The 53,052-nt window shown below is 36.3% G+C and carries 61 protein-coding genes and 1 tRNA gene (1 of these 62 cut by a window edge); 27 read left to right on the top strand and 35 right to left on the bottom strand.

Annotation, left to right across the window (positions count from 1 at the left end):
- Positions 1–2: 2 nt before the first annotated feature.
- Together ACMA47_RS11100 and ACMA47_RS11095 are read right to left on the bottom strand one after the other, a co-directional pair.
- Positions 3–77: transfer RNA gene (locus tag ACMA47_RS11100), tRNA-Val, on the bottom strand.
- A 42-nt stretch (positions 78–119) separates the two neighbouring features.
- The gene (locus ACMA47_RS11095; protein WP_413929836.1) at positions 120–1,364 is read right to left on the bottom strand and encodes a bifunctional folylpolyglutamate synthase/dihydrofolate synthase; all 1,245 of its coding nucleotides are present in this window, start codon (positions 1,362–1,364) and stop codon (positions 120–122) included.
- A gap of 183 nt (positions 1,365–1,547) precedes the next feature.
- Between ACMA47_RS11095 and ACMA47_RS11090 the strand changes: the two genes are divergently transcribed.
- From ACMA47_RS11090 to ACMA47_RS11070, 5 genes are read left to right on the top strand one after another with little or no spacing between them, the layout of a single operon-like run.
- The gene (locus tag ACMA47_RS11090; protein ID WP_413929835.1) at positions 1,548–2,870 is read left to right on the top strand and encodes a TolC family protein; all 1,323 of its coding nucleotides are present in this window, start codon (positions 1,548–1,550) and stop codon (positions 2,868–2,870) included.
- A gap of 1 nt (position 2,871) precedes the next feature.
- Positions 2,872–3,462, top strand: coding sequence for a SprT-like domain-containing protein (locus tag ACMA47_RS11085; RefSeq protein WP_413929834.1), 591 nt, complete (start codon positions 2,872–2,874; stop codon positions 3,460–3,462).
- Between the two features lie 32 nt (positions 3,463–3,494).
- A complete protein-coding gene (locus ACMA47_RS11080) occupies positions 3,495–4,547 on the top strand; it encodes a mannose-1-phosphate guanylyltransferase (protein WP_062672895.1) in 1,053 nt (350 codons plus the stop codon).
- Between the two features lie 32 nt (positions 4,548–4,579).
- A complete protein-coding gene (locus ACMA47_RS11075; protein ID WP_413929833.1) occupies positions 4,580–5,242 on the top strand; it encodes a hypothetical protein in 663 nt (220 codons plus the stop codon).
- A complete protein-coding gene (locus tag ACMA47_RS11070) occupies positions 5,211–5,744 on the top strand; it encodes a GNAT family N-acetyltransferase (RefSeq protein WP_413929832.1) in 534 nt (177 codons plus the stop codon). Before ACMA47_RS11075 ends, ACMA47_RS11070 begins: the two co-directional genes overlap by 32 nt.
- An 88-nt stretch (positions 5,745–5,832) precedes the next feature.
- On the opposite strand, the gene bcp is transcribed toward ACMA47_RS11070, so the two are convergent.
- The gene (gene bcp, locus ACMA47_RS11065) at positions 5,833–6,282 is read right to left on the bottom strand and encodes a thioredoxin-dependent thiol peroxidase (protein ID WP_413929831.1); all 450 of its coding nucleotides are present in this window, start codon (positions 6,280–6,282) and stop codon (positions 5,833–5,835) included.
- 33 nt (positions 6,283–6,315) lie between these two features.
- Between bcp and ACMA47_RS11060 the strand changes: the two genes are divergently transcribed.
- The 5 genes from ACMA47_RS11060 (at position 6,316) to ACMA47_RS11040 (ending at position 10,816) form a co-directional block, all read left to right on the top strand.
- Entirely contained in the window at positions 6,316–6,936 is a 621-nt protein-coding gene (locus ACMA47_RS11060; RefSeq protein WP_034694138.1) for an endonuclease III domain-containing protein, read from the top strand.
- Between the two features lie 306 nt (positions 6,937–7,242).
- The gene (locus tag ACMA47_RS11055) at positions 7,243–8,016 is read left to right on the top strand and encodes a GLPGLI family protein (protein ID WP_413929830.1); all 774 of its coding nucleotides are present in this window, start codon (positions 7,243–7,245) and stop codon (positions 8,014–8,016) included.
- 22 nt (positions 8,017–8,038) lie between these two features.
- Positions 8,039–9,655, top strand: a complete 1,617-nt coding sequence (locus ACMA47_RS11050) for a vitamin K epoxide reductase family protein (protein WP_413929829.1) — start codon at positions 8,039–8,041, stop codon at positions 9,653–9,655.
- 81 nt (positions 9,656–9,736) lie between these two features.
- Positions 9,737–9,919 (top strand): TIGR04149 family rSAM-modified RiPP, encoded by a 183-nt coding sequence (locus tag ACMA47_RS11045; RefSeq protein ID WP_034694146.1) that lies wholly within the window; start codon positions 9,737–9,739, stop codon positions 9,917–9,919.
- Positions 9,920–9,985: 66 nt separating this feature from the next.
- Positions 9,986–10,816, top strand: a complete 831-nt coding sequence (locus ACMA47_RS11040; protein ID WP_413929828.1) for a DUF6625 family protein — start codon at positions 9,986–9,988, stop codon at positions 10,814–10,816.
- A gap of 240 nt (positions 10,817–11,056) precedes the next feature.
- Here ACMA47_RS11040 and ACMA47_RS11035 read toward each other — a convergent pair whose 3' ends face one another.
- The 5 genes from ACMA47_RS11035 to ACMA47_RS11015 are packed head-to-tail and all read right to left on the bottom strand — an operon-like array spanning position 11,057 to position 15,202.
- On the bottom strand, positions 11,057–11,743 hold the full coding sequence (locus tag ACMA47_RS11035) for a hypothetical protein (RefSeq protein ID WP_413929827.1): 687 nt from the start codon (positions 11,741–11,743) through the stop codon (positions 11,057–11,059).
- A complete protein-coding gene (locus tag ACMA47_RS11030) occupies positions 11,733–12,335 on the bottom strand; it encodes a hypothetical protein (RefSeq protein WP_413929826.1) in 603 nt (200 codons plus the stop codon). Before ACMA47_RS11030 ends, ACMA47_RS11035 begins: the two co-directional genes overlap by 11 nt.
- 51 nt (positions 12,336–12,386) lie before the next feature.
- Entirely contained in the window at positions 12,387–12,833 is a 447-nt protein-coding gene (locus ACMA47_RS11025) for a DinB family protein (protein ID WP_413929825.1), read from the bottom strand.
- A 7-nt stretch (positions 12,834–12,840) separates the two neighbouring features.
- Complete coding sequence (locus ACMA47_RS11020; protein ID WP_413929824.1) at positions 12,841–13,398, bottom strand: hypothetical protein; 558 nt, start codon at positions 13,396–13,398, stop codon at positions 12,841–12,843.
- 7 nt (positions 13,399–13,405) lie between these two features.
- Positions 13,406–15,202, bottom strand: coding sequence for a DUF885 domain-containing protein (locus tag ACMA47_RS11015; RefSeq protein WP_413929823.1), 1,797 nt, complete (start codon positions 15,200–15,202; stop codon positions 13,406–13,408).
- A gap of 170 nt (positions 15,203–15,372) precedes the next feature.
- On the opposite strand from ACMA47_RS11015, the gene ACMA47_RS11010 reads away from it, so the two are divergent.
- The 4 genes from ACMA47_RS11010 (at position 15,373) to ACMA47_RS10995 (ending at position 18,048) form a co-directional block, all read left to right on the top strand.
- Complete coding sequence (locus ACMA47_RS11010; protein ID WP_413929822.1) at positions 15,373–15,834, top strand: hypothetical protein; 462 nt, start codon at positions 15,373–15,375, stop codon at positions 15,832–15,834.
- 172 nt (positions 15,835–16,006) lie between these two features.
- Complete coding sequence (locus ACMA47_RS11005; RefSeq protein ID WP_047426580.1) at positions 16,007–16,711, top strand: MotA/TolQ/ExbB proton channel family protein; 705 nt, start codon at positions 16,007–16,009, stop codon at positions 16,709–16,711.
- 12 nt (positions 16,712–16,723) lie between these two features.
- A complete protein-coding gene (locus tag ACMA47_RS11000; protein ID WP_407848334.1) occupies positions 16,724–17,122 on the top strand; it encodes an ExbD/TolR family protein in 399 nt (132 codons plus the stop codon).
- Between the two features lie 35 nt (positions 17,123–17,157).
- Entirely contained in the window at positions 17,158–18,048 is an 891-nt protein-coding gene (locus ACMA47_RS10995) for a ferric siderophore ABC transporter substrate-binding protein (protein WP_413929821.1), read from the top strand.
- A gap of 15 nt (positions 18,049–18,063) precedes the next feature.
- Here the strand turns inward: ACMA47_RS10995 and ACMA47_RS10990 are convergent, their stop codons facing one another.
- The 9 genes from ACMA47_RS10990 to ACMA47_RS10950 form a co-directional block, all read right to left on the bottom strand.
- The gene (locus ACMA47_RS10990; protein ID WP_413929820.1) at positions 18,064–18,456 is read right to left on the bottom strand and encodes a hypothetical protein; all 393 of its coding nucleotides are present in this window, start codon (positions 18,454–18,456) and stop codon (positions 18,064–18,066) included.
- Between the two features lie 71 nt (positions 18,457–18,527).
- Entirely contained in the window at positions 18,528–19,931 is a 1,404-nt protein-coding gene (locus ACMA47_RS10985; protein ID WP_413929819.1) for a nucleoside recognition domain-containing protein, read from the bottom strand.
- 306 nt (positions 19,932–20,237) lie between these two features.
- Positions 20,238–20,747, bottom strand: a complete 510-nt coding sequence (locus ACMA47_RS10980; RefSeq protein ID WP_413929818.1) for a DUF6973 domain-containing protein — start codon at positions 20,745–20,747, stop codon at positions 20,238–20,240.
- 54 nt (positions 20,748–20,801) lie between these two features.
- Positions 20,802–21,656 carry an acetyl-CoA carboxylase, carboxyltransferase subunit beta gene (accD, locus tag ACMA47_RS10975; protein WP_047426596.1) on the bottom strand — a complete coding sequence of 285 codons (855 nt, stop codon included), beginning with the start codon at positions 21,654–21,656 and terminating at the stop codon, positions 20,802–20,804.
- Positions 21,657–21,745: 89 nt separating this feature from the next.
- Complete coding sequence (fbaA, locus tag ACMA47_RS10970) at positions 21,746–22,816, bottom strand: class II fructose-bisphosphate aldolase (RefSeq protein ID WP_034694186.1); 1,071 nt, start codon at positions 22,814–22,816, stop codon at positions 21,746–21,748.
- A gap of 70 nt (positions 22,817–22,886) precedes the next feature.
- Complete coding sequence (locus tag ACMA47_RS10965; protein WP_034694189.1) at positions 22,887–23,753, bottom strand: NAD kinase; 867 nt, start codon at positions 23,751–23,753, stop codon at positions 22,887–22,889.
- Between the two features lies 1 nt (position 23,754).
- Positions 23,755–24,408, bottom strand: coding sequence for a CBS domain-containing protein (locus tag ACMA47_RS10960; protein ID WP_034694191.1), 654 nt, complete (start codon positions 24,406–24,408; stop codon positions 23,755–23,757).
- A 187-nt stretch (positions 24,409–24,595) separates the two neighbouring features.
- On the bottom strand, positions 24,596–25,126 hold the full coding sequence (locus ACMA47_RS10955; protein ID WP_413929817.1) for an RNA methyltransferase: 531 nt from the start codon (positions 25,124–25,126) through the stop codon (positions 24,596–24,598).
- 5 nt (positions 25,127–25,131) lie between these two features.
- Positions 25,132–25,752 carry a toxin-antitoxin system YwqK family antitoxin gene (locus ACMA47_RS10950; RefSeq protein WP_413929816.1) on the bottom strand — a complete coding sequence of 207 codons (621 nt, stop codon included), beginning with the start codon at positions 25,750–25,752 and terminating at the stop codon, positions 25,132–25,134.
- Positions 25,753–25,807: 55 nt separating this feature from the next.
- On the opposite strand from ACMA47_RS10950, the gene ACMA47_RS10945 reads away from it, so the two are divergent.
- The gene (locus ACMA47_RS10945) at positions 25,808–26,407 is read left to right on the top strand and encodes a hypothetical protein (protein ID WP_413929815.1); all 600 of its coding nucleotides are present in this window, start codon (positions 25,808–25,810) and stop codon (positions 26,405–26,407) included.
- A 12-nt stretch (positions 26,408–26,419) separates the two neighbouring features.
- Here the strand turns inward: ACMA47_RS10945 and ACMA47_RS10940 are convergent, their stop codons facing one another.
- Positions 26,420–27,298, bottom strand: coding sequence for a bestrophin family protein (locus ACMA47_RS10940; protein ID WP_034694197.1), 879 nt, complete (start codon positions 27,296–27,298; stop codon positions 26,420–26,422).
- A 264-nt stretch (positions 27,299–27,562) separates the two neighbouring features.
- Here ACMA47_RS10940 and ACMA47_RS10935 point away from each other — a divergent pair, with 264 nt between their 5' ends.
- Complete coding sequence (locus tag ACMA47_RS10935; RefSeq protein ID WP_413929814.1) at positions 27,563–28,441, top strand: cupin-like domain-containing protein; 879 nt, start codon at positions 27,563–27,565, stop codon at positions 28,439–28,441.
- A gap of 136 nt (positions 28,442–28,577) precedes the next feature.
- On the opposite strand, the gene ACMA47_RS10930 is transcribed toward ACMA47_RS10935, so the two are convergent.
- Positions 28,578–29,108: a GNAT family N-acetyltransferase gene (locus tag ACMA47_RS10930; protein ID WP_413929813.1), complete on the bottom strand. Its 531-nt coding sequence runs from the start codon at positions 29,106–29,108 to the stop codon at positions 28,578–28,580.
- A gap of 126 nt (positions 29,109–29,234) precedes the next feature.
- On the opposite strand from ACMA47_RS10930, the gene mutS reads away from it, so the two are divergent.
- Positions 29,235–31,826, top strand: coding sequence for a DNA mismatch repair protein MutS (mutS, locus tag ACMA47_RS10925; protein ID WP_413929812.1), 2,592 nt, complete (start codon positions 29,235–29,237; stop codon positions 31,824–31,826).
- Positions 31,827–31,857: 31 nt separating this feature from the next.
- On the opposite strand, the gene ACMA47_RS10920 is transcribed toward mutS, so the two are convergent.
- The 4 genes from ACMA47_RS10920 to ACMA47_RS10905 all read right to left on the bottom strand — a co-directional run bounded on the left by ACMA47_RS10920 (position 31,858) and on the right by ACMA47_RS10905 (position 33,488).
- Positions 31,858–32,025, bottom strand: coding sequence for a hypothetical protein (locus tag ACMA47_RS10920; protein ID WP_156106404.1), 168 nt, complete (start codon positions 32,023–32,025; stop codon positions 31,858–31,860).
- Positions 32,026–32,183: 158 nt separating this feature from the next.
- Positions 32,184–32,339, bottom strand: a complete 156-nt coding sequence (locus ACMA47_RS10915) for a hypothetical protein (protein ID WP_156106405.1) — start codon at positions 32,337–32,339, stop codon at positions 32,184–32,186.
- A gap of 44 nt (positions 32,340–32,383) precedes the next feature.
- Positions 32,384–32,545 carry a bacteriocin gene (locus ACMA47_RS10910; RefSeq protein WP_142723515.1) on the bottom strand — a complete coding sequence of 54 codons (162 nt, stop codon included), beginning with the start codon at positions 32,543–32,545 and terminating at the stop codon, positions 32,384–32,386.
- 112 nt (positions 32,546–32,657) lie between these two features.
- Positions 32,658–33,488, bottom strand: a complete 831-nt coding sequence (locus tag ACMA47_RS10905) for a hypothetical protein (protein WP_413929811.1) — start codon at positions 33,486–33,488, stop codon at positions 32,658–32,660.
- A gap of 135 nt (positions 33,489–33,623) precedes the next feature.
- On the opposite strand from ACMA47_RS10905, the gene ACMA47_RS10900 reads away from it, so the two are divergent.
- From ACMA47_RS10900 to ACMA47_RS10890, 3 genes are all read left to right on the top strand, one after another.
- Complete coding sequence (locus ACMA47_RS10900; RefSeq protein WP_413929810.1) at positions 33,624–34,112, top strand: TlpA family protein disulfide reductase; 489 nt, start codon at positions 33,624–33,626, stop codon at positions 34,110–34,112.
- 11 nt (positions 34,113–34,123) lie between these two features.
- A complete protein-coding gene (locus ACMA47_RS10895; protein ID WP_413929809.1) occupies positions 34,124–34,780 on the top strand; it encodes a thioredoxin family protein in 657 nt (218 codons plus the stop codon).
- A 75-nt stretch (positions 34,781–34,855) separates the two neighbouring features.
- On the top strand, positions 34,856–35,257 hold the full coding sequence (locus tag ACMA47_RS10890) for a DUF2809 domain-containing protein (RefSeq protein ID WP_413929808.1): 402 nt from the start codon (positions 34,856–34,858) through the stop codon (positions 35,255–35,257).
- A gap of 24 nt (positions 35,258–35,281) precedes the next feature.
- Here ACMA47_RS10890 and ACMA47_RS10885 read toward each other — a convergent pair whose 3' ends face one another.
- The 5 genes from ACMA47_RS10885 to ACMA47_RS10865 are packed head-to-tail and all read right to left on the bottom strand — an operon-like array spanning position 35,282 to position 39,801.
- A complete protein-coding gene (locus ACMA47_RS10885) occupies positions 35,282–36,202 on the bottom strand; it encodes a YARHG domain-containing protein (RefSeq protein ID WP_413929807.1) in 921 nt (306 codons plus the stop codon).
- Complete coding sequence (locus ACMA47_RS10880) at positions 36,199–36,837, bottom strand: DUF2306 domain-containing protein (protein WP_413929806.1); 639 nt, start codon at positions 36,835–36,837, stop codon at positions 36,199–36,201. Before ACMA47_RS10880 ends, ACMA47_RS10885 begins: the two co-directional genes overlap by 4 nt.
- A gap of 1 nt (position 36,838) precedes the next feature.
- Positions 36,839–37,243 carry an energy transducer TonB gene (locus tag ACMA47_RS10875; protein WP_253315871.1) on the bottom strand — a complete coding sequence of 135 codons (405 nt, stop codon included), beginning with the start codon at positions 37,241–37,243 and terminating at the stop codon, positions 36,839–36,841.
- A gap of 22 nt (positions 37,244–37,265) precedes the next feature.
- Positions 37,266–38,567, bottom strand: coding sequence for an alpha/beta fold hydrolase (locus ACMA47_RS10870; protein WP_413929805.1), 1,302 nt, complete (start codon positions 38,565–38,567; stop codon positions 37,266–37,268).
- Between the two features lie 31 nt (positions 38,568–38,598).
- Positions 38,599–39,801, bottom strand: coding sequence for an NAD(P)/FAD-dependent oxidoreductase (locus tag ACMA47_RS10865; protein ID WP_413929804.1), 1,203 nt, complete (start codon positions 39,799–39,801; stop codon positions 38,599–38,601).
- 114 nt (positions 39,802–39,915) lie between these two features.
- Between ACMA47_RS10865 and ACMA47_RS10860 the strand changes: the two genes are divergently transcribed.
- The 5 genes from ACMA47_RS10860 to ACMA47_RS10840 all read left to right on the top strand — a co-directional run bounded on the left by ACMA47_RS10860 (position 39,916) and on the right by ACMA47_RS10840 (position 44,867).
- Positions 39,916–40,410 (top strand): acyl-CoA thioesterase, encoded by a 495-nt coding sequence (locus tag ACMA47_RS10860; RefSeq protein ID WP_034692066.1) that lies wholly within the window; start codon positions 39,916–39,918, stop codon positions 40,408–40,410.
- A gap of 94 nt (positions 40,411–40,504) precedes the next feature.
- The gene (gene thiL, locus ACMA47_RS10855) at positions 40,505–41,557 is read left to right on the top strand and encodes a thiamine-phosphate kinase (RefSeq protein ID WP_253315874.1); all 1,053 of its coding nucleotides are present in this window, start codon (positions 40,505–40,507) and stop codon (positions 41,555–41,557) included.
- 92 nt (positions 41,558–41,649) lie between these two features.
- A complete protein-coding gene (locus ACMA47_RS10850) occupies positions 41,650–42,468 on the top strand; it encodes a helix-turn-helix domain-containing protein (RefSeq protein ID WP_413929803.1) in 819 nt (272 codons plus the stop codon).
- Positions 42,469–42,637: 169 nt separating this feature from the next.
- A complete protein-coding gene (locus tag ACMA47_RS10845) occupies positions 42,638–43,873 on the top strand; it encodes a multidrug effflux MFS transporter (RefSeq protein ID WP_413929802.1) in 1,236 nt (411 codons plus the stop codon).
- An 85-nt stretch (positions 43,874–43,958) separates the two neighbouring features.
- Positions 43,959–44,867, top strand: coding sequence for a DUF6268 family outer membrane beta-barrel protein (locus ACMA47_RS10840; RefSeq protein WP_413929801.1), 909 nt, complete (start codon positions 43,959–43,961; stop codon positions 44,865–44,867).
- Between the two features lie 53 nt (positions 44,868–44,920).
- On the opposite strand, the gene ACMA47_RS10835 is transcribed toward ACMA47_RS10840, so the two are convergent.
- The 7 genes from ACMA47_RS10835 to pepT all read right to left on the bottom strand — a co-directional run bounded on the left by ACMA47_RS10835 (position 44,921) and on the right by pepT (position 51,214).
- Positions 44,921–45,655 carry a LytR/AlgR family response regulator transcription factor gene (locus tag ACMA47_RS10835; RefSeq protein ID WP_413929800.1) on the bottom strand — a complete coding sequence of 245 codons (735 nt, stop codon included), beginning with the start codon at positions 45,653–45,655 and terminating at the stop codon, positions 44,921–44,923.
- On the bottom strand, positions 45,636–46,706 hold the full coding sequence (locus ACMA47_RS10830; protein ID WP_413929799.1) for a sensor histidine kinase: 1,071 nt from the start codon (positions 46,704–46,706) through the stop codon (positions 45,636–45,638). The genes ACMA47_RS10835 and ACMA47_RS10830 overlap by 20 nt, the downstream gene beginning before the upstream one ends.
- Positions 46,707–46,785: 79 nt before the next feature.
- Positions 46,786–47,379 (bottom strand): porin family protein, encoded by a 594-nt coding sequence (locus tag ACMA47_RS10825; protein ID WP_413929798.1) that lies wholly within the window; start codon positions 47,377–47,379, stop codon positions 46,786–46,788.
- Between the two features lie 152 nt (positions 47,380–47,531).
- Entirely contained in the window at positions 47,532–47,765 is a 234-nt protein-coding gene (locus tag ACMA47_RS10820; RefSeq protein WP_185103601.1) for a hypothetical protein, read from the bottom strand.
- Positions 47,766–47,930: 165 nt separating this feature from the next.
- Positions 47,931–49,238, bottom strand: coding sequence for a hypothetical protein (locus ACMA47_RS10815; protein ID WP_413929797.1), 1,308 nt, complete (start codon positions 49,236–49,238; stop codon positions 47,931–47,933).
- A 155-nt stretch (positions 49,239–49,393) separates the two neighbouring features.
- Positions 49,394–49,960 (bottom strand): hypothetical protein, encoded by a 567-nt coding sequence (locus tag ACMA47_RS10810; RefSeq protein WP_413929796.1) that lies wholly within the window; start codon positions 49,958–49,960, stop codon positions 49,394–49,396.
- A 6-nt stretch (positions 49,961–49,966) separates the two neighbouring features.
- Positions 49,967–51,214 carry a peptidase T gene (pepT, locus tag ACMA47_RS10805; protein ID WP_413929795.1) on the bottom strand — a complete coding sequence of 416 codons (1,248 nt, stop codon included), beginning with the start codon at positions 51,212–51,214 and terminating at the stop codon, positions 49,967–49,969.
- A gap of 187 nt (positions 51,215–51,401) precedes the next feature.
- Here pepT and ACMA47_RS10800 point away from each other — a divergent pair, with 187 nt between their 5' ends.
- Positions 51,402–52,250, top strand: coding sequence for a hydroxymethylglutaryl-CoA lyase (locus ACMA47_RS10800; protein ID WP_062672973.1), 849 nt, complete (start codon positions 51,402–51,404; stop codon positions 52,248–52,250).
- Between the two features lie 175 nt (positions 52,251–52,425).
- On the top strand, positions 52,426–53,052 hold the 5' portion of the coding sequence (locus ACMA47_RS10795; protein ID WP_413929794.1) for a sulfurtransferase. The gene runs 210 nt beyond the window's last position; the window shows 627 of its 837 coding nt (coding positions 1–627); it begins with the start codon at positions 52,426–52,428; the stop codon falls past the right edge of the window.

Below are 53,052 nucleotides of genomic sequence, written 5' to 3'. Positions count from 1 at the left end.
TGTGGGTCCTGAGGGATTCGAACCCCCGACCCTCTGGGTGTAAACCAGATGCTCTGAACCAACTGAGCTAAGAACCCTCTAGACTTGTTCTCTTGTTTAGAGTGGTGCAAATATACGACTTATTCTTTAATCTCCAAATTTTTTTCTAAAAAATCTCCCACTACAAAGTTGCTTCCGCCGATAAAAATCATTTCTTCGTTTGTACATCGTTCTTTTGCAGAGAGATACGCTTCCTGTACGGAATCAAAAATTTTATAAAAAATTTTCGCCTCCTGAAGCAGATTTTCGTAATCTTCCGGATGTCTTCCCCTGTTGATGGATGGTTTTGCAAAATAAAACTCAGAATTTTCAGGAAGTAATTTCATCACATCATCTATTTTTTTGTCATTCACAAACCCCAAAATAACATGCTTGTGTCTGTTAATTGAATTTAATTGTGAAAAAACATACTCCAAACCTGCCTGATTGTGTCCCGTATCACAAATCGTAAGCGGATTTTGTGAAAACTCAAACCAACGGCCAATAAATCCTGTATTCTGATGAACATGGAGAAGCCCGTTTTCAAGATCTTCATCAGAAATAGGTACTCCCAGTTTTTTTAATTCTTCTACTGCAGCTAAGACAACCCTGATATTCTTTTTCTGGTAATTTCCTTTCAGATCAGATTCCAGGTTGGTATTAATAAGCGTAGCATCTATAAACGGTGCATTTTCTTTCGTTGCTTTCTCCTGAATGATATTTCTAACGGCTTCATTCTCGTCACCGGAAATAATCGGGATATGTTGTTTAATAATTCCAGCTTTCTCAGTAGCAATTTCTTCGATGGTATCTCCAAGAATATTCTGATGGTCCAGCTGAACATTAGTAATAGCCGAAATCAATGGATTGATAATATTTGTGGAATCCAGTCTTCCTCCCAATCCTACTTCAATAATGGCAAAATCTACCTGCTGCTGATAAAAATATTCAAAAGCCATGATGGTTGTAAACTCAAAGAAAGAGGGACGGATATCTTCCGGAATCGTTTTTAATTTTTGAATAAAATCAAAGACAAATTCTTTATTACAGTTTTTTCCATTGACCTTTATTCGCTCTGTGAAGTCGATAAGGTGTGGAGAATTGTATAATCCGGTTTTATAGCCAGCCTCCTGAAGAACCGATGCCAGCATATTGCTTGAAGAACCTTTTCCATTGGTTCCGCCAATGTGAATACATTTTATTTTATCCTGAGGATTTCCAAAGAAAGCACAAAGCTTTGTAATGTTATCAAGTCCAGGTTTATAAGCCTTCTGTCCATCTATCTGATAGTTGGGCATCTGTACGAAAAGCCAGTCGATAGCTTCCTGATATTGTTCATTTGTCATGGTGCAAAATTCCCAAAAGTTTTTTTAAAATAAAATATAATTTTTCAATCTGTAACTTTTTTATATTTAATTCGTCTAATATTGAAAAATCTTAATATGAAATCGCTGTGATTTACATGGTATAGTACTCATGAAGATAATACGATTCCATATGACCATTAAAAACAAATAAACATATACAATATGAAAAAAGTTTGGATCATCGTTTTTGGATTAGGTTATCTGGGTTTAAGCGCTCAGAAGAAATGGTCCTTAAAAGAATGTGTAAGCTATGCAGTGGAGCATAATCTTCAGGTTATCCAAAATCAGTATAACAAACAAAACCAGGAATACAATCTTAAAGCAGCCCAAAAGGAATATTTACCTTCTGTATCAGGGAGTATGACAAATGGGGTGAGTTTTGGGCAAGGGTCATTAGGAGCCGGAAGCTTTAGAAACGATAGGTTCAATAACAGTATTGGTCTGGGTGCCGATATTTTGGTGTATAATAATGGAAGACTAGAGAAAAATGTAAGAAAGGCTCAGTTTGATGTAGAAGCAAGCCAATATGACATTGAAACCATTAAAAATGATATTTCCCTTCAGATCGCTCAGCAATATCTGACCACTTTGTTGAATAAAGAGATTGTTAAAATCTCTCAGAGTGCCGTGGATAATGCACAGAAACAGTTTGACAGAGCTAAAATCACAACTCAGGTTGGAACAACAGCCCAGACAGTTCTGGCAGAGGCTGAAGCTGCACTGGCAAGAGAAAAACAAAACCTGAAAACTGCGGAAGTAAACGTTGGCCGTGCTTTGTTTGCCATCGTTCAGCTTTTACAACTTTCAGATTATAAGGGTTTTGATGTGGAAGATGTGAATATTCCTGAAAAGCTTGATTTACAACTTACTACCGCCGATGAAGTGCTTACAACAGCATATGAGATACAGCCTCAGATCAAAGCAGCGGAAAGCCGTATAAGATCTGCCGAAGCACAAACTGAGGTAAGCAAAACAGCATACTGGCCTACATTAACAGCGAGCGCTGGTCTTAACACTTTCTATAACAGACAATTTGATCCTATGCCAGGCACTGTGCAGGGGAATTTTTTTGAACAATATAAAGATCAGTTCGGACAAAACGTAGGGCTATCACTGAATATTCCGATCTTCAATAAAGGGAAAACAAAACTTCAGGTAGAACAGTCTAAAATAAATGAAAGCTTAGCTAAGAATTCCCTGGAACAACAGAAACAGACCGTAAGACAAAACGTGCAGAAAGCTCAGTTTGATGCTGATGCCAATTATGAAACTTATCTGTCAGCAGTAGAAGCAGAAAAAAGTTCGAAACTGGCTCTCGATTTTGCTGATAAAAGTTATACTGCAGGAAGAACAACCATCTATGACGTCAACGTGGCGAGAAATAATTATGCAAATGCACAGGGATCAGTAGCGCAGGCAAAATATAATTATCTTTTTAGTCTTAAACTATTGAATTTCTATGCAGGAATTCCATTAAGTTTGTAAAATGCCAATTAAATCATTAGAAAAATACTTACCTCAAAATACACTTAAATATTTAAGAATCTGGTTTGCAGATTACTATATACATATAAAAGTCACAAGAAACAGAAATTCAAAGCTGGGAGATTACAGAAAACTTCCGGACAATTCTCATGAAATTACGGTAAATTCTACCCTTACCCCGCAGCTTTTTTTCTTTGTACTCACTCATGAGCTTGCCCATTTGATTGCTTTCGAAAAATATGGACGAAGAATTTCTCCTCATGGTAACGAATGGAAAGAAACTTTCAGAAATATGCTCCTGGAAAGTCTTGAAATTTATGATGAAGAACTCAAACCTATCATCATCAAATTTTCAAAATCACCCAAAGCCAATTTCATGGCAAGCCCTGATCTGGTAAGATATTTCCATACTGAGAAACAGGATGATACTCTTCAATTTATCGAGGAACTTAAAAAGGGAGAATTTTTTATCTATCGCAACGAAAAGTATTTATTAGAAGGTCTAGTTAAAAAAAACTATCTTTGTAAGAACCTGGCTACTGGAAGGAAGTATTCTTTCAAGCCTTTAGCGAGGGTAGAAAAATGTAGCTAAGAATGTTAAAATCAGATAGATACTGTGTTATAATGGCGGGGGGGATCGGAAGCCGGTTCTGGCCTATGAGCACGCAGAAATTTCCAAAACAGTTTCAGGATATTTTAGGAACCGGACGCACCATGATTCAGCAGACCTATGACCGAATCAGCAAGGTAATTCCTAAAGAGCAGATATTCGTGATTACGAATAAAGAATATGTTCCTGTTTCCCATCAGCAGCTTCCGGAAATTCCTGAAGAAAATATTGTGGGTGAGCCGTTGATGAAGAATACAGCAGCTTGTAATCTGTATATGGCTAACAAAATTGCTGAGATTAATCCGGATGCAACAATGATTGTATTGCCGGCAGATCATCTGATCCTTAAAGAGGACGTATTTCTGGAAAAAGTGGAGCTGGCATTTGAAGTGGCTTCACAGCATGATTATCTGGTAACATTAGGGATAACCCCAACAAGGCCCGACACAGGTTATGGCTATATTCAGTTTGTAGAAAAAAAGGGATCAGAATATTTTAAAGTAAAAACATTCACAGAAAAACCTATTCTTGAAATTGCCCAAAGCTTTTTGGAAAGTGGTGATTTCCTTTGGAATGCAGGAATTTTTGTATGGAATGTGAAAAGTATTCACCATGCTTTTGATCTCTATCTTCCTGAGATGATGCAGCATTTTATGGCTTGTGAGTACAACTCCGAAAAAGAAAACAGCTGTATTGAAACCATTTATCCGAAGGTTCAGAAAATCTCCATTGATAACGGGATTTTAGAAAAGGCAAAGAATGTTTACGTAATTCCTTCAGATTTAGGATGGAGTGATCTTGGTACATGGACGTCCGTATATGAAAATACAGAAAAAGATAAAAACGGAAATGCTGTAAAACTGAAACATTTGCTTTCTTATAATTCAAAAGGAAACATCATCCGTTTAAAGAATAATAACAAGGCCGTGATCATTGACGGCCTTGAAAACTACATTGTTGTAGATACAGATAAAGCGCTTCTTATCTGCCCGAGGGATAACGATCAGCTCATTAAAGATTATGTTCTTGACTTAAAAAACTTTAAGAAGGGCGAGAAGTTTATGTAATATTTGGTATATTTTCTGCTGATTTTTAAATTATGATTAAAACTGCAACCCGATTTACAATTCTTACATTTTTACTTTTGGGAGTATTAGGATTTGCCCAGGAGAAGAAAAAATTTTCAAGCATTCCTGCTATTTTGCAGCAGATCAACCCCGGTAATAGGGTAGATTCATGGGTGTTGGTATACAACAGCTATGGGAAAGGTCAGGAAATAAAGATTTCGGGTAAGGTAAACTATACTCCTCAATTCTCAGGATTCAATCTTTTCCCTAGTGAAGACAGCTTTTATTATATCGCTTATTCGGAAGGAGGTAAAGTAAATTACGTTACGGATGTTGAAGGACTGAAGAAGTTTGTAGACAGAATTGATAATGCTCAGGAAGCAGCTGTTGTATTAGCCGCTGACGGATATATGGTAGATGAGGAGTTTAAGGACCTTGCTGGTAATTATCATGAAGACAAGTCGAATTACTATCTGGACCTTGGAAAACTCACCTCAAAAGAATGTCCATACCAGAAAACACATTATACAGTTACAGTCAATAAATCTACAGGTGCTGTAAGCAATGTCAAAGACAATGGAACCTATATTGAGCTTTACAATAAAAAATGTGCTAATAACCCGAGACTTTTAAAAATCGAAAAAAAAGAAGAACCAAAGAAAGATGAGCCCAAAAAAACACCCAAGCGCAAATAATACCTATGAGACTGAGCGATTAATCCTTCGCCCTATGTCCAGTGAAGACAAAGATTTTGTCTTTGAACTTTATAACAGACCCAAATTCATTCAACATATCGGCAACCGCAATGTAAATTCCATTGAAGATGCTGAAAATTATATCCTCAACAGATTTGCTCCGCAGATAGAAAGACTGGGATTTGGAAACTATCTTTTAGTAACCAAAGAAGGAAATGAAAAAGTAGGAGCAGTAGGAATCTTCGAAAGGGAAGGGCTTGATATTGTGGATATCGGATATTCTTTACTGGAAGAGTTCGAAGGTAAAGGATATGCTTATGAAGCAGCTCAGAAGGTGAAGTCTATTGGGATGGATGATTTTGGATTAACGAAAATATCTGCCATCATTTCAAAAGATAATATTTCTTCTCAAAAACTGATTGAAAAATTAGGGCTGAGGTTTAAAAAACATGTTATACTTCCCGGCGAAACTGAGGAATTAAATTACTACGAAACAGAATAAAAACATAAAAAAGCTTTCACAAATAACGTATAGATTGTAAATCGTGTTATTTGTGAAAGCTTTTGTGATATCTTGTTTCAAAAAAAAATTATCCTTCCAGAATCTGCTCAGCAGCAGTTTTTGACGTTACTTTTTCAATTACCCTTGTACAAATACCATTTTCATCAAAAATAAAAGTGGTTCTTACAATTCCCATATACGTTTTTCCAAACGTTTTTTTCTCCTGCCATACCCCGAATTTTTCGATAATATCCCGGTTTTCATCTGCAATAAGATCATAAGGGAATGCGAATTTGCTATGGAAATTTTTCTGCTTCTTTACTGTGTCTCCACTTACTCCCAGTAATTGAAATCCTGCTTTTTCAAGCTTAGAATAATTATCGCTCAGGTTGCAGGCTTCTACTGTACAGGTTGGTGTACTGGCTTGCGGATAGAAGAAAACGACCAGTTTTTTTCCAATTAATTTTGATGAGGTTACTGTTTCTCCGTCTTGATTGAATCCTTCAAATTCAGGTAATTTATCTCCAACTTTCAGCATAATGATTTAATTTTGTTCAAATTTAAGGCATACATGACAAAAAAACAAAGAGCTGAGCTCGTTCAGATAGAACTGGAAAAATTATATCCCACTACACCTATTCCGTTAGATCATACCGATCCCTATACATTGATGGTTGCTGTAGCGCTTTCTGCGCAGACTACAGACAAAAAAGTTAACCAGGTTACGCCTGATCTTTTTGCCGTGGCAGGAACTCCCCAAAGAATGGCCAAGCTGGAAGAATTTGAAATCAAAGAGCTGATCAAAGAAATCGGATTGTCCAATACAAAAGCTAAAAACCTGAAGAGAATGGCTGAACTTCTGTTGGAAAGGCATAATGGTATTGTTCCACAAACTTATGAGGAATTAGAGGCACTTCCAGGAGTTGGACACAAGACTGCTTCGGTTGTAATGAGCCAGGGATTTGGATTTCCTGCTTTTCCGGTAGATACACACATTCACCGTCTGATGACCCAATGGAAACTTACGTCTGGAAAAAATGTGGTGGAAACAGAGCGTGATGCGAAGAATTTATTCCCTGAAGAAGTATGGAACAAGCTTCACCTCCAGATCATTTTCTATGGAAGAGAATATTCTCCGGCAAGAGGAAAAGGAGAGAAGGATTTTATTACGAAAATGATGTTTGAGAAATAGGATTAACATTTTTTAAGATAATTTTAGCTGTTTTCGGCTTTTAATATCAGTATATGAACACCATTTCTTGGTGTTTTTTTTTATCTCATAAATTGCTTTTTGGATTTTTTTTTCACCAATAAAGGATATTTGTAAATTTTCACCAAAAAACCTCTATTTTATGAATTTAACTTTATCTGTTTGATTTATAGTATCATTTGGAGACAATAGTAAGTTTTTCAAAATTTTCTTTGCTGTAAATAATTACAGAGGTATTGTATTTCAATAAAAAGAGATATATTTGGATCAGTACCATGAAGACCCAAAATGAAAAAAGTTAATCTTTTCGTTTTATTTGTAGTTTTATTTTCCTGTACCTGTAAAGGGCAGGTTCATCGTTTTTATTATGAACTTACCTATAAACCTTCTACCAAAAATAAGACGATAAAGACCGATATATTCTATTTGGACAGTCTTGATAAAAGGTCTGTATTCATTCGAAAAGAGAAGTGGGAATCAGATTCTCTTTTCACATCACAATCCCCAGTTTTATCATTAGGAACAATGAATTTTAAGGTAATAAAAGATCTTGGTAATTCATCTGTTATTCTGAAAGATGATTTATTTATAGGTGCTATTTCCTATAAAGAATACCCTGATCTTCATTGGAAGCTTTTACCTGAAAAAAGAAATATCGAGACGTTTCAAGTACAAAAAGCAGAAGCCAATTATGGAGGAAGGCGCTGGATAGCATGGTTTACTCAGGATATTCCGGTTTTTGATGGGCCTTATGTTTTTATGGGGCTTCCTGGATTGATCATAGAGCTTAGAGATGATGCTAACGAGTATCAATGGAAATTTAAAGGGAGTAGAAAAAATGTCAGGGCTACATTGCAAACAGAATCAGTAATGGAGGATGTTGTAATGTCAAAAGAAGCCTATATAAAAAGTAAAGAAAACTTCATAAATGATCCCCTGCCAATTTTGATGCAAAGCATGACAGATGTTAGTAAAAGTTCCGAAATCATGAATAAAATGCACCAACAGGCAGAATCAATAAAAAAATATTATCAGGACAATGATAATACTATTGAAAGATAGTATAAACAAATCAACTATAACCATGGAATTAAGAAAAGAAATTAACGCTGTGTTTTTATATCTGGAATCAATTGATGTAAAGATTGATAAGAATGATTACATCTATCAGGTAGAATCACATCCAGAAACTCCAAGTCTCTTGGCTTTCAGTGATGCTCTTAGTTTTTTTGGTATTCCCAATGGCGCCTTTACAATTGAATTCCAGGATTTTGATCATTTACCGGATACTTTTCTCACCATATTGGATGTAGGAAACGGACATTTGATTTTATCATATATAGAAAAAAAAGAACAAAATATTTTATATACTGATCATGAAGGGGTTCAGAAAAGCATTTCTCTCTCTGAAATGGAGAATGTATGGACAGGAGCAGTACTTGCAGCTGAAAATAATGGGGAAATTACAAAATCATCTGATTCTTTTTATACCAAATTGTTACCGGCGTTGATCATTTGCGCTGTCATTTTGATATTGTTTTTTATTGGCGGATGGTTTCTAAGTGGCTTTGGATTCATTACAATGATAGGATTGTTTTTTTCTTTCGAAGCTATAAAAACAGAATTAGGCTTTGAATCCGGTTTTTCTGCTCAGATTTGTGATGGCAGTGAAAAGTCAAGTTGCAGTCAGATTATCAATTCAGAAAAAGGAAAGATTGCAGGTTTCAAATTAAGTGATCTCAGTATTTTTCTTTTTGGAACTCAGCTTTTATCATTGGTAGTGCTCAATCAGGATTTCCTCAATAACTATTATTTTCTCATTGGAGTTTCTCTGCTGGCATGCATTCCATTTACTTTATATTCTATTTATTTTCAGATGAAAGTAGAGAAAAAATGGTGTCCGATATGCTTGAGTATTATAGGGGTAATTTATGCACAGCTCATTTATCTGATGTTTAATATGACAGGGATTTTGAGTAAAGTAAACATTGATTTTACAACGATTTCTCTTTTAGCTGCAGTAGTTGTTGTTTTTGCCGGAACCTATTTCTTTGCTAAAAAAGCACTTATAGGCTATGGTAAACTAAAGAAAGATACAGAATTTGATTCCCGATATATAAGACATTATCCTTACTTTAAAAATATACTGACGAGCACAGAACCCCTCCATTTAAAGGCAGAACCAATCCTGCTGGGAAATCCAAATGCGCCTGTTACAATTACTTTTATTACAAGTCCTTTGTGCGGATACTGTAGAGAAGCGCATGATTTTTTACAAAGAATTTACAATCAATATAAAAATCAGGTCAACATCAAAATCAGATTTAATATGACAGGAGTCGTAACGGCTGAAGTAGAAGAGATGTTGATCCAGCTCCTGAACATTTATCAAACGAAAGGCGAAGATAAATTTATTGAAGCTCTTCATGACTGGTATAGTCACAGACAGGCAGAGAAATGGTTGAAAAAATATAGTACAACTCTTGATAACAGAACCTTTCTACTGAATAAACTGGTTTCTGTTTCTTATGAAAATTTACAGAATAACCTGTTTTTCACACCGCATTACTTTATCAACGACTATGCATTTCCTGTAAGACTTAATAAAAAGTATATGGAAGTATTTATGCCAGATCTTATTGAGGATGAATGGAATGAACAGCTTGATTCTGTAGAAGAATTGGAGGTTGAATACACATAAAAGAAGGAAATTATTATAATAATTATACAAAGAGGAAGCCGAAAATCTAAAGAGTAGGCAAACAAATTAAAACAAATTTCTATGAAAAAATTACAAAAGCTGAGCTTAAATGCCATGAAAAACGAAATGAGCAGAAACGAAATGAGAGTTATTAAAGCTGGTTCAGCAGGTGAGCCAGGAACTTGTAACTGTAATTCACAGTACTGCTATATGAATGGTATGAGAGCTGTATGTGGTGGTGGATGGCCAGCAAAATGCTGCTAATCAGTCGAAAATAACTTATATTTTTTCTGTAATTGCAATTTTGCAATTACAGAATTTTTTTAACCTATGAATACACCAAGTTTAGTTTTAATTACCTGCTGGTATGGCAAATATCCCTGGTATATGCCGTATTACCTGCATTCTTGTGCTTTTAATCCAAGTGTAGATTTTGTGATTATAACTGATAATACAGAGAAGGTAAAAAACGTACCCTCAAACGTGAAAATAATCCATAAAAATCTGGAAGATATCATCTACGATACATCTAATAGACTTGGATTTCCAATCAACATAGATTATCCTTATAAGCTATGCGATTTTAAGCCTGCGTATGGCTTTATGTTTCCGGAGCTTATAGATGGATATGATTTCTGGGGGCACTGCGATCTTGATCTTATTTATGGAGATATAAGAGCTTTTTTTACCAATGAATTTCTCGACAGTTATGATTATATCAGTGTAAGGGATGATTATACCACAGGTTGTTTCGGACTGTACAGGAATAATGAACTCCTGAATACATTTTTCCAAAGAAGCAGGGATTATAAAAAGGTATTTTCTATGCCGGATCACTTTTGTTTTGATGAATGCAATTTTGTTTGGGACGATCTCGCAGAAGGTATTCCTATTTTCGAAATTGAAACAGAGATTGAAAGTTTTACCCATATCATGAAACATGCTGAAAGAGATGGAATTCTCAGAACCCATTTTGATTTTATTCTGATGGAAGGTTATACCGGAAGAGTAAAATTTGATAACGGTAAGATAATTTACAAAAACAAATATGAGGCAATTATGTTTCATATGTTTTGGCTTAAAAAAGTATATAACCCCGAAAAAGTACCTGCAAAAATCCCCAACAGGTATAATGTAAGCCCCACTAGAATTTATTGGTAATTACTGTAATACTAATTAAAAAATAATACCATGAAAAAATTACAAAAAATGAGTCTCAGTGTTATGAAAAACAACATGAACAGGAACGAAATGAGAGTTATTAAGGCCGGATCCGGGCCAGGTGTTTGTGGCTGTCAATCTCTACACTGCACTGTGAAGGGTTACGCATTAGCATATTGCAACCCTGGTGGATATTTATGTTGCTAATATATTTTTGGAAATTTATAAAAAGAGAGAACATTAAACTGTTCTCTCTTTTTGATTCATTAGTATAAATTGTTTGTACTTTTTTTGATAGACACCAAGCGTAAGATCTGCTGTTTTAAAATATTCTTCAATATTCCCATTGATGTTATTTTCTTCTGTAATATCAGAATATCCAAAATCTTTCTGAACGGAAATAAAAGGATATAATACCATTTTATGAGCTGACAGCTGTGATAAAAAGTTATCTGCAGTATCTTCCGGTCCAAAGTCAGCATTGAGTATCTGATCAAAAAAACGACTATAAATCACCATAAACTGGGTACACCAGAAATGATTGATCCAAAATCTGTTTTCTGTAACAGGAACAACAAATCTAAAGCCTCCTCCGATACCTCCGGCTAGGATATCTGCTCCCTGTTCATTAGATTCTATGATATGCTCCATCAATGCATCTCTATCATAATGTTCTGTGAAAATATGATCATCTTCTACGATAATGATTACATCATCTTCGTTTTCAATAGCAATGCTTACCGTTTTTTTTATGCTTTCCCACAATCCTATATTTCCTTTTTCATGAATACAGGCTTCTACAATATGGCAATCAAATTCAGGTTTTCCCTCAAACTCTTTTAAAATACTTTCCCTTCTGTCTTCTCTATGTTTCAGATTAATAATGTATGTAGGGATCATAATTTCTGAAAAGCTGTTACGACTCATAGCTGTAGTATTTTTTTATTTGAGAAAGTTCATCCAGAAGATCTTCAGGATTGTCATCCAGATTCTGGAAGTCAATAGTGTTTTCGAAGGATTGAATATTCCCATCATTATTATAATGAGAAATAAAAGGATGCATGACAAAAACATCTTCCAGATTTGACGATAAGAAAACATCAAGTGGCAATGGAGCTGTGGAATTCTCATGTAAGAAAAGAGGAAATGTTTTTTTGAAAATAATTAGGAATTGCGATCCCTTAAAACCATCCACCCAAAAAATATGATCTGTTGCTTCTATTGTCTTTTCGAAGCTTAATAGACCTCCCAATAATAGGTTTCCTCCAATTTTTTTTACTTTATCAATACAACTTTCAAGATATTCTTGTGAAAAATTTGAACAGAACTGATGTTGAGAAGTGGAAATAATGACATGCTCTTCTTCATAGTTCTTTTTTATTATATTCTTCAGTTCTCCTGTGATGCAGAGAGGTTCGTCAGTGAAAATAAATTCTGGTGCAAAATGCCTTTCTTCGTATTGTTGTAAATCAACAGGTGATTTTTCAGAATACGAAGAGAAAACAAAAATTTTCTTCATAAATGATTAGGTTTTCAAGGTACATTAGTTTTGTAAAAATAGGTTATCAGATTAAATATCCAGCAACCTTCTGTGATAATTAATCTGTCCCAAATGGTAATCCAGATGAGCAACCAGATGAATCAGGAAGTAATCTGTGGTCATTTTGCTTTCAAAAACAACCAAAGGGTATTCTTTTTTAAGATCTTCTTCAGACAATTGTGGAAGAACAGAATCTATCATCGCTATGGTGGCTTCAACTTTTTCAATAAGTTCAGCTCTTGGAATATCTTTTAATGAAAACTCCAGCTCACGATGCCTTACGTAACCCGTATTTCCAAGCTGTGCTCCTACAAAATGATTGATATTTCCAACCAGATGAAGGGTCAGATTACCCGCAGAATTGGCAATGCTTTTATCAATCTTCCAAAGGTTTTCTTCTTTCTGATAGGCTTCTATCTCTGTTTTTAATTTATTTAAATCTCTGTTGAAAAGAGATCTTAGGCTTTCTGTGATCATATCAATTTTACTGTATTTTAGTTTTAAAGTATCCTCTGAAGTGTTTAAAAACCAAGCTGTCAATGCTGCATTTGTAATCTATAAAACCATAAATGCTATCATTTTTGTTGAACTTATTAGTGCTTAGAGTCAGTTTCTGTTCCAAAACTTTTGATTTTATGAATCTTTTCTCTGTTTTTAAAGTTTTAGGATCAATATCTTTTATATAAAATTGGTTGTTGAATACTTTTACCAAAACCCCGTTTCCAAAATAGCCATTATGATTGTTCAGCAGAATATTTAAAGTATCATTCTCATATTGGGCCTTACATTTATAATCATCAAAAATAAAAGATCCTTTAAGAAGACCATCATAATAAAATGCTTTCTGGACAATATAAGCTGTTCTTGTTCGGCTTTCAACAATTTCACTGTTATACAGCTTTAGCTCCGGATATTTCGTGAGAAGCTGAATCGTGTCATAATTGGGTAAATCTTTATTAACGGTGAATTTTTCAAAATTGTGCTCCTTTTGACAGCTCAATAAAACCAATAAAATACCGGTAAAAAATAAAAATAGTCTCATAAAGAAACTATTTTTGTTTTTGAGCCCAAAGCTCCATCTTTCTGTTCAGAACATCCAAAGGAAGACATCCTTGGCTCAATACTTCATCATGGAAGCTTGCCAGATTGAATTTGCTTCCAAGTTCTTTCTGATATTTTTCTCTCAGCTCACGGATTCTTAAAGATCCTATTTTGTAGCCTAAAGCTTGTCCAGGCATTGCCATATAACGTTCAACTTCTGCTACAGCTGCTCCTTCATCATAAGAAATATTGCTTAGGAAATACTTGATCGCCTCTTCTCTTGACATTTTTCCGGTATGAAGTCCTGTATCTACTACCAGTCTTACTGCTCTCAACATCTGATCGCTCAGGTAACCCATTTTTTGATAAGGATCTGTATATAAACCAAACTCAGGGCCTAATGTTTCACAATAATGTGCCCAGCCTTCGCCATAAGCTCCAAACCAACCGAATCTCATGAACTTAGGAAGCTTTGTGTTTTCCTGCTGAAGAGAAACCTGATAGTGGTGCCCTGGGATTGCCTCATGAAGGAAAAGAGATTCCATTCCTGAAGTAACATTGAATTTTGTAGGATCAGGAAGCGGAACATAAAATATCCCTGCTCTTTTCCCATCCGGAGTTCCCGGCATATATTCTGCACTGGCACTTGCCTCTCTGAATTTCTCCGTCTGTCTGATCTCAAACTTTGTTTTTGGTGTTACATTAAACATTGTTTTCAACTTCGGAGTGATTTGCGTTAAGATCCCATTGAATGCATTTAAAACCTCTTTAGACGTTTTATAAGTCATTGCCTTTGGATCCGTTTTTACAAAAGTGATAAACTCTTCAAGAGTTCCTGTAAAACCTACCTGCTGTTTCACTTTTTCCATTTCTGCACGAAGCATAGCTACCTGCTGAAGCCCGATCTTATTAATTTCTTCAGGAGATTTCTTAGTGGTTGTCCAGCTTTTTACATAATAATTGTAGATCTCGTTTCCGTTAGGAAGACTGTTGTATCCATCTGTATCCCTTGCTTTCGGAAGGTACTCTTTTTCTAAAAATGTTCCCATTTTAGTATAAGCCGGAATGATTTTTTTCGTAATAGCATCTTTATAAAGTGCTGAAAATTTCTCTTTCTGAGCCTCTGTGAAGCTTTTAGGGAAATTTTTAATAGGTCCGTAGAAAATATTCTTTTCCATGTCAGACGTTGTAATTTCTTCAGCCTTCATTTGAGGAATCATCTTGACAACCAGTTTTTTAGGAAGGACAACTTTATTGTTGATTCCCTCACGGAAGTTGTCTGCTGCGGCATTCATCCACTCCGGGAATTTTTCCATTCTTTTCAGCCAGTCGCTGTAGTCTTTTTCTGTTTTAAAAGGTTGATTGCCCTGTCCGCTTCCATATAGTGGAAATGTAAGCGGAAGTCCTCCAAATTGAGTAAAAGGAATATATTCCGGATGATAAGCGTAGGCCTCAGTTTTATCTTTTAAAGTATAATCCAAAACATCATACACCACTTTATCTTCATCAGAAAGGGTCTTATAATCTACATGTTCCAGCTGTTTTTGCACAGAATTGTAGAAAGCAATTTCTCCTGAGATAAAATCTTTATCAATATTGATAGGAAGCTGGTCGTTATATCTTGTATCTCCTTGTGCGGTAGCATCTAAAGGATATAGTTTAAGATACTGCTCATAATAGTTGGAAGCGATAGAATCCAGGTTGCTGGGTGTCACTTTTGTAAGTGGAGAGTCCGATTTTTTGCAGGAAGCAAGCCCAATCACCAACCCTAATCCTAGAATACTTTTTGATAAAATGTTTTTCATTTTCAGAATCTTTATGAAAACAAAAGTAAGTATTATTGGGAGATTCAGACTTATTGTTTGCATTGATTTTAAAAAATTATTTTCAAAATCCTTTTAACTTTGAATCAATTTTTTATCTTTGTCTAAAACGTTTAACAATCATATTATTACAGTTCTTTTTTTAAGAAAAAATGAAAGGGATTTTAAAAATTTACCATCCGGAGGAGACGCTAAAATACAATATCAGAAATACTTATTGTAAGGCAGTTTACAGCAACCAGCAACACTTTTTAGAGGTTGAAGTGATTACGGATGACAGTTTGGATCACGTAGATGATGATTCATTACAGTACAACTTTCCACAGCTTTCACTTGAAGTGTTCGATTTCCCTATCGAGTCGACGGAAATTGAAGGAAAAACAATCAAAATCAATGATTCTTATGAAGAAACTTATACAGAGGTAGATCTTTTCGATGATGAAGAGGCCTATATCTATGACAATGAGCTTCTTTTTGAAAGAAATGAAGAAGGGGAACTTCAGGTCATCTGGAAAGGGACCATTGATGATTTCTATACCGGATCAGATACACCGATCCCTTTTAGATTAAAATGCGAATTTAAGCAAGATGATATTGAGGTAGGAGAAGACTAACATAGGCTTCTATCTTTTTCATACCAGATTTCTTTTCAAAATTATTTTTGGAAAGAAATTTGCTGTTTGTAAAATTGTAACAAAATTTAAGTTGTTTTTAAGCAATTTTTAAGAGTTCAATTCATAATATTCTCCTACATTTGTCGTTGAAATTTAATAAAATTTACATTTAATGCTGTTAACGGAACTTTCTCAGATTTTATTTGCACAAATCGCCACACCTGCAGTTGCTGCAGACAACTTAGAGTTCTCATTCTGGAAGATTATGTTCCATGGAGGAGCTTTCGCTAAAATAGTGATGGTCACTGTATTACTATTGGGAGTGTTTTCTCTGTACCTGTTTTTTGAAAGATTTTTCTTTATCAAAAGGCTGACATCAAAAACAGATTCCAACTTCATGAACAATATCGAAGACTTCATCAAGGCCGGAAAAATAGAGGCAGCAGCAGATTACTGCAAAACCCAGAACTCTCCTGAAGGAAGAATTTTAGAAAAAGGAATTTCAAGATTAGGACGTCCTGTTTCTGATATTGTAAGTGCTATGGAATCCCAGGCACAGGTAGAGGTTGCCAATATGGAAAAAAACCTGAACCTTTTGGCTGTAGTACCAAGTATCGCTCCCATGTTGGGTCTTTTAGGTACGGTAATCGGGATGATTATTGCTTTCTTTAATCTTTCCCACGCAACAGGATCTTTTTCTCCGAAAACACTTTCAGAAGGTATCTATACTGCTTTAGGACAGACCGCTGTAGGTTTGGCTGTAGCGATTCCTGCTAACTTCTGTTATAATATTCTATTGACAAGGATTGATAAATTTGTCCTGAAAGCTCAGAATATGTCAGGAGAATTTTTAGACCTTATCAACAAACCTTTATAAATCTTTCTTACGATGAAAATTCAAAGAAGAAATAAAGCAAATCCGGAATTCAGTTTAGCAGCGATGACAGACGTTATCCTGTTGATGCTGATTTTCTTTATGATCACCTCTTCAGCTGCCAATCAAAGCGCTATTGATGTGAATCTGCCGAAAGCCGGAGCAGTTGACGACAATATTCCGAATCCTGTGACGGTAAGCATCAAGCCGGACGGCTCATTCTTTGTGGATGACAATCCTGTAAATAGAGGAGAACTGGAGAAAATAATTGTAGATAAATTAGCCAGCCAGCCCAATAAATCATTTACGATCAGAGCTGATGAAAACACATTGCATAAAGATGTTGTTTTTGTGATGGAAATTGCTGAAAAATATAAATTTAATATTGCCATTGCAACCGTTAAAGATAAATAACAGACCCGGATTTCCGGAAAGAATTACGTTTTAAGATGAAAAGCTATACAGCAAACAGAAACGAAGAAAATAAAGATAGAGTAAAGAGCGCACTGCTTTCTATTCTCATCTGGGCTGCTATTCTGCTTTTTGTTTTTTTGTATAAATTAAAACCTGAACTGGATAAAGACCCTGAAGTCGTTACTACCATGCTGGTCAACTTCGGAGACAACAGAAATGGAAAAGGGATTGAAGAACCTGCTGAACAACCGGGAAGTCTTGCCGCTGCAACGGAAGAAGTAACTCCGGAGCCTGCAGAAACTCCTGTTCCGGAAACAAAAACAGTTATAAAACCAGCACCAGTACCAACTCCGGAACCAAAGAAAACTGAGGTTAAGGAGAAAGTAATTACAGGAAATAATTCAAAAGCTACGGTTCCTAAAAAAGAGGAATCCAAAAAAGCTGAGAAAAAAGAAGCCACAAGCACAAGTGCTTCAAAAAATACTAAAAAATCAGGAGCAGCTACGGCTAACTCAAAAACAGGGAATGGAGACGGAAAAGGAACTGCAGCCATCGGAAACCTGATCAAAGGAAGAGGAACCAAAGCCGGAAGCCAGGGAACTGGTGAAGGTATTGGAAATGCGGGAGATCCTTTAGGAGGAGATGGAAACGGAGACAGTAAAGTAGGGATCGACAGAAAGCTGGTAGGCTATATTCCCGGAACAATGGGACGAGGAGGAGCACAGCCTTCTCACAGTTGTACGGCAAGTGGATCAATTACCATTGCTTATACGGTAGATAAAGCAGGAAATGTGGTGTCTGCAAGAAGATCCGGAGGTGTTTCAGATCCTTGTGTAGCATCTACCTCTGTGAGTTGGGTTAAGAAATATGTGAAGGCCGAAAAAGCCAATACTTCTTCCACAGGAACTTATAAAATTACATTCTAAAAATACAAAAGCACTTTATTCAAGTGCTTTTTTTAATTCATTTATTCTGTTGATAACCGGAAGGGCAAAGATACCACTGGTCTGAAGATACAGTTCGTAGAATGTCTTTGCTTTATCCTGAAAATCTTTGTTCTGATCATATCTGCTGTTGAAATAGAAAAGATTTCCCAGCATTTCATAGTAATCTTTGTGATCTCTTTCCTGTCTTTCATTCACAATGGCAATCATTTCTTCCTTGGTTTTAGAAGCAACCTCTGTGAAGCTCATCTTAAAGATATCTCTCATCAAAGTATCAAAATCCAGCTCTTTCTGCATTAAACTTTCTTCAGGTTTATCCAGAATAAGCTTTTCTAATGCCTGGGTTAATTGACGGATGAGTCTTAGGGTAAATTCTTTATCTGTGATCATAATGGGTTTAAAGTTTTAAGTTTAATGTTTAAAGTTAATAGCATCTGCTCAACCAGCAAGGTTTAATTCAATTAAGCAAAGAATAAGTAAGCCAATGCAATAGCAGTGATAACGCCTACCAAATCGGCCAGAAGCATAGCAATTACCGTATATCTTGTATTCTTAACAGCTACGGCACCGAAGTATACTGCAATGACGTAGAACGTCGTATCTGAGCTTCCCTGAAGTACAGCTGCCAATTTTCCCTGGAAACTATCAGCTCCGAATGTAGTCATCGTATCCACCATCATTCCTCTGGCTCCTGAACCGGATAAAGGTTTGATTAACGCAGTCGGAAGTCCGTCCACGAATCTTGGATCCATATTGGCAACATTGGCTACCCATTTCATTCCGTCAATGATTACATCAAATACACCGGAAGTTCTTAATAACGAAATGGCAATCAGCATTCCAACCAAATAAGGAATAATCTTAACACAGGTGGTGAACCCTTCTTTTGCGCCTTCAATAAAGGCATCAAAAACGTTGATCTTTTTATAAACGGCTCCTAATACAATCGCAAGGAAGATAAACAGAATTAAACCATTGCTTAATACTTTACTGAAGTCATCCAGTTCGTCTTTACTCAATTGTACAAGGTATACTACCAATAGAGCAATAATCGCTGAAATTCCTCCTACATAAGCTATTACTACCGGACGAAGAAGATTGATTTTCTGATACAAAGAAACAATAATCATCGCAGCCAGTGTAGCTGCAAAAGTGGCAATCATACACGGCAGAAAGATGTCTGTGGGAGTTTTAGACCCCATAGATGCTCGGATTGCAATAATGGAGACGGGAATTAAAGTCATACCTCCGGCATGAAGACACAGAAACATGATCTGTGAATTACTGGCAGTATCTTTATTAGGATTTAAAGTCTGGAGGCTTTCCATTGCTTTTAAACCAAAAGGAGTGGCAGCATTATCCAATCCCAGAAGATTAGCGCTGAAATTCATCAGCATATGTCCAAATGCAGGGTGGTTTTTTGGAATTTCCGGAAATAATTTGGAGAAAAATGGCTGAATCAAACGGCTTAGAAGGTTGATTCCTCCTGCTTTTTCAGCAATACTCATGAATCCCATAAACAGGGTCATAATTCCGATAAGACCAAGACAGATCTTTACTGCAGTTTCAGAGGTTCCGATAACTCCATCGGCTTCCTGAACGCGATAAACATTTACATTCTGTTTTAAAGAATCTGTTTTATAGTGAATTCTGCTATCTGCAAAATCATTTTTTTTCATCAGGCTGTCTCTGACAACAGGAGAGAGGCTGTTCATAGGTTGAGAGGCAATCTTCACTGTATCACCTCCTTTTCCCACCACCATATCATTGAAAATGGTTTTGTAGTTACCTGACGAAACATATTTTATACTGGCAATGGCAATGGCAATGATAATGAAAGCCGACCAAATTCTGCTGAGAACCATCTGATTGATTTAATTGTTTAAACTTATCGAAAATACTTCAAACCACAAAAATAACTAAAGTCTTTTGTTATTCCGGTATGAAAGAGAGCTAATGATGGTTTCTTGGCTTTATACTATTTTAACGCAGTGCTCGCAAAGTTCTTAAATAATGGGAAAAAAGATTTTTCTCGTTCGCAAAGGCGTTAGCACTCAGCAAAGAGAACTTCAATTATGGAACATTGCTGAATGAAATGGCCTTGCGGACGAGAATATGCATTAAGCTTTTAAGCTTTCCTTGCGATCTTTAGCGTTTAAAATAAAAATAATTTACTCTTCCAGGTAAACAAGATGTCCTTCAAAATCATCATCCAGATTTTTCAGAACTTTAGCATCATCCATTTTTTTGATTAATACATCTACAAAGAAGCTTTTTTCAAAAAACTGGCGGTGAATTCCAGGGAGAATTTCCATAAAATAATCCATTCCGATTTTGTTGTTATGGAGATCCATTTTAGTTTCTAAAGGCTCATTGGGGAAGAGCTCTTCATGCATGTCTGTTATTCTCTTGCAGAAATCCAGAGCTTTTTTAGGGGAAGAGATTTTGCAGCAGTACATCATAATGAAGCAGCACCACAGGGCGTGTCTGAAAGCATTTCCAATTCCGTTATTGGAGGCTGTTGCAGGGAATTTTTTCTGTGCAATGGTAAATGCTTTTACCGTAGCATGAAAACTTAATAAAGCGAAAAGAGGATGGGGAAGGACAAGTGATAAAAGACGGATAATCTTTTTAAAACTCATACTTCTGATGGTATTGAAAAATATCTTAAAAGTCCTCATAAATAAAAATCTCTCCCTAATTAGAGAGAGATTGTATTGTTTTTGTTACAGATACTATGCTTTTACAGCTAATAAATTAACTGTTTTGGCAACAGTATCCTGAATTTCAGTTCTTTTTACGATGAAATCTACAAATCCTTTTTCCTGTAAGAATTCTGATGTCTGGAATCCTTCCGGTAAGTCTCTACCGATTGTTTCACGGATTACTCTTGGTCCTGCGAAACCGATCAGTGCTCCCGGTTCTGCCATAATGATATCAGCAGTCATTGCAAAAGAAGCAGTAATTCCTCCGAATGTAGGATCACAAAGATAAGCGATGTATAAAAGTCCTGCTTCAGATAGCTGAGCTAATTTAGCCTGAACTTTTGCCAACTGCATCAAAGAGTAAGTAGCTTCCTGCATTCTTGCTCCTCCGGACTGACAGATAATCATATACGGAAGTTTGTGTGCGATACAGTAATCAATTGCTCTTCTGATTTTTTCACCCATTACAGAACCTAAAGATCCACCGATGAAAGCAAAATCCATACAAGAAACTACCATTTCAGTTCCTTTTACAGTTCCTACAGCGTTTCTGATAGAATCTGTAAGCTTAGTTTTAGCTTTTACTTCTTTCAAACGGTCTTTGTAAGGCTTTGTATCTTTGAAGTTTAAGATATCAATACTTTCAACATTGGCATCCAGTTCGGTAAATTTACCACCGTCAAAAAGGATGTCAAAAAATTCTGCACTTCCTATTCTTACATGAAATCCATCTTCAGGAGAAACATAGTTATTTCTCTTTAGTTCATCATGTTCCACTACTTTTCCGGATGGAGTCTGATGCCAAAGTCCTTTAGGAACGTCCTTTTTCTCATCAGTAGAAGTGGTAATGTTTTTTGCTTTTCTTTTAAACCAGTCGAATGCCATTTTTGTTTGTATTAATGTATAAATGTAAAATGTACCAATGTAAATGTATTTCTATGAATACTTTTTACATTGATACAAATGTACAGTTCTTATTTTAAAGTATTTACGTTATTTAAATCTTCAAATGCTTTCACCAATCTTGTAGAGAATGTTTCTTCACCTTTTCTTACCCAAACTCTTGGGTCGTAGAATTTCTTGTTAGGCTTTTCTTCTCCTTCAGGGTTTCCGATTTGAGCTCTTAAATATTCAATATTGTTAACCATATAGTCTCTCACACCTTCTGTGTAAGCAAACTGAAGGTCAGTGTCGATGTTCATTTTGATTACTCCATAGTCGATAGCCTCTCTGATCTCTTCTAAAGTAGATCCTGAACCTCCGTGGAATACGAAGTTGATAGGTTTTGCAGCTGTTCCGAATTTTTCCTGAACATATTTCTGAGAATTGTCAAGGATTTTCGGTGTAAGAACTACGTTACCTGGCTTATAAACTCCGTGTACGTTACCGAAAGCAGCAGCGATAGTGAAGTTATCAGAAATCGCTTTTAATTTTTCATAAGTATAAGCGATATCTTCAGGTTGAGTATATAATTTAGAGTTATCAACGTCTGAGTTATCTACGCCATCTTCTTCACCTCCTGTTACTCCGATTTCTACTTCCAGAGTCATCTGAAGTTTAGCCATTCTTTCGAAATACTGAGCTGAAATCTCAAGGTTTTCTTCTAAAGATTCTTCAGAAAGATCCAGCATGTGGGAAGAGTAAAGAGATTTTCCTGTCTGCTTAAAGAATTCTTCGTTAGCATCCATTAATCCGTCAATCCAAGGAAGTAATTTCTTTGCACAGTGGTCTGTGTGTAAAATTACTGTTGCTCCGTAAGCTTCAGCAAGAGTATGAATATGTTTTGCTCCAGCGATAGATCCAAGGATAGCAGCTCTTTGTCCGTCATTGTTTAATCCTTTTCCTGCGTTGAATGCAGCTCCACCATTAGAAAACTGGATAATTACAGGAGAGTTCAATTTCGCTGCAGTTTCCATTACAGCATTGACGTTGCTTGATCCAATTACGTTTACTGCAGGTAATGCAAATTTGTTTTCTTTAGCATACTGAAAGATATCAGTAACTAACTGACCTGTGGCAACTCCTGCCGGAAAAATTCTGCTCATGTTTTACTTTTTATTATAAATTTATTAGGTGTTTTAATTTCGTGTAAAGGTAATCATTTTTAAGAAATTACTAGTTTCTTTTATCTCGGCCCCAAAGGAGCTTCTGACGGATGGTTTCGTAAAAACTCAAACCGTTGGGCTGCACCAGAAGAAGCTGGAATTTTGCCTTTTTGATAATGATTTCCTTATCCGTTTCTATGTGTATCAGTCGGGAGTCTAAGGAAAGAGAGTATTGAGGTACACGGCTTTCCACCCTGAATTTTATTTCTACTTTGTCATTCACTACTAAAGGTCTCACATTCAGATTGTGAGGAGCAATCGGAGTAATGACGAAATTTTCGTTGTTGGGAGAAATGATTGGTCCACCACAGCTCAGCGAGTAAGCGGTAGAACCGGTTGGTGTTGAAATAATGACACCATCACCCCAGAAAACATTTAAAAATTCATCATTGATATAAGAATCCACGGTAATCATGGATGTTGTTTCTTTTCTGGAAACGGTAACGTCGTTTAATGCATAAGGGAAAGCTCCTTCCAGTTTGGGAGAAACGACCTCTATTACGGAACGGCGGCTTGTTTTAACATCTCCTTTTAAGATGGAGTCCAGTTCTTTAAAGGCTTCTTCTTTGGTGAAAAAGGCTAAAAATCCAAGTCTTCCTGTATTAACTCCTACCACCGGAATTTCAAGATCCTCAATAAAGGTTAAAGAATTTACAATCGTTCCGTCTCCACCGAAAGTGAAAAACAGATCTACTTGTTTATCCAGAAGATCCTGTTTGGAGTTGAAAGTTTCGAATATTTTTGAAAACTGAAGTGCTTCAGCCATTTCATCATACAGAACAGATTTTACACCTCTTGCTTCAAGTTCAGAGATAAACTTGCTTAAATATAAAAAAGTATCAAGATCTTTTTTCTGAGAATATATGGCTGCCTTCATGTTATATTTCTATGAATTTTTGTAAAAAACCATAACGGTCTTTAAACAGATCGGATTTCTCATCAGAATAGTATTTTTCAACAATTCTGTAGTCGTACCGGTCAAATGTAGCATCTATCGAGGCCAGGTTTTCATTGCTGATCTTTATTGTGACCTGGACCACCTCTTCAGACATAAAGCTTATAAACCCTCCGTAAAACTTCGAATTGTTGCTTTCTACAATATTGGTAATTTCCGTCATTGAATATTTTCTGGCCGGAGTTTCTACGGTAAGAATAGCTCCTGTTTCTGAAAATAAAGGATAACGGGAAAGGTCCTGAAAAACATCTTCACAGGTAATATACCCCAGATATTTTTCATTTTTATTAATCACCGGAATCACATTGGAGCTGAAAGTATAAAACAGACGGATGCTGTCCATCACATTGTTGTCCTCCAGAATTGCAAACCGTTCAATCTGGTGTTCCAGGTCCTTCAGTGTTCCCCCATCTTCTTCATACAGAAAGTCCATGGCAATGGCTCCGAAGAAGTGATGAGATTTTTTGATGAAAATATGGGAATATCCGAAGTCTTCCAATAGGTTTCTGGCCGACTCTATGGAGTCAGACAGGCTAAAACATGGAAAGTCTTTTGAGATATAGTCCTTGATAAACATTGTGCTAATTTATAAAAAATTAAACGAAACTTTTTCTGAAAACCCTACTTTTTTTAAGATGAAACAAAAAAAATGCCGTCAAAATTTGTTTGTAAAAAAAAATAAAGTACCTTTGTCGCCTTTCATTTTTACTTTTTATTAGATTTATTTCAAACTGCACTGTCTACTAAGGACATATGCAGTTTTTTTATTTTAGTGCTTTTGCAAATTCCCACATCACAATTCCGGCGCACACACTTACATTAAGAGAATGCTTCGTTCCAAGCTGTGGAATTTCTAAAAACACATCAATATTCGGAAGTACTTCATCGCTGATTCCTTCCACTTCGTTTCCTAAAATCAAAGCATATTTTTTTGATCTGTCAATGGTAAAATCAGTGATAAGCTGGCTTCCTGTAGTCTGCTCAATCCCGATGATTTCATATCCTTTGCTTTTCAAATCAGCAATAGCATTATTAGTTTCTGCTTCATGAGACCAGTCTACACTTTCCGTTGCTCCCAATGCCGCTTTATGAATCTCACGGTGAGGTGGCTGCGGTGTAATTCCGCAAAGGATTATTTTTTCAATTAAGAAGGCATCTGCCGTTCTGAAAGCTGCACCTACGTTGTGCATACTTCTGATATTATCTAAAATGATGACCAACGGAATTTTTTCAACCTTCTTAAATGTTTCTACATCTATTCTGTTTAGTTCTTCCAGTTTTAGTTTCTGTACCAATTGTATTATTTTGTTGAGATTAATTTTCCGTCTTGATAGACCTCTGTTTTTTCTATGCTTCCGTCTTCACGGTAATGAACCCTGTTGCCGTTTCTTTTATCGTTGGCAAGATCAGTTTCACGCTGTAATTTTCCTGATGGATAAAATACCTTCCATTTTCCGGTGGCAAGTCCGTTATCATATTGCCCAATGTCTTTTATAGATTTTCCGTCTTCATGAAAAGTTTTGCTTTCTCCCTGTAATTTATTGAATTTATAATTAGATATTTCAACTATTTTACCGGCAGGAGAATAAAAAGTAGCTGTCAGGCTGTTGTCATAAATATTCTTTTCTCCATTTCTGAAAGCTTCTTTGGAAGTCAGCACTCCGGTCTTATCAAAATAGGACCATTCTTTTACTTTGTATCCTTTTTTATATTCTCCTTTTGACTGCATTTTTCCGTTATCGTGATAAAAAACAGCATCGCCATCCAGTTTTCCTTTTTTCCATTCCACGGTATTTTTTACCTGGCCGTTGTCATAGAATTCTTTGCAGGATCCTTCCTGTAGCCCGTCCTTATATCCACAAGGTTTCTGTGCTGTGATCAGAACAGAAGTGGAAAAAAACAATAGAAACACGTACTTCATAGCTATTTTTATTTCAAAAATAGTAAAATACTTATATTTGACTCAAAAATATACTATGAAAAAATTATTCACCTTATTCATATTAATATGGGGATTTATATATCTGGAGGCACAAAACACCTATTATCCTCAAGCTTTTTTTGATAAAAAACTGGCAAGAGATATGCTTGGATTCGGGAATTCTACCATTGAAGGAGTCGCTTCCACAAAACAAAAAAACAACTGGGGCATCAAACCATTGCTTGGCGAAAAACATTATGCACCGAAAGGAACCGTTGTTATGCTTTTTCCTGTTACTCCTTATTTTGAGGAATTTTATAACATGAGAAAGAAATATGAAAATAAAAAAACAACAGTATATATGTCTGAAGAAGCTTTTAAATACAGAGTGGAAGCTTTAACAGATGATCACGGGAGGTTTAAATTTGAAAAACTGAAACCCGGGAAATATTACCTTGAAACCATCGTCAATTTTACAGCGACGGCAAGCTATCAACAGCAGACCGGGACTTCAAATGCTTATAACGGATATGGAGCCTATCTGTATTCAACACCCATATACAGTACATTTTTCTACGGATATTCTGCTGCCAACAGAGAAAGCAAATTTGTAGAAATAAAACAGGATGGCGAACTCAAAGAAATCAAGCTTTAGAAGCTTGATTTTTTATTTTCTGTTCATTATCTGATGCACGTTTTTCTCAATATTCTGAGCTAAAGTCTCCATAGGAATATCATTCTCATCATTATTGAACGGATCTTCAATTTCTTCTGCAATAAGCTCAAGACTCATCAAGACATAATAAACGAAAACGGTAAGCGGAATCATGAAAAGACCTATCGTAATCACGTAGGCAATAGGAAGCGCAAAAACATACAGAATAATAAACTTCTTGATGAAAGAAGAGTAGGAATAAGGAATCGGAGTGTTTTTGATTCTTTCACAACCTCCGCATACATCCAGAAATCCTGAAAGCTGAGTATCTAAGTACAGCATTTCAACTTCTGAAATTTTTCCTTCTTTTTTTAACTGGTTCAATTTATGACTCAGCAGAATCACTATTTCGCTTGGCCCATGATTTTTTAAAGAGCTTTCAATTTCAGAATAATCTTCATCCAAAGCCAGCCTTGTAGATTCCTTGGAAAGGTGTTTGGCTAAAAAGTGAGGAAAGTATTTTAAATACCTTGCTATCTGCTCAGCATCCTGGCGATTGTCCCCAAGAATCGTATTGATTTTTATGGCAAAGTTTCTGGTGTCGTTAACCAGTTTTCCCCAAAGTTTTCGCCCTTCCCACCATCTGTCATAGGCAGTATTCGTTCTGAACACCAGCAAAAGAGAAAGCACAAAACCCAGCAGAGAATGAATCATACCTACATTGCTCACTCCTGATTTTGTGGTAAGGTGCAGATACTCAACTTCCAGATACTGAATTCCCCAGGAATATAATCCTACAAGAATCATACTTGGGAAAAGAATTTTTAAAGTATCACTTTTGTGTAAACTGAAAAGGATTTTAATGAAATGTTTGGTATTGTAGACTCTCATAAACTCGCTTATTACTACAAATATAAATTTTTCATCTGAGCTCTGCTAATTAAGTAAGGAAGTCTGAAGCTGGGAGTGGGAAGTTATTGAAGCTGAAGAAGAGCTATAAGTTTTCCATAAAAATCTTATTATAGAATGATGTATAGACGTTTGCAGGCAAATCTTAACTTCCAGCATCCCTCTTCCAGCTTCCATCCCTTTTAATCTTAATTTTCTCACGTTTCAAAAAAACACTATTTTTAGTTCGCATTAAATACAAAATACATGATCCTCGAAAACGTAGATATTGTAAATGATATCAGTAAAGAAGATTTTCAGAAAAATTATTTTAAAAAGCAAAAACCTCTTTTGATTAAGAATTTTGCCAGTCGATGGGACGCTTTTGACAAGTGGAATCTTGCCTATATCAAAGAAAAAGCAGGAGATCAGGAAGTTCCGTTGTATGATAACAAACCGGCTGATGCTGCGAAAAGTTCTGATGCTCCGGTTACCCGTATGAAAATGAAGGAATATATTGATACCATCAAAAGCAAGCCTTCTGATCTGCGAATCTTTTTTTATATCATCACAGACAGGCTTCCAGAGCTGCTGAAAAACTTTACCTATCCCGATCTTGGAATAAAGTTTTTTAAAAGACTACCTACTTTATTCTTCGGTGGAAGTGAAGCCCATGTTTTAATGCATTATGATGTGGACCTGGGTGATTTTATGCATATCCATTTCGAAGGAAAGAAAAGAATTCTGTTATTTGATCAGAAACAGTCTCCGTTTTTATATAAAGTACCTTTGTCTGTTCACACCGTTTACGATGTCGACTACGAAAATCCGGATTACGAAAAGTTTCCGGCACTGAAATATGCCAAGGGATATGAAATTTTCATGGAACATGGTGATGCGCTCTTTATTCCGGGAGCTTTCTGGCACTTCAACAGATATCTGGAACCCGGTTTTTCTCTTTCACTCAGAGCTCTTCCCAATAAACCGAATGTATTTGCCAGTATGTTGTATCATGTCTTCATTATGAGGTACACGGATAAACTGATGCGAAAACTTTTCAAAGCCAAATGGGTGAATTATAAGCAGAAATGGGCCTACAAGAAAAGTTCCGAGGCTTTGGAAAAGCACACGAGAACAGGAAAATAATGAGGAAAGGGAGATGGAAGCTGGAGGAGGGAGGTCTCTTTACAGCTTAGTACGAATAGGCTACATTTTTATTTAGAGATGATCAGTAATTAAACGACCAATAGAAACTTCCATCACCCACCTTCGTGCTTCCAGCTTATTTATTAATCAGCCCGAAGATCGTTGCGTCAACAAATTTTCCTTTTTCAAAAAAATAATCTTTCAACGTTCCTTCTTTGCTGAAATTTAAAGAAGTTAACAGTCTTTCGGAAGAAATATTGGAGGGATCTATAAAAGCATCCACACGGTGAAGCCTCATTGTTTCAAATCCATAGGTTAAAATAGGAAGAATGGCTTCTTTCATATAAGATTGTTGCCAGAATTTGGGATTGAGCTCATAGCCGACCTCTGCTCTGAAATGTTCCCTGTACCAGTTGTGATAGCCACAGGTACCAATGACTTTTCCACTGGATTTCAGTTCCAGAGCCCATCTGAAGCCTTTGCCTTTTTCGAATTCACTGTTAAAATGCTGGATGATTCGGCGGGAGTCGTCTTCTGTCTTGAAGGTATCCAGGTCATAATATTCCATAACTTCATCTAAAGAAAAGTATTCAAAAAGGTCTTGGATATCATTAAAAGTAAGCTGACGCAAAATAAGCCTTTCAGTCTCTAAAACAGGAAATTCCATGAATAATGTGATTTGATGGCTGAAAAATACGATTAATTACTGATAAAGAAAAGTATAGAAGATTAACCTCTAAACAATTCTCTTACCCTGAATTTATTTTTTTAAATTTGGGGCTCATTTTTTACTATGGCAAAAGCAGCGAAGAAAGAAACCCCGTTAATGACGCAGTACAATACCATCAAGGCGAAATACCCTGATGCGCTATTATTATTCAGGGTAGGGGATTTTTATGAAACTTTTGGGCAGGATGCTGTCAGAACTTCTCAGATTCTGGGTATTGTGCTTACCAAAAGAGCCAATGGTGAGGGGCATATAGAACTTGCAGGGTTTCCACATCATTCTGTAGATTCTTATCTTCCAAAACTGGTAAGAGCGGGAATGAGGGTGGCGATCTGTGATCAGTTGGAAGATCCTAAGATGGTGAAGGGGATCGTAAAACGAGGTGTTACTGAGTTGGTTACACCTGGTGTTACCTTCAATGATCAGGTTTTGAATTCCAAAAAGAATAACTTCCTTCTTTCATTGCATAAAGAAAAAGAGAAATACGGAATTGCCTTAGTGGATATTTCTACCGGAGAGTTTCTGGTAAGCGAAGGAAATTTAGAAAAGCTTTTACACATCATCAATACCTTTGATCCGAGTGAGATTATTTTCCAGAGAAGCACACAGATTCCGGAACAGATCAAAAATAAAAATGCCTTTAAGCTTGAAGACTGGGCATTTCAATATAATTTTGCCTACGAAAAATTAACAAATCATTTCAAAACCAATTCTTTAAAGGGATTTGGAATAGAAAATTTACCGTTAGCGATTACAGCGGCAGGAGCTATTTTCGCCTATCTGGTAGAAGATACCCATCATAATCTGCTTGCCCATATTACAAAGCTTCAGATCATTCCTCAGGAAGATTATCTGATGATGGATAATTTTACCCTGAGAAACCTGGAAATTGTTTATCCAAGCAATCCACAGGGGAAATCACTGCTGGATATCATTGATAAAACATCTACTCCGATGGGAGGGAGATTATTGAGAAGAAGAATTATTCTTCCTTTAAAATCTGTGGATGAGATCATGAGAAGGCTATCTCTGATTGATTTCTTAAACGAAAATGATGCGCTGAAATATGAGATCTGCCAGCTTCTGAAATCCATTTCTGATCTTGACCGATTGATGGGAAAACTGGCTGCAGAGAAAATTTCACCTAAAGAACTGGGATATTTACGTCAGAGTTTAATTAATATCCATAAAATCAAAACTTTATTGCATTCTGATGCAGATGTGCTGGCGTGGTTAGAGCCTTTATTTGATCTTGAAGAGTTGATTAAATTTCTGCAGAACCAACTTAATGAAGAGCTTCCGGTAAGTATTGCGAAAGGAAATATCATTAAAGAAGGTGTTTCTGAAGAGCTTGACAGACTGAGAAATCTTCAGAGCAAAGGACGCGGTTTCCTGGATGAAATGTGCCAGAGAGAGATTGAAAGAACTGGGATTACAAGTCTTAAAATTGATTTTAATAACGTTTTCGGATATTATATTGAAGTCCGGAATACCCATAAAGATAAAGTTCCGGATGACTGGGTAAGAAAGCAAACCTTAGTGAATGCAGAAAGATACATTACCGAAGAACTGAAAGAATATGAAAACCAGATCCTTGGGGCCGAAGAAAAAATAGGCGTTCTGGAAACTTCACTGTACAAAAATGTATGTGGAGAAACAATGATTTATATAGATCAGATCCAGGGGAATTCTAATATTATTGCTCAACTTGATGTGGCTGTGGGATTATCCGAACTGGCTGTATCTGAGAGTTATACAAAGCCTGTTTTGAATGATGGCTATGCGATTGATTTAAAAGAAGCCAGACACCCGATTATTGAAAATGCACTTCCGCTGGGAGAAAAATATATTCCGAATGATATCTTTCTGGATAAAGATTCCCAGCAGATTATCATGGTAACAGGGCCTAACATGGCCGGTAAATCAGCAATTCTGCGTCAGACAGCAATTGTATGTCTTTTGGCTCAGATCGGAAGTTTTGTACCTGCAAAACATGCGGAGATCGGATTGCTGGATAAAATCTTTACAAGGGTAGGAGCTACCGATAATATTTCTGCCGGAGAATCTACTTTTATGGTAGAGATGAATGAGGCAGCTAATATTTTGAATAATATTTCAGAACGAAGTCTGATCCTGCTAGATGAAATCGGTCGTGGAACTTCCACTTATGACGGGGTTTCTATTGCGTGGGCTATTGCAGAATATCTTCATCAGCAACCAACGCAGGCAAAAACGTTATTTGCAACGCATTATCATGAGTTGAACGAAATGACCGTGAATTTTGAAAGGGTGAAAAATTTCCACGTTTCCATTCAGGAAAACAAAGGGAATATTATTTTCCTGAGAAAACTGGTTCCGGGAGGAAGTGAACACAGTTTTGGTATTCATGTGGCAAAACTGGCCGGAATGCCTGCCAAAGTGGTCAACAGAGCCAATGAAATCCTTAAGACCTTGGAAGCAAGCAGAACTCAGGGAAGCAGTTCATCAGAAACGATTAAAAGAGTAACAGAGGAAAATATGCAGCTTTCTTTCTTCCAATTGGATGATCCTGTTCTGGAGAATATCCGGGAAGAACTGACGAAAATAGATATCAATACATTGACACCGATTGAAGCTTTAATGAAGCTGAACTCGATAAAAAAAATGATTGGAGGATAATCCAATCATTTTTTTTTACAGTTATTTTGTGTTAGCAGCAGAATCCATCCTGCATCCCCGGAACTCCAGACCGTTCTTCTCCGGTATGAGGATCTGTACAGCTTATTACTCTTGGGCATACAGGTCTGTTTGCTCCGCCGCTGATCTCTTTCAGCTCAATTTTACTCAATTTTCTTTTCTGATTTTTTAAATTTTTCATAATAATTTTAATTTGGTAAAAGCTAATTTACAAGTTATTTTATTATGTTCAAAATATTGTGAGTCAAATTGTTAACTTTTTTAAACGAAAATCTATTTTATAAAAAAAGATTGAGGGGCTACCTCAATCCTTATTTATCTAACAAAGTGTATGGAATCCTAACAGCAGTATCCATTTTTGTCACCAGCTCCAAGCTGCCATTCTTCAAATTCTCCTCTGCGGCAGAATCCGTCCCAGCATACTCTGCCACTTCCTGTAATTTCTTTTAACTCACTTTTTGTCAGTTTTCTTTTTTGAATGTTTGATTTTTTCATGATGATTTGATTTTGGTTATTGTTTTAGTTTTAAGTGTATTGGATTAGCAGCAAAATCCGGTGCTGTCTAAAGGTCCTACGGTATATTCATCATCTGTTCCTCTTACCCTGCAAAGGCCTTCCCAGCATATCCCAGGTCCATTTCCTCCTGTGATATTTTTCAATGCCTTTTTAGTCAGTTTTTTCTGATTGTTTAATTTTTTCATGATATTTTTAGTTTGATTCAACTCAAATATATAAAAATCATCTATATAATTCTACTGGTTGTGAAAAAATTAACATATCTGCAAAAAAAAGAGCCTTAGCGGCTCTCTTGTATTATAAATGATTGTATTCGTAAGTATTAACGTCCGTGGAACCTGTAGTTGTGGTCCCATTTTTATCATAATAGCTTCGGATTTCTTTTGTAGGATAACCGCTGGAATTATATTCGAAATTAGATTTGAATATGGTCCATTCAGTTCCGGTTCCATTATTGTAACTGATGATGTGGTTATAGCTTAATGTATTGTGGGCAGATCCACTTTCATCTTCATTATCAATAATTTTTAAATACCCTGTTATATTTTTTAAAGGAGCATTTTTGGAGTCATATACCACTGTTTTTAAGGTAGAGGATGCTGTCTCAGTAGTATTATTCTGAGTTCTTGAAAGAGTACCCGTCCAGCTGCTCATCGACCCATCAGCATTCAAAATTGCATTTCTGGTTTCACTTCTTGTTGATGATGAAGTAGTTGCTGTATATACAATTTTTACATTGTTATTGGCCTGATAGGTATAGTTGGACTCTGAATTCCAGGCTCCTCCGAAATCAGTTCCTGAGATTGTTTTCTTGACCAGCCTGCCATTGCTGTCATAAGTAAATTTAGTATTAAGAGAAGTGTTTGAACCGTTCACTACAGATTGTGTTATCAGATCACCTGAATAGAGAAATGTCGTTACGCTTCCTTCTGTGATATTCTTGATCTGAGAAATTTTTGAACCGTTATAGGTAAACGTTAAAACATCTCCATCCATAGTCATTTTGGTTACCAAAACCGGATCATTGTTGTTATTGTTTCCGTTATTACCTGTTGAAGTATCATCGTCATTGCTGCTTGAGCATGATGCCAAAAAGAAAATTGGCAGAAGTAAATAAGTTTTTTTCATGGTTATCATTTAAGGCTGTAAAAATATCAAAAAAATGAATCAGTGACCAAAAAAATGTTTATTTGTAAAAGATTTACGGAATTGATGAATTTTATTTTTGTATATTGTTGGATTGTAGTTGTTTATATCTTGATAATGAAAAATATAATAAAAATATTAACACTGTTTTTATTCTGTACTGTTTTTAAAGCTCAGCAAACAAGTATTTCTGTAGTAAAATATGAAGATTTGGAGAAGCGTATTCAGCAGGAAAAAGATAAATTACTTGTAGTCAACTTCTGGTCTACAACTTGTGGTCCATGTGTAAAAGAGCTGCCCCATTTTATGGAAGTGAACGCTAAGTATTCAGATAATCAGAAGTATAAGATGATTTTGGTTTCCTTAGACAGGTTGGCAGATAAAGAAAGAGTCTTGAAATTCATTAAAACGAAAAATCTTACTGCTGAAGTATTGCTGTTGGATGATATTAAAAGAATGAATACCTGGATTCCAAGGTTTGAGAAAGACTGGGATGGAAATATTCCGGTAACGTTGTTCTACAAAAACGGATCAAAAATCCATTTCAATGACGGTGAAATGAGTAAAGAAGATCTGGAAAAAACAATTAAAGAAAATCTACAATAAATAATTAAATTATGAAAAATCTGAAAATTATAATGACTGCATTCATTGTTGGGCTGGGATTACTGAGCTTTACAGCGAAAGATCATAATAGAAATATTAGTCAGAAAATGGACGTTTCATCAGTAAAAGGCTATGAAGTAGGAGATGAGGCCGCTGATTTTAAGCTGAAAAATATTGACGGGAAAATGGTTTCCCTAAGTGATTTTAAAAACGCAAAGGGATTCATTGTAGTATTTACCTGCAATCATTGTCCTTATGCAAAAAAATATGAGGACAGAATCATTGAGCTGGATAAAAAATATAAAGCTCAGGGATATCCGGTCATTGCCATTAATCCTAATGATCCCAATGTACAGCCGGAAGATGGCTATCAGCAGATGATTGAAAGAGCAAAGCAGAAAGGATTCACTTTTCCTTATTTGGTAGATGAAGGGCAGAAAATTTATCCTCAGTACGGTGCTACAAAGACTCCACATGTTTTTGTGCTGAAAAAAGAAAATGGAAAGAATATCGTAAAATACATTGGCGCTATCGACAACAATTACGATAATCCGAATGATGTATCAGAATACTATGCTCAGGATGCGGTGAATGCTCTGATCAAAGGTGAACCGGTAAAAATGACAAAAACAGTAGCCATCGGATGTACAATCAAAGTAAAGAAATAATATATTTGTCTTTATAAAATGATAAGATCGGTATTCTTAGAATGCCGATTTTTTATGCCTTAAACTCAATTTGAAATGAAATTCCAATTCAGCCTGAAATACCTTCTTCTGACCCTATTTATTTTTCTTATAGAAGTGGTGATTGCCACCAAACTAAGTAATATTTTCTTTGTGAGGGCTTATCTTGGGGATGTGATTGTCGTGATGCTTCTTTACACGTTTGTGAAAAGCTTTGTGAAAATAAATGATCAGAAGCTGATTTTGGGAATTCTTATTTTTTCATTGATGGTAGAATTTGCCCAGTATTTCAATATCGCAGAAAAACTAGGCTTCCGTCCTGGAAGCCTGATGTATATTGTCATTGGAAATTCTTTCTCATGGATAGATAACCTTTGCTATGCTGTAGGCTGTCTGTTGCTCTATATTTTCGTAAGGTTGACAAACAGTGATGGCTTAACCTCAACCCCTAATCCCTAACACCTGCAACCTGTCACCTATTACCTATCTCCCAAAACTATCATATTTATCCTCCGCATATTTGGTAAAACGGTTCAGTAAAGCCACATTTTCCTTTTCCATAGGTGAAAGATCATTATCTACATTGCTTGAAACTGGGATATACCAGTCTGTCTGTTCAAAGAAATTTCTGTAGGTTTCTTTTTTAAAGGAATAACCATGTCTTGCAAATACAGAGTTTTTGATGATCTCAAGATCCAGTTTTCTTAAGTTTTTAAGATCCTTTTCCGACAGTTTCTCTTTGGATGCATTCAGTTTGAAGATGGCTTCAGAAGCAATACGGTTTTTAGAGGTTTTATAACTTTCTGTTTTTCCGGTTTCTTCATCGGTGTATTTTTCGGTAAACTCTTTAGGGTTTGACCAGTCTACCAGATCAGAATCCTTATCCAGCATAAAATTAGGGTTATAAACAAACTCTTTTTTGGTCAGTTTAAGCGTTTTTGAAGGTGCTTTAACCATTGTTTTATCAAAAGCATTCCATTTTCCGGTTAAGCTGTCGCCCTTTAATTTTACTTCAAACCTTCCGTCTGTTTTGTCATTACCCGGTTCATCAAGGACGAAAGACGTTGTGGTTTCATTGAAAACACCTCTGAACGGGCGCTGATTCCCATTCACGATACTTTGTCCGTACACGCTGTCTTTGGTAATTCTGTTGATCTTTAAAGAAATTCTTTTGTAGTTATCAACATCATATTCTGAGCCGTCTGTTGGGTCAACTACCTTTTCCATTCCTGCAAATTCACCGGTATAAATTCCGTAATATTCTTTGTGAACTTCCGGAATTACCACAGAGTCCTTTTTTGCGGTCAGAGAATCTTTTCCCGATTCAGTAGTCTTTCCCTCTTTTTTGCAGCTTAACAGAGAAACTGTAAGCAGGGAAATGAGTGTGTAATTTAGAATTTTCATATAAGTTTTTTTGTGATTAAATATTCAATAATAAGGATGTTGGGAATCCAGCCCAGCCATGCAATGATCTGATAGACATCCATAGGATTGGGATGAAATAAATATACAATAATTACCTTCCACATTCTCAGGGTAATAGCAGATAAAGTAAAAGCAAAACTCCGCCACATCCACTGCTTATGTTCTTTAAACCTTTTCTGTCTTGCCAGCTGATAGGCTTTCAACGTTGAAAACCACCATAAAAAGCCCAAAATAACAAAAGAAATCTTTGAAAAAAGGCCTCCGTTGGCAAAAACACCCATATAAATACCTGAAGGTGCAGCAAAGATCAGGATGAGAAAAATATATACTTTTCCCATATTCCTGTGGAAATTTTTGAGTCCAAAATTCTTTCTGAGCAAAGCAAGAAAACCCGAAAGAAGCACAAAAATACTCGTATACACATGAGTATAGAAAAACGGAAGATATTCCGACCTTTCTGTTACTTCCGTCTGTTTAATCATCAGAAAACTGACTTCAGGATTAAAAGGAATATATTCTAAGGTAATTTTCAGCATCAACCAAAAGAAATACCCGAACCCTAAAACTAAAAGGATTTTAAAGAAAAAGGCAGTATTTCTTTTGGCAGAGAGCATTTTAATAATTTTTAAAAGTCATAGGAACGTTATATGTTGATTTAATGGCTTGCCCATTTTTAGTGGCGGGTTTCCATCTTTTTTTTAAAGCATTCATCACACGATCCATTTCTTTATTCATAGCACGGTTGTTTCCTGTTGTTGAAATAGAACTTATACTTCCGTCAGGATTAACATCAAAAGTTGTTAATGATTTCGATGTTCCAGATGCTTTTTCCAGACAGGAAAGATCGAAAACTTGACTGATATCCTGCATCAGAGCAGTCATTCCTCCTGGGTATTCAACAGGTGTAGTAACTGTTTTTTCTGTGTTATTGTCTGGATTGTAAGTGGTTTCTGGCTGGTTGGTTTGTGAAAATGCGAGTCCAAAACCAAGACACAAAGCGAAGGTTATTATTTTTTTCATGATTAATATTATGGTATTCAGGTTATTTATTTTCGAAGAAATCAATCACTAACTCATTGAATAATTCCGGTTTTTCTTCGGGAACATAATGATTGGCATTGGGGATAATAGCTAATTGTCCTTTTGGGATAGATTCTGCGATTTTTACGGTGTGTTCTGTTTTTATAAGATCATTATCACCAGCAATGATTAATGATGGGCACTGAATTTTATTCAGGTCTTCATACTTCCATTGAGGATACTTCAAATCCAGATTCAGAAGATCAATAAAGATATCGTTTTTGTGGTCTTTATTGTCTTTAGTAAGGCTTACGAGCATTTCTTTCATGGATTTTAAATCATGATCTTTGACTCCTTCCGGAAAAATATTGGCTCCTGAACAGGCAATTTTGTCTACCATTTCGGGGTATTTCATGGCCATAGACAGTGCGAGAATTCCTCCGTCACTCCAGCCCAGAATCTTTGTTTTTTTGATGTTCAGCTTCTCTAAAAACTGTTTAATATCCTCTGTCTGAATATCAAAAGTAAGTTCTTTTGTTTTGTCATAAGTAGACCTTCCCCGTTCACGGCAATCTATAATGATCACTTTATATTTTTTAGCAAAGGTGTCTTTTTGGTTCATAAAGGCACTGATAGATTGGCCATTACCATGAAGCATAAGTACAGGTTCTCCCTCTCCATAGGTTTCATAATATAATTTGATGCCGTTAACATCCATAAATTTCCCTTCCGGCATTGTTCCGATAATACCACGACCTTTGATCAACAAAGACATGCTGCCACTGAATGGTTGGTAATCCGAAGTTTCAATGGTAAAATTTTTTACGTGCTTTATTTTCTGAGAATGGATTCCTTCAAACCAACCCTTTGAAGAGGCAATCTCTTTTTCAAAACCTGAATTTTCCAGCGGAACTTCAGTCCATTTTTTTGACTTTCCATCATTGACTTCCAACTTAAAATCGTCAAAATAAAAATCCCCGTTGTTTTGTGCAAAAGCTCCGATATTCATGATCTTCGCAGATGGATTGATGGTTCCTTTTATTTCGTAGGTTTTCCATTCATGGGTTACCTGGATTCCATAATATTGATTTTCAAAGAAACTGGTAGACTCATCTTTATTATTTATTCTGCACCATAACCCACAATTGGAACCATTGTCCTCATTGTCTTTTCTGATTTTTGCCGTTATACGGAAGTTCCAATTCTGTTTATGCTCTATATTGACAGCTTGCGTGAATGATGTCCAGTCAGAGACAATCGTTTTTTCCTGACTGTATCCTAAAAAGAACCAGAGTAAAAGAAAGAAACCGAATTTTTTTTTCATGTTTTTAGTTTTTATTAAAAGTAATAATTTTTTATAAGCTGTTGAGATCCTGTGCAATTAACCATCCTTCACTCCAGCATGCCTGGAAATTGAATCCTCCGGTCACGGCATCTATATTGAGAACTTCTCCGGCAATATAGAAATTAGGAAGTAATTTTGAAGACATGTTTTTAAAGTTAATTTCCTTTAAATCAATACCTCCAGCCGTTACAAACTCATCTTTGAAAGTAGATTTTCCGGTTACCTGAAACTTCTTTTGGCAAAGATTTTCCAGTATTTTCTGCATCTCTTTTCCGGAAATATTGGCCACCTGTTTATTAAGATCAACCTTTGAACTCTCCAAAATTTTCTGCCAGAATCTGTTGGTAATATCGAAGATCTTTGACTGTCCGATGGTCTTTTTAGGGTTGCTTTGCTTGAAATTATGGAACATTTCTTCCGCTTCATCCATTTCTATGGAAACGAAATTCACTTCAATTTCAAAGTTGTATTTAAGCTTTGCCAAACTGATGGCTTCCCATGCAGAAATTTTCAGAACAGCAGGCCCGGAAAGCCCCCAGTGCGTAATAAGCAATGGTCCGCTTTCTTCCGTTTTCAGTTTTGGAATTGAAATGCCTGCGTTTTCAAAACTGGTTCCCGGAAGATCTTTCAGCAATTCATCTTTAATATTGAAGGTGAAAAGCGAAGGAACAAGATCCACAATCTTATGACCAAGATTTTCTACCATTTTCAATGATTTTGGAGAACTTCCGGTCGTGTAAACGATATAATCTGCTTCAAAATCTCCAGAATTGGTCTTTACAATATACTTTTCGTCCTGCTTTTCAATCTCTTTTACCGTACATTTTGTCTGCACCTTGACGTTTTTCTTTTGAGTTTCATTCAGAAAAGTATTGATGATAGTCTGAGAAGAGTTACTTTCAGGGAAAGTTCTGTTATCATTTTCAACTTTCAAAGGAACGTTTCGTTGATCAAACCATTCCATCGTATCACCAGGCTGAAATTTAGTAAAGACACTTAGTAATTCCTTGTTTCCACGGGGATAAAATTGAACCAGTTCTTTGGGATCAAAGCATGCGTGAGTCACGTTACAGCGTCCGCCTCCGGAAATTTTAACCTTCTGAAGGACATCTGAATTCTGTTCTAAAATCGTAATTGTATATTTCTTTTCGTCAAGATTAGATGCACAGAAAAAGCCTGCAGCACCGCCTCCGATAATAATGATCTGTTTCATGTATATGTAATCCTATGCGGAAGATTATTTTTTCAAAAGTACAATTTTTATAAACCATCTTATTTGAGTATTTTTGAAGATTATAATTTTAATTATATCAAAAACGATTTTCATATGATTTTCTACCATAAATTTGAAGTAAGATGGAGTGATCTTGATGCCAACAAGCACTTGGCCAATTCATCATATGTACAGTATTGTGCACAGGCCAGAATGGCTTTTATGACTAAAGAGAAAATGGGAGTTACCCAGCTGAGCAGATGGGGAATCGGTCCGGTAATCCTGCATGAAAGATATTCTTTCTTCAAAGAAATCTATGCAGATCAGATCGTCATCGTAAGTGTAGAAATAGACGGATGTGCAGAAGATTCTTCCATCTACCGTTTTGTACACAAATTCTATACTCCGGACGGGATGCACTGTGCTACTGCAGAAGCTACAGGTGTATGGATTGATATGATGCTTAGAAAAATGACCACACCACCGGATGATGTAGTGGAAGCAATGAATAAGTATAAAACCCCGGACACTGTTGTATTATCGAAAGAAGACTTCAAAAAGTTTCCTTTCCATCCACACAATATTGACCCGGCAGAACTTACTCAATAATTCAAAGTTTAAAATTCAAGGTTCAATGTTTACAGTTTGAGGAGCAATTTTTATATCATTCATACTTTTACATTGAACATTAATACAAAATATCATGTTTGAAGATAAATCACAGGAGCTGACGCCCATTTCAAAATTAGGAGAATTCGGTCTTATTAAACATTTGACAGAGCATTTTCCTTTATCCAACGAATCTTCAGAACTTGGAGTAGGAGATGATGCGGCAGTTATTAATCCTGATAACAAAAAAGTAGTTCTTACAACAGACGTATTGGCGGAAGGCGTACACTTTAATTTAGGGTATGTTCCTTTAAAACATTTAGGCTATAAAGCGGTGGTGGTAAACCTGAGCGATATTGCAGCAATGAATGCAACGCCTACACAGATATTGGTTTCCCTTGCGGTATCTAACCGTTTTCCAGTGGAAGCGTTAGAAGAAATCTATTCCGGAATTCAGGCTGCATGTGGAAGATACAAGGTTGACCTTATCGGAGGAGATACAACAAGTTCCAATTCAGGTCTGGTGATGAGCATTACCGCTGTAGGAATTGAAAATGAAGAAAACATCGTAAAAAGAAGCGGAGCAAAGCCAAATGATCTTCTTGTGGTAACAGGAGATTTAGGCGGAGCCTATATGGGATTACAGATTCTGGAAAGAGAACACGCTGTTTATCTTGCTGATCCTAATATGCAACCGGAAATGGAAGGTTACGACTATATCCTTGAAAGACAGCTGAAGCCTGAAGCAAGAACAGACGTTAAAAAGATTCTGGAAGAACTGGATATTAAACCAACGTCTATGATTGATATTTCAGATGGTCTGGCTTCCGAAATCCTTCACCTTTCGGATCAATCCAATGTAGGATTCAGATTGTACGAGGAAAAAGTTCCGTTAGACAATCTTACGATCTCTACAGCAGATGAAATGAACTTAAATCCTGTAATGACGGCTTTAAGTGGTGGTGAAGATTATGAACTTTTATTCACTATTTCATCAGAAGATTTTGATAAAATTAAAAACCACCCTGACTTTACCATTATCGGGCATGCCGTAGAAAAAGAAGAAGGAAACTTTATGGTAGCCAGAGGATCTAATCAACTGGTAGCTCTTACTGCTCAGGGATGGGATGCTTTTTTAAGCCAATAAAATCGAAAAATTATATTTAATTTTAAATATTGTAAGAAAACCGTAGTATTTTTTGCTGCGGTTTTCGCTTTCTCTGATCAAAAACATTAGCAATGAATTCATCTGAAAAAAATATTCCCGTTCATAATCTGGTGTCTGAAGAATTTCAGGTCAATACTTTAGAAAATGGACATCCGGAGAACTTCGAGGATATTCATAGACATAATTTTTTTGAGATTATCTGGTTCAAAGAAGTGCATACAGACAGCCGTCTTGAACTGGATTTTGAAAGCTATACCGTAAAAAACAACCAGCTCTGCATTATTGTTCCCGGACAGGTTTTTAATATGAAACTCCGCAATGAAAAAGGCTATGTGCTGGCCATAAGCAAAGAAATTTTCAAAGAAGCCTGTGATACGGAAGTCGTTCTGGCCAACGGTGCAAGACCTTTCTTTTTGGATGCAGAAAGCAGTGAAACCGGAAATATGCTTATTTCAATGATTAAAAGAGAATATCTGGGATCCGGGCGTGTTGAAATTTTAAAGGCTTATCTGAGAGCTTTCTGCCTCATCATTACAGATCAGATCACGATGCAGAATACTGCAGAAGATGATAAACCGAGAATTCAGCAACTCGCAGCGTTGATAGAAGAGCATTATATCACAGAGAAAAACACAGATTTTTATGCTGAACAGCTCAAAATAAGTGCCCATCACCTCAATGACATTGTCCGTCTTTCCAGAGGAACAACAGTGAAAAAAATGATTGCCCAGAGGCTTATTCTGGAAGCCAAAAGAGAACTCAGTTTTGGTGCTTTAACAGTAAAAGAGATTGCTTTTAAACTGGGTTTTAGCGATGCTTCCTACTTTTCCCGGTTTTTTAAAAAGCATACCCGGCAGAATCCGGAAGGGTTCAGGCCTGGAAAAGGTTAATCCTCAGAATGTTCCTTTGTTTCTTGTTTTAAATAAATAATTCGGGTGTAATCAGATTGGATAATCCTCAGTTTGTGCTATCCTTCCTTCAGTTCTTTTATTGAAAAACGATACTTTTTACAGCAATTTTGCAGTTGAAAAAATCGCCTGCGAAGGCTTATTGTTATTTATGAAGAAGAATTTGAGCATTGTAGTGTTTATTCTCGCACTACTCAACACGTTAGAGTCGCTAAGTATAGATCTTTATCTTCCTGCTTTCCCAAGTATGGCGAAGATTTTTAATACCGATATCGGGCATATTCAGGTATCCATTTCTGTGTTTTTTGCCGGATTTGCTTTCGGGCAGCTGTTATGGGGACCTTTATCAGACAAAAAAGGAAGAAAACCCATGTTGTACTGTGGACTTTTGCTTTTTATTATAGGAGCTACAGCCATCTATTTTACCTCTGATATTTATGTATTATGGGCGATGCGTTTTCTACAGGCATTTGGAGGAAGTGCCGGAATTGTTATCGGAAGGGCAATTATTATTGATCTCTATGATAAGCATAAAGCCGTTACCATCTTTTCACAGCAGTCGCAGATCAGCGGTATTGCTCCGATTGTAGCTCCGTTACTGGGAAGCGTATTCCTTAAATTCTGGGGATGGAACAGTTCTTTTGCTTTTTTATGCATTATGGGGCTGATTACCTTTTTCATGGTTTACAAGTATGTACCTGAAACCAATACCAGAATCCATCTTTCCGATGATGAGATGTTGAATGAAAAGGGATTAAAAGATCAGCTGAAAATGATCATTTCCAACAGAGACTTTATCAACAGCACTATGGTAGGAAGTATTGCCTTTGCTTCTTTGATTATTTACATCTCCAATGCACCGTTTTTATTCATGGAGATCCATGGTTTTTCGAGCAGTACATTCAGTTTTATTTTTGCTTTTAACTCACTGGCATTGATAACAGCCGCTTATATTACGCCTAAACTGATCAAAAGAATAAGCAATTCAACTCTTTTATTTGCTGCTACAATTGTTCTGTTGGTGGTATGTACCCTTCATATTCTGATTGCAGCTGAAAATCTGTCTGTAGCATTGGAAATTGCCATGTTGTATCTGTCATTACTGGCTATCGGAATTTTGTTTCCTATTACATCAGCTCATGCATTGTCTCCATTCAAAAAAGGAAGAGGAACTGCAGCGGCACTGCTGGGCTTTATGCAGTTGATGGTAACCTTCTTAATATCAGGATTGATAGGTTTCTTAGAAGCAGACTCTATTATTCCTATGGTTGTAACACGTTCTGCAATGGCATTGATTGCAGTGTGGTTCGGATACCGAATTTTTAAAACTCAAAAAAGAGAAAGCTTAAACACCAGTTCTGATCCGGAAATTGATCCTGTTATTTAATCCGGTTGTCATACAATCCGGGCACTTAATCAAGTATTTTTTGTAAAAAATAGTCAAAGGGTTCTCTTTGCATAAAATTTAAAATATGAAAAGAACCCTTTCGACAGCTTTATGCTGTATACTGCCATTAGGATATTGGGTGAATGCACAGTCCGGGCTCTCTGCAGAACTTAAAACAGAGTATATTCCTGCTTCCAATTACATCAGACCTGAAGACAGTACAAAGACCAATTCTAAAAGTGATTTTAAAAGAGTAGACCTGAATCTCAGCATTCCGTTATCCGTAAAAAAAGATACTGACGGGAAGGTAAGGTCGTGGTCTATGCTATTGAGTGGCTCTTATGCAAAGATGACCCATAAAAACTACGAAACTCCGTTGTTTCCGGATCAGATGCTGAATGCACAGATCGGAATACAGCATATGAGACCATTAGGCAAAAAGTGGAGTATGATGATGATGGCATCCGTTGGAGTGTATACAGACCTTGAAAAAATAGATTTTGATGATGTGCTGGGGCAGGGTGGACTTTTATTTATCAGACATTTTAATTCTAATATTTCTTTAGGTGGAGGTCCGGTGCTTACGACGGCTTTTGGAGTTCCCATGATTTTACCCTGGATTTATTTCGATTGGAAAACGAATGGTAAAATTAAGTTTAAGATCAATTTCCCGGAAGGGATGGAAGCCGGATATCTTTTCTCAGATAAATTTACTTTAAAGGCTGTTGTAGAACTGAACGGAATGACTGCAGAGAGAAGTATAAACGGAAAATCAATGTTGCTAGGGTATCAGCAGATCACTGCAGGACTCAGACCGGAATTAAAAATCAATGACAGGCTTACTTTGCGCCTTACAGGAGGAACTGCCATATTGAGGAGCTTCAGCGAAAATGATCGGAAAATCAGCAGTATTTTCAGAGACAAGAAGATCGCAGATCCTAGATTTTCAAGCACATTTTACGCAGCAGTATCACTCCGCTGGAATCTCCCATAAAAAAATGCTGGAAGCCTGGAATTATTAAACTCCCTGCTTCCGGTTTCTTTCTTCTATTTACTGATTAATTTCTTATACACCACCTGATTAAGCAGTTCTTCCTTTCGGGTACGGGATATGGGAAGCTCAATTTTATTAATGAAAAGACGTCCTCCTGAAATCATATCAATATGGGTAATATTGATGAGGTATGATTTATGAATCCTGAAAAAATGATCAGATGGAAGAGATTCTTCAATAGCTTTCATAGTCTGATGGATGATCAGTGATTTATCTTTAAAATGAAGCTTGGTGTAATTTTGCATACTTTCAATGTACAGAATATCTACCCATGAAATTTTAATGAAAGTATCAGACTGCCTTACATAGAGAAAAGGATCATCCAGAGTAGTGTTGTTGTTTAATTTTTCCCCAATGATAAACTGCTGCTGCGCCTTATTAACTGCCTGATAAAAACGGTTAAAAGCAATGGGCTTTAAAAGGTAATCCACAACCTGCAGACGGAATCCTTCCAAAGCATATTCTGAATAAGCTGTGGTAAGAATGCATAAAGGAGGATTTTCAAGCTGTTCCAAAAATTCCAATCCTGTAAGATAAGGCATGTTGATATCCAGGAAAAGGAGGTCTATTTCACTCTCTTTTACTTTGGTATCGGCTTCCAGAGCGGTAGCGCATGTTCCTTCCACCGATAAAAAGTCAATCTGGTCTGCCAGTTCTTTAAGGTGGAATCTTGCCAGAGGTTCATCATCGATGATCAGGCATTTCATTTTAGGAATCGTATTGCTCATGATGGTCAGAAAGTGTTAGCGTTAAAGTTATTCTAAAGATATGATGATCTGTTTCAATTTTTAAATCATGGGAATCAGGATATTGTAATTTCAACCGTTTCCTTACATTTTGAAGACCAATTCCACCCGTTCCGTCTTTCTTTTTATAGGTTGCCATATCCGAATAGGAATTTTCAACATAAAAATAGAGATGATTGTCTTTTTCTTTACAGGAGATTTTTACATAGCCATTATGTCCAGGAAGCCTGCAGACATACTTAAATGCATTTTCTATAAAAGGGACGAGAAGTAAAGGGGCTATATAGGCTTTTCTGTTATCAATTTCCCAGGAGGCTTTTACGTCCAGTTCATTTCCCCATCTCAGTTTTTCTACCTCAACAAGGTTTTGAAGATACTCGATATCCTTATCCAAAGGAACCATAGCCTGATTGCAATGATACAACTGATACCTGAGAATATCCGAAAATTTCATCAGTAAAAAATCTGCCAGCTGTGTATCCGTCTTCATCAGAATATGAATATGATTCAGAATATTAAATACCACATGGGGATTGATCTGATCCTGTAAAAGTTTGAGCTGGTTTTCCAGATGAGCCTGCTGCAGTAGAATATGATCCCGCTCTATTCTTCCATGTTCTTTATAAAATTTGATGCCGCATGCTGCTCCGTTGATCAGAAAAGAGGCTGGTAAAGACATGTAAAAACCTTTCCACAAAAAAGGGAGCTGGTCTGAAAAGCTTTTGGGAAGCTCATCTTTTGGAGCAACCTCAAGATAAGTAAAAATAACAGCGAAGATGAGACTCAATATGAAAATAACCATGACAACCTGTATCAGAAAACGTTTCATTTTTTTTTCCCGTAAAGCTTTCGGAAGAAGCTTATTGGTCAAAAAATGAGTGAAGGTAAAAGAAGAAAATGTAATGATAATGGTTTGAATCATAGCGAGATACTTCTCTGTTGTAATCTGAAAGTTACACCAGAGTACAATAGCGAGAACAAACCAGAAGATAAATGTAAATATGTATTCTTTTAAAACAAAAGGTTTTGTCATGGAACAGGAAATAGATTAATAAAAAAATTAGAAACTGCAGGGAAAACAGTTTCTAACAGGTAAAGATAATTTAAGTTTTTTAGAACAGGAAATAACCTATTCCGAGGGAAAAACTGTGGGGTTTGGACTTAAAATCTTTACTGATGCTGGTAAGACCGGTTTCATACCTCAGATCTACCGTGAAGTTTTTATAATCTAATCCTACGCCTCCCGTAACGCCAATATTGGATTTGTCAAACTTTTTAAACCCTTCCTGAAGAGCCTGGGAAGTAGACACTTTATCGTTGAAAGCATAGCTGTAAACCCCACCTGCAAATATCCTTACATTAAAATCATCAGCTTTAATCAGTTTATATCCTACCATTACAGGAATATCAATAGCGTTCCAGGAAAGTTTTGAAGAGCTTCCGTCTTGGGACTCGAATGATGTTTTCTTTTTGTTGAACAACGCTTCCCCCTGTACGTACAGTTTTCCGATATCCATTCTTGTCATGACTCCTGCCTGATAGCCGAATCCATATTTCCCTTCCAGTGAAGATTCTGTGGAGGTTTTTGTAAAGTTTGCCCCTCCCTTGACCCCAATGTGAAAAGCCGGAGTCTGTTGTGCTTTAGTTTCTATACCGCAAAAAATACATAATAACAATGCACTTAGCGCGAAAAATTGCTGCTTCATAAATTAATTATTGTTAAAAATCTAATGCAAAACAACAACGATGAAGCGTGGAATGAAATTTTATTTGATGAATGGCAGAAACGCTTTGACAAGGATCTGTTTTAGGATGAAAAATAAAACCCGGAAGTTGTGATACTTCCGGGTTTCTATTATTAAAAAGGTTGTTCTTCACAGATGGAAGGAGGAACGCATCCGCCACCGCCCGGATTTCCACCGCCTCCTACAGCGATGCATTGTCCCGGATTTCCGTCTTCATACATTTCACAGGCATATCCCCAGGCACATTGGCAGTCGTCCTGACAATTGTAAGAGTTTCCTCCCATATGACAGCCTCCATTTCCGCTTCCTAAAATTTCAGATAAGTCTTTTCTCAAAAGTTTTTTCATTGTTTTCATGATAATTTGGTATTAAATGTTATTGTTTAATAATTGTACATCTTTGTAAATATAATAAAATTGTCTTAATGTGTTGTAAATGAATTTTATGGATGCTTTTATATAAACAAAAGCCACTGTGAAAGTGGCTTTTTATGATCAATAGAAAAAGAGGTCTTAGAAACTGAATTCCTTCTGATACAGTGTACGTTCTTTTTGGAAAAGAGGAATGGTTCCTTCATATCGTAAAGGAGCGATTCCAAAACCATAGAACATATCGGCCTGGATTTTACCTTTTACAGTAATCACACCTTTTCTTGCAGGAACCAATGTTAATCCTAAAGATGAAAGGGCAGAAGCTCTTCCTTTTACCCCTGAGTTGGCAATAGGAATGGTAAGGAACATGAGTCCTACAGCTCCTTTTGCTTCTAAACCACCTTCAGCAGATAAATTTCCTTCTGCAAGAGTGATGGCAGGTTCTGATTTCTTTTGAAGATTAATATTAATCTCCGGAGTTTTGCTTACTAAAAAGTTAGCATTTCCTTCAAGATCCAAAAGCTTTGCCTGTACTTTTCCTGTAGCCTGTACTCCCAGAAAAGGTCCGGCAGAAAGGGTAGGACTTAAGATCAGTCCTGTAGGTCCCAAAACGATAGGAACGATAGGAATATTCAGATAGTCTGTAGTACTAGCGGTATAGCCCAGGCTTCCTACAATAGTTGCCGTACTCTGAAGTTTGATATCATCCATGATGAGGTTAACATAGAAGTTGGACAAATGTCCCCATGAGAATGTGATATTATAATCAATCTTTGGTGTAAATCCTCCTTGAACATTTACGCTGGATGTTCCTGCAGAAGTTAGAGGAAATGAATAAGTTTTATTAAAATTATAACGGTTGAAAGTAATTAATTTCTGATTCTGAAGGTTTTTAGCTTCGATAGAATGTATTCTTTGATTGATCTGGTCAGAAACCATCCCTTCTACAGGAATGTAATTAACCATTTTTCCATCAATATTAACAGGAGCTTTCCCTGATGGATCATACACGCCACTAAGTGTTCCGCTGTAGATAAACTCTTCAAGTTTTGCACTGGAAGTCTGTACTTTAAACTGGTTATTCAATTTTGAAACAGAACTTACTTTCGAAAGAATGGTGTTCACCTGATCACCTTCTATCTTAGTCCCTACAATAACAGTTCCTATAGAAATACTGTCAGTTTGCGGTGTCATACGGCTAAATGTAATTTCTCCTTCATTATGAGTAGAAATGGCATTTACTGACTCATCATTCAGAATAATAACATTCTTCTGTAAAGTCAGATTTCCCAAAGTCTTCATAGGAGTAGACTCTGCAGGTTTTTCAACAGGAGCATCCGCCGGATCATCCTGAGAACAAGACGTTAAAAGAAATAAACAGAAAAAAGAAAAAAGAAAAGAAAAGTAAAAATTTCTGTTGATTTTGAAATGGTTGGATTTCATTTTCATATAAAGTGATTTTAAGGTTTAATCAAAATTAAGTGAATTATTTAAAACTTACAAAAGAATTGTGTTAAATTAATATCAACAACATAATGATCTTCGATTATGTTTTCAGTATATGAAAAATAAAAACCCGCTATCAGAATAGCGGGTTTTGTATATTATTTTTTAAAAGACATTACTAAAGGAATAGTAACATTGGAGGAGGCGGGCTTTCCTTTGTCTTCTGCCGGTTTCCATTTTCCTTTCTCTTTAATCCTGTAAAAAGCGGCTTCAATGAATGCATTTACATCTTCATTGTTTCCTTTTACATTGGGATTAAGAGCATTCCCTTTAGAGTCCACAACAAAACTTATTGTTGCTTTGTAAGAATCTGAAGAAAAGTTGAGAAAATCAAGGTCTACAGCTTCAGATAATAGCTTTTGAAAAGCAGCCTTACCTTTATCATATTCTGCTTCCTTACTTACTTTTGTTTTTACAGGAGGGTCTGCTGAGATCATTTTCTGATCCTCCAGAGAAGCCTTATCTAAAGCGGTTTTGTAAGCCGTTATTTTATCCTCTGTTAAAAGCCATTCTTTCTTAGTTCTTAAATCATTAGGCTTAGGATATTTATTATACAGAGCAGTTTTCTTTCTTTCATAGCGCGAATCTGCCCTCTGAAATTCAGAAACCTGAGCACTGCTGAAAATAAAAGTGAAAATGAATGCTGATGCTAAGACCTTTTTCATGATTTATTAAGCTTTTACAATATTAATAATTACTTCAGTTGCTTTTTCCATACTTTCCAAAGCGACATACTCATACGGTCCGTGGAAGTTGATTCCTCCAGCAAAGATATTCGGGCAAGGAAGTCCCATATAAGAAAGCTGAGCACCATCTGTACCTCCTCTGATCGCTTTGATCTTAGGTTCGATACCAGCTTCAGTCATTGCTTTAGCAGCAAGATCTACAATGTGCATTTTACCTTCAAATTGCTGCTTCATGTTTCTGTATTGCTCCTTAATCTCCACTTCAGCAGTTCCTTCACCATGTTTTTGATTGAATTCTGCTACTTTTTCTTCCATGATTTTCTTTCTGGCTTCAAATTTATCTGCATCATGATCACGGATAATGTATTGAAGTTTTGCTTCAGAAATATCAGCGGTAATGTCCATTAAGTGATAGAATCCGTCAAAACCTTTTGTTGTTGCAGGCGTTTCGTTAGCAGGAAGCATTTGAGCAAACTCAGCAGCTAAAAGAGCAGAATTGATCATTTTTCCGTACGCGTAACCAGGGTGAACACTTAATCCGTGGATTTTTACCACCGCTCCGGCAGCGTTAAAGTTCTCATATTCAAGTTCTCCAACTTCTCCACCATCCATTGTGTAAGCCCATTCTGCACCAAATTTAGCAACATCAAACTTATGAGCACCTCTTCCGATTTCTTCATCCGGAGTAAAGCCAATAGCAATTCTTCCATGTTTGATCTCAGGATGAGCGATAAGATATTCAGCTGCTGTTACGATCTCTGCACAGCCTGCTTTATCATCAGCTCCAAGAAGAGTAGTTCCGTCAGTAGTAATCAACGTCTGACCAATATATTTTTTTAAGCTTTCAAATCTTGAAGGAGATAAAGTGAATCCTGTTGTCTGGTTCAAAAGAAGATCATTTCCGTCATAATTTTCCCAAACCTGAGGTTTTACATTTTCTCCGCTGAAATCCGGTGAAGTATCATAATGTGAAATAAACCCGATGGTTGGTCTGTCATCGTTTTCAAGGTTAGAAGGAACATAGCCCATGATATAACCGTTACTGTCTATAGAAACATTTTCAAGACCGATGGTCTTCAGTTCTTCAGTAATATAGTTGGCAATATCCCATTGGCGCGGAGTAGAAGGTGTCGTTTCACTTTCTGCATCACTGGTTGAATATATTTTTACATAGCTAAGAAAACGGTTCAGTAATTTTTCTTTCCACAAAGGGTTGAATTCTATTGTACTCATCAGATATCATAAATTTTAACAAAGTTAGCAAATTTGATGCTGAGAATACGTTATTTGCGATTTAATATCAGTTATTGAAATTATAAATCAGATATAAATCTTTGAAAATCAAAATAGTGTTAGCTTTGTATGTACAGTATACCAAGTAGTTTAGTTTTATTATATTTGAGAAAATCAAAAAGTAAAAATGTTTCTTACCGAATGTCCTAGAGATGCCATGCAGGGATGGGGAGAATTTATCCCTACCGATAAAAAAATAGATTATATCAACTCCTTAATGGATGTTGGCTTTGATGTATTGGATTGTCTGAGTTTTGTTTCTCCAAAAGCGATTCCACAGATGGCTGACTCTGATGAGGTGGCAAAAAATATCGACAAATCACGTTCAAAAACCAAAGTTTCTGCTATTATTGGTAATTACAGAGGTGCCGAAAAAGCATTGAAACACGAGTCAGTAGATATTCTTGGATTCCCTTTCTCTATTTCTGAAACTTTTCAACATAGAAATACCAATAAAAGCCAGGAAGAAGCTTTTGATGAAATTATTAAAATGCTTGAACTGGTAAAAAGTGAAGGAAAACAGCTTAATATCTATTTCTCGATGGCTTTTGGAAATCCATATGGTGAAATGTGGAAATGGGAAGATGTTGACCAGTGGGCACAAAAATTCTCAGATATCGGAGTAAAAGATATCTTATTATCAGATACTACCGGAGTGGCAACTCCTGAAACGATTGCTCTTTTGTTTGAAAAAATACCTTCAAAATATCCTGAAATCAACTTCGGGGGACATTTTCATAACCGTTATGAAGATTCCTATTCAAAATTAAAAGCGGCTTACGATCAAGGCTGCCGAAGATTTGACAGTGCCATCAAAGGAATCGGAGGATGTCCTATGGCTAAGGATGATCTTGTAGGAAACATGCCTACAGAACAGGTGATCAATTTTATGAGTGTTGAAAAAGCAGAGCATAAACTGAACCTTCTGAACTTTGAAAGTTCTTATAACAAGGCGAAGGATATTTTTCATTTTTAAGATGAATAGATCTCTCGCAGATTTTGCTGATTAAGCAGACTTCTTTTCTATCTGCGGGATCTGTAAAATCTGTGAGAAAACTATCAATAGGAGCGGGCTTTAGCCCGCTTTACTATATTGAAATATACATGGCTTTAGCCAAAACATAATTAAATTAACTCCAAAATCAACAAAAATGTCTCCAATCATTTCATCATCCGAACTCAAAAATATTCCAACAGTAAATCTCATCATTCTTGATGCAAGAACAGGAAAAGAGGTAAAACAAAACTACCTTGAAAAGCATATTAGCGGAGCAAGATTTATTGATCTGGATAAAGATCTGGCTGAAATAGGAGAAGATGCAGCTTTTGGAGGCAGGCATCCGCTTCCTTCTGTAGAAAAGTTTGCTGAAACGCTTTCTGATCTTGGGATATCAGAAGAGGCTCATATTGTTATCTATGATGATAAAAATGCTTCCAACGCAGCAGCGCGTGCCTGGTGGATGTTAAGATCTTTTGGACTTGAAAAAGTTCAGGTTCTTGATGGAGGAATGCAGGCAGCAGAAAGAGCAGGCTTAGAATTTTCTTCCGGAGAAGAGACATTTAATAAAGCAGCTTTAATTAAAAGAAATGATTGGGTACTTCCTCTTTCGAGCCTGGAAGTTGTTGAAAATGAATTGGAAAATGATTCTTCTACAGTTGTTGATGTAAGAGATGCCTATCGTTATAAAGGCGAATCTGAGCCTATTGATCTGGTAGCGGGGCATATTCCGGGAGCGATCAATATTCCTTTTTCTGAAAACCTTGATGAAAATGGAAAC

This window comes from Chryseobacterium sp. T20, from assembly GCF_047345655.1.
Lineage (GTDB): Bacteria > Bacteroidota > Bacteroidia > Flavobacteriales > Weeksellaceae > Chryseobacterium.
The sequence above is the reverse complement of the archived record's forward strand: the minus strand, read 5'-3'. Positions and strand labels throughout refer to the sequence as shown.

Coding starts and splice junctions, on each gene's coding strand:
- ACMA47_RS11040 (WP_413929828.1), top strand. CDS start 9,986: ATGAATACACCAAGTTTAGTTTTAATTACCTGCTGGTATGGCAAATAT.
- ACMA47_RS10825 (WP_413929798.1), bottom strand. CDS start 47,379: ATGAAGCAGCAATTTTTCGCGCTAAGTGCATTGTTATTATGTATTTTT.
- ACMA47_RS11060 (WP_034694138.1), top strand. CDS start 6,316: ATGACAAAAAAACAAAGAGCTGAGCTCGTTCAGATAGAACTGGAAAAA.
- ACMA47_RS10845 (WP_413929802.1), top strand. CDS start 42,638: ATGAAGAAGAATTTGAGCATTGTAGTGTTTATTCTCGCACTACTCAAC.
- ACMA47_RS10960 (WP_034694191.1), bottom strand. CDS start 24,408: ATGTTTATCAAGGACTATATCTCAAAAGACTTTCCATGTTTTAGCCTG.
- ACMA47_RS11000 (WP_407848334.1), top strand. CDS start 16,724: ATGAAAATTCAAAGAAGAAATAAAGCAAATCCGGAATTCAGTTTAGCA.
- ACMA47_RS11095 (WP_413929836.1), bottom strand. CDS start 1,364: ATGACAAATGAACAATATCAGGAAGCTATCGACTGGCTTTTCGTACAG.
- ACMA47_RS10870 (WP_413929805.1), bottom strand. CDS start 38,567: ATGAAAAAAAAATTCGGTTTCTTTCTTTTACTCTGGTTCTTTTTAGGA.
- ACMA47_RS10900 (WP_413929810.1), top strand. CDS start 33,624: ATGAAAAATATAATAAAAATATTAACACTGTTTTTATTCTGTACTGTT.
- ACMA47_RS10950 (WP_413929816.1), bottom strand. CDS start 25,752: ATGAAGTACGTGTTTCTATTGTTTTTTTCCACTTCTGTTCTGATCACA.
- ACMA47_RS10850 (WP_413929803.1), top strand. CDS start 41,650: ATGAATTCATCTGAAAAAAATATTCCCGTTCATAATCTGGTGTCTGAA.
- ACMA47_RS10995 (WP_413929821.1), top strand. CDS start 17,158: ATGAAAAGCTATACAGCAAACAGAAACGAAGAAAATAAAGATAGAGTA.
- ACMA47_RS11050 (WP_413929829.1), top strand. CDS start 8,039: ATGGAATTAAGAAAAGAAATTAACGCTGTGTTTTTATATCTGGAATCA.
- thiL (WP_253315874.1), top strand. CDS start 40,505: ATGTTTGAAGATAAATCACAGGAGCTGACGCCCATTTCAAAATTAGGA.
- ACMA47_RS10885 (WP_413929807.1), bottom strand. CDS start 36,202: ATGAAAATTCTAAATTACACACTCATTTCCCTGCTTACAGTTTCTCTG.
- ACMA47_RS11035 (WP_413929827.1), bottom strand. CDS start 11,743: ATGAGTCGTAACAGCTTTTCAGAAATTATGATCCCTACATACATTATT.
- fbaA (WP_034694186.1), bottom strand. CDS start 22,816: ATGAGCAGAATTTTTCCGGCAGGAGTTGCCACAGGTCAGTTAGTTACT.
- ACMA47_RS10940 (WP_034694197.1), bottom strand. CDS start 27,298: ATGAGAGTCTACAATACCAAACATTTCATTAAAATCCTTTTCAGTTTA.
- ACMA47_RS11010 (WP_413929822.1), top strand. CDS start 15,373: ATGAAAGGGATTTTAAAAATTTACCATCCGGAGGAGACGCTAAAATAC.
- ACMA47_RS10920 (WP_156106404.1), bottom strand. CDS start 32,025: ATGAAAAATTTAAAAAATCAGAAAAGAAAATTGAGTAAAATTGAGCTG.
- accD (WP_047426596.1), bottom strand. CDS start 21,656: ATGGCATTCGACTGGTTTAAAAGAAAAGCAAAAAACATTACCACTTCT.
- ACMA47_RS10830 (WP_413929799.1), bottom strand. CDS start 46,706: ATGACAAAACCTTTTGTTTTAAAAGAATACATATTTACATTTATCTTC.
- ACMA47_RS11075 (WP_413929833.1), top strand. CDS start 4,580: ATGATTAAAACTGCAACCCGATTTACAATTCTTACATTTTTACTTTTG.
- ACMA47_RS11015 (WP_413929823.1), bottom strand. CDS start 15,202: ATGAAAAACATTTTATCAAAAAGTATTCTAGGATTAGGGTTGGTGATT.
- ACMA47_RS10910 (WP_142723515.1), bottom strand. CDS start 32,545: ATGAAAAAATTAAACAATCAGAAAAAACTGACTAAAAAGGCATTGAAA.
- ACMA47_RS10980 (WP_413929818.1), bottom strand. CDS start 20,747: ATGAGGACTTTTAAGATATTTTTCAATACCATCAGAAGTATGAGTTTT.
- ACMA47_RS10810 (WP_413929796.1), bottom strand. CDS start 49,960: ATGAAAAAGGTCTTAGCATCAGCATTCATTTTCACTTTTATTTTCAGC.
- ACMA47_RS11045 (WP_034694146.1), top strand. CDS start 9,737: ATGAAAAAATTACAAAAGCTGAGCTTAAATGCCATGAAAAACGAAATG.
- pepT (WP_413929795.1), bottom strand. CDS start 51,214: ATGAGTACAATAGAATTCAACCCTTTGTGGAAAGAAAAATTACTGAAC.
- ACMA47_RS11025 (WP_413929825.1), bottom strand. CDS start 12,833: ATGATCACAGAAAGCCTAAGATCTCTTTTCAACAGAGATTTAAATAAA.
- ACMA47_RS11085 (WP_413929834.1), top strand. CDS start 2,872: ATGCCAATTAAATCATTAGAAAAATACTTACCTCAAAATACACTTAAA.
- ACMA47_RS11020 (WP_413929824.1), bottom strand. CDS start 13,398: ATGAGACTATTTTTATTTTTTACCGGTATTTTATTGGTTTTATTGAGC.
- ACMA47_RS10985 (WP_413929819.1), bottom strand. CDS start 19,931: ATGGTTCTCAGCAGAATTTGGTCGGCTTTCATTATCATTGCCATTGCC.
- ACMA47_RS11005 (WP_047426580.1), top strand. CDS start 16,007: ATGCTGTTAACGGAACTTTCTCAGATTTTATTTGCACAAATCGCCACA.
- ACMA47_RS10875 (WP_253315871.1), bottom strand. CDS start 37,243: ATGAAAAAAATAATAACCTTCGCTTTGTGTCTTGGTTTTGGACTCGCA.
- ACMA47_RS10820 (WP_185103601.1), bottom strand. CDS start 47,765: ATGAAAAAACTTTTGAGAAAAGACTTATCTGAAATTTTAGGAAGCGGA.
- ACMA47_RS10965 (WP_034694189.1), bottom strand. CDS start 23,753: ATGAAGGCAGCCATATATTCTCAGAAAAAAGATCTTGATACTTTTTTA.
- ACMA47_RS11030 (WP_413929826.1), bottom strand. CDS start 12,335: ATGAAGAAAATTTTTGTTTTCTCTTCGTATTCTGAAAAATCACCTGTT.
- ACMA47_RS10990 (WP_413929820.1), bottom strand. CDS start 18,456: ATGATCACAGATAAAGAATTTACCCTAAGACTCATCCGTCAATTAACC.
- ACMA47_RS11080 (WP_062672895.1), top strand. CDS start 3,495: ATGGCGGGGGGGATCGGAAGCCGGTTCTGGCCTATGAGCACGCAGAAA.
- ACMA47_RS10860 (WP_034692066.1), top strand. CDS start 39,916: ATGATTTTCTACCATAAATTTGAAGTAAGATGGAGTGATCTTGATGCC.
- ACMA47_RS10945 (WP_413929815.1), top strand. CDS start 25,808: ATGAAAAAATTATTCACCTTATTCATATTAATATGGGGATTTATATAT.
- bcp (WP_413929831.1), bottom strand. CDS start 6,282: ATGCTGAAAGTTGGAGATAAATTACCTGAATTTGAAGGATTCAATCAA.
- ACMA47_RS11055 (WP_413929830.1), top strand. CDS start 7,243: ATGAAAAAAGTTAATCTTTTCGTTTTATTTGTAGTTTTATTTTCCTGT.
- ACMA47_RS10880 (WP_413929806.1), bottom strand. CDS start 36,837: ATGCTCTCTGCCAAAAGAAATACTGCCTTTTTCTTTAAAATCCTTTTA.
- ACMA47_RS10915 (WP_156106405.1), bottom strand. CDS start 32,339: ATGAAAAAATCAAACATTCAAAAAAGAAAACTGACAAAAAGTGAGTTA.
- ACMA47_RS11070 (WP_413929832.1), top strand. CDS start 5,211: ATGAGCCCAAAAAAACACCCAAGCGCAAATAATACCTATGAGACTGAG.
- mutS (WP_413929812.1), top strand. CDS start 29,235: ATGGCAAAAGCAGCGAAGAAAGAAACCCCGTTAATGACGCAGTACAAT.
- ACMA47_RS10865 (WP_413929804.1), bottom strand. CDS start 39,801: ATGAAACAGATCATTATTATCGGAGGCGGTGCTGCAGGCTTTTTCTGT.
- ACMA47_RS10930 (WP_413929813.1), bottom strand. CDS start 29,108: ATGGAATTTCCTGTTTTAGAGACTGAAAGGCTTATTTTGCGTCAGCTT.
- ACMA47_RS10840 (WP_413929801.1), top strand. CDS start 43,959: ATGAAAAGAACCCTTTCGACAGCTTTATGCTGTATACTGCCATTAGGA.
- ACMA47_RS10890 (WP_413929808.1), top strand. CDS start 34,856: ATGAAATTCCAATTCAGCCTGAAATACCTTCTTCTGACCCTATTTATT.
- ACMA47_RS10895 (WP_413929809.1), top strand. CDS start 34,124: ATGAAAAATCTGAAAATTATAATGACTGCATTCATTGTTGGGCTGGGA.
- ACMA47_RS10905 (WP_413929811.1), bottom strand. CDS start 33,488: ATGAAAAAAACTTATTTACTTCTGCCAATTTTCTTTTTGGCATCATGC.
- ACMA47_RS11090 (WP_413929835.1), top strand. CDS start 1,548: ATGAAAAAAGTTTGGATCATCGTTTTTGGATTAGGTTATCTGGGTTTA.
- ACMA47_RS10835 (WP_413929800.1), bottom strand. CDS start 45,655: ATGAGCAATACGATTCCTAAAATGAAATGCCTGATCATCGATGATGAA.
- ACMA47_RS10800 (WP_062672973.1), top strand. CDS start 51,402: ATGTTTCTTACCGAATGTCCTAGAGATGCCATGCAGGGATGGGGAGAA.
- ACMA47_RS10815 (WP_413929797.1), bottom strand. CDS start 49,238: ATGAAAATGAAATCCAACCATTTCAAAATCAACAGAAATTTTTACTTT.
- ACMA47_RS10935 (WP_413929814.1), top strand. CDS start 27,563: ATGATCCTCGAAAACGTAGATATTGTAAATGATATCAGTAAAGAAGAT.